General features: G+C 66.9%; 49 protein-coding genes, 3 tRNA genes and 2 riboswitches (1 of these 54 running past the window's edge). Of the genes, 31 read left to right on the forward strand and 21 right to left on the reverse strand.

From position 1 onward, the window contains the following. Window positions 1–128 precede the first annotated feature (128 nt). Together ABD088_RS09455 and ABD088_RS09460 are read left to right on the forward strand one after the other, a co-directional pair. Window positions 129–656: an SRPBCC family protein gene (locus ABD088_RS09455; RefSeq protein WP_343901683.1), complete on the forward strand. Its 528-nt coding sequence runs from the start codon at window positions 129–131 to the stop codon at window positions 654–656. Between the two features lie 183 nt (window positions 657–839). Continuing rightward, a tRNA-Pro gene (locus ABD088_RS09460) sits at window positions 840–916 on the forward strand. Window positions 917–1,016: 100 nt separating this feature from the next. On the opposite strand, the gene ABD088_RS09465 is transcribed toward ABD088_RS09460, so the two are convergent. Together ABD088_RS09465 and ABD088_RS09470 are read right to left on the reverse strand one after the other, a co-directional pair. Beyond that, the gene (locus tag ABD088_RS09465; protein WP_343901684.1) at window positions 1,017–2,033 is read right to left on the reverse strand and encodes a LacI family DNA-binding transcriptional regulator; all 1,017 of its coding nucleotides are present in this window, start codon (window positions 2,031–2,033) and stop codon (window positions 1,017–1,019) included. Between the two features lie 59 nt (window positions 2,034–2,092). After that, window positions 2,093–3,877, reverse strand: coding sequence for a glycoside hydrolase family 13 protein (locus ABD088_RS09470; RefSeq protein WP_343901685.1), 1,785 nt, complete (start codon window positions 3,875–3,877; stop codon window positions 2,093–2,095). 206 nt (window positions 3,878–4,083) lie between these two features. On the opposite strand from ABD088_RS09470, the gene ABD088_RS09475 reads away from it, so the two are divergent. The 9 genes from ABD088_RS09475 (at window position 4,084) to ABD088_RS09515 (ending at window position 18,013) form a co-directional block, all read left to right on the forward strand. Then, window positions 4,084–5,382, forward strand: a complete 1,299-nt coding sequence (locus ABD088_RS09475) for a sugar ABC transporter substrate-binding protein (protein ID WP_343901686.1) — start codon at window positions 4,084–4,086, stop codon at window positions 5,380–5,382. A 174-nt stretch (window positions 5,383–5,556) separates the two neighbouring features. Next, the gene (locus ABD088_RS09480) at window positions 5,557–7,185 is read left to right on the forward strand and encodes an ABC transporter permease subunit (RefSeq protein WP_343901687.1); all 1,629 of its coding nucleotides are present in this window, start codon (window positions 5,557–5,559) and stop codon (window positions 7,183–7,185) included. After that, window positions 7,182–8,117, forward strand: coding sequence for a sugar ABC transporter permease (locus tag ABD088_RS09485; protein WP_343901688.1), 936 nt, complete (start codon window positions 7,182–7,184; stop codon window positions 8,115–8,117). Before ABD088_RS09480 ends, ABD088_RS09485 begins: the two co-directional genes overlap by 4 nt. Window positions 8,118–8,179: 62 nt before the next feature. After that, window positions 8,180–10,132 (forward strand): glycoside hydrolase family 13 protein, encoded by a 1,953-nt coding sequence (locus ABD088_RS09490; RefSeq protein WP_343901689.1) that lies wholly within the window; start codon window positions 8,180–8,182, stop codon window positions 10,130–10,132. 216 nt (window positions 10,133–10,348) lie between these two features. Further along, window positions 10,349–12,004 carry a xanthine dehydrogenase small subunit gene (locus ABD088_RS09495; RefSeq protein ID WP_372711190.1) on the forward strand — a complete coding sequence of 552 codons (1,656 nt, stop codon included), beginning with the start codon at window positions 10,349–10,351 and terminating at the stop codon, window positions 12,002–12,004. Then, complete coding sequence (xdhB, locus tag ABD088_RS09500) at window positions 12,001–14,370, forward strand: xanthine dehydrogenase molybdopterin binding subunit (protein WP_343901691.1); 2,370 nt, start codon at window positions 12,001–12,003, stop codon at window positions 14,368–14,370. Before ABD088_RS09495 ends, xdhB begins: the two co-directional genes overlap by 4 nt. A 15-nt stretch (window positions 14,371–14,385) precedes the next feature. Next, window positions 14,386–15,189 (forward strand): xanthine dehydrogenase accessory protein XdhC, encoded by an 804-nt coding sequence (gene xdhC, locus ABD088_RS09505; protein ID WP_343901692.1) that lies wholly within the window; start codon window positions 14,386–14,388, stop codon window positions 15,187–15,189. Next, on the forward strand, window positions 15,186–16,592 hold the full coding sequence (locus ABD088_RS09510) for a guanine deaminase (RefSeq protein ID WP_343901693.1): 1,407 nt from the start codon (window positions 15,186–15,188) through the stop codon (window positions 16,590–16,592). Before xdhC ends, ABD088_RS09510 begins: the two co-directional genes overlap by 4 nt. Continuing rightward, window positions 16,589–18,013: an NCS2 family permease gene (locus ABD088_RS09515; protein WP_343901694.1), complete on the forward strand. Its 1,425-nt coding sequence runs from the start codon at window positions 16,589–16,591 to the stop codon at window positions 18,011–18,013. Before ABD088_RS09510 ends, ABD088_RS09515 begins: the two co-directional genes overlap by 4 nt. A 31-nt stretch (window positions 18,014–18,044) precedes the next feature. Here the strand turns inward: ABD088_RS09515 and ABD088_RS09520 are convergent, their stop codons facing one another. The 4 genes from ABD088_RS09520 to ABD088_RS09535 form a co-directional block, all read right to left on the reverse strand. Then, window positions 18,045–19,409 carry a DUF4032 domain-containing protein gene (locus ABD088_RS09520; RefSeq protein WP_343901695.1) on the reverse strand — a complete coding sequence of 455 codons (1,365 nt, stop codon included), beginning with the start codon at window positions 19,407–19,409 and terminating at the stop codon, window positions 18,045–18,047. A 100-nt stretch (window positions 19,410–19,509) separates the two neighbouring features. Beyond that, window positions 19,510–20,658, reverse strand: a complete 1,149-nt coding sequence (locus ABD088_RS09525) for an ABC transporter ATP-binding protein (protein ID WP_343901696.1) — start codon at window positions 20,656–20,658, stop codon at window positions 19,510–19,512. A gap of 62 nt (window positions 20,659–20,720) precedes the next feature. Then, window positions 20,721–21,497 carry a trehalose-phosphatase gene (otsB, locus tag ABD088_RS09530; protein ID WP_343901697.1) on the reverse strand — a complete coding sequence of 259 codons (777 nt, stop codon included), beginning with the start codon at window positions 21,495–21,497 and terminating at the stop codon, window positions 20,721–20,723. A gap of 2 nt (window positions 21,498–21,499) precedes the next feature. After that, window positions 21,500–22,990, reverse strand: a complete 1,491-nt coding sequence (locus ABD088_RS09535; RefSeq protein WP_372711209.1) for an alpha,alpha-trehalose-phosphate synthase (UDP-forming) — start codon at window positions 22,988–22,990, stop codon at window positions 21,500–21,502. Between the two features lie 199 nt (window positions 22,991–23,189). Between ABD088_RS09535 and ABD088_RS09540 the strand changes: the two genes are divergently transcribed. Next, window positions 23,190–24,068 carry a DsbA family protein gene (locus tag ABD088_RS09540; RefSeq protein WP_343901698.1) on the forward strand — a complete coding sequence of 293 codons (879 nt, stop codon included), beginning with the start codon at window positions 23,190–23,192 and terminating at the stop codon, window positions 24,066–24,068. A gap of 114 nt (window positions 24,069–24,182) precedes the next feature. Then, a tRNA-Thr gene (locus ABD088_RS09545) sits at window positions 24,183–24,259 on the forward strand. 123 nt (window positions 24,260–24,382) lie between these two features. Here ABD088_RS09545 and ABD088_RS09550 read toward each other — a convergent pair. From ABD088_RS09550 to ABD088_RS09575, 6 genes are all read right to left on the reverse strand, one after another. Further along, a complete protein-coding gene (locus ABD088_RS09550) occupies window positions 24,383–25,066 on the reverse strand; it encodes a TMEM175 family protein (RefSeq protein ID WP_343901699.1) in 684 nt (227 codons plus the stop codon). A gap of 48 nt (window positions 25,067–25,114) precedes the next feature. Then, window positions 25,115–26,782: an NAD(P)/FAD-dependent oxidoreductase gene (locus ABD088_RS09555; protein ID WP_343901700.1), complete on the reverse strand. Its 1,668-nt coding sequence runs from the start codon at window positions 26,780–26,782 to the stop codon at window positions 25,115–25,117. Continuing rightward, window positions 26,779–28,614: a PAS domain S-box protein gene (locus ABD088_RS09560; RefSeq protein ID WP_343901701.1), complete on the reverse strand. Its 1,836-nt coding sequence runs from the start codon at window positions 28,612–28,614 to the stop codon at window positions 26,779–26,781. Before ABD088_RS09560 ends, ABD088_RS09555 begins: the two co-directional genes overlap by 4 nt. Before the next feature lie 110 nt (window positions 28,615–28,724). Next, window positions 28,725–28,955, reverse strand: a complete 231-nt coding sequence (locus ABD088_RS09565) for a hypothetical protein (RefSeq protein ID WP_343901702.1) — start codon at window positions 28,953–28,955, stop codon at window positions 28,725–28,727. A gap of 136 nt (window positions 28,956–29,091) precedes the next feature. Beyond that, on the reverse strand, window positions 29,092–29,847 hold the full coding sequence (locus tag ABD088_RS09570; RefSeq protein WP_343901703.1) for an MgtC/SapB family protein: 756 nt from the start codon (window positions 29,845–29,847) through the stop codon (window positions 29,092–29,094). Beyond that, window positions 29,844–30,044 (reverse strand): helix-hairpin-helix domain-containing protein, encoded by a 201-nt coding sequence (locus tag ABD088_RS09575; protein WP_343901704.1) that lies wholly within the window; start codon window positions 30,042–30,044, stop codon window positions 29,844–29,846. Before ABD088_RS09575 ends, ABD088_RS09570 begins: the two co-directional genes overlap by 4 nt. 236 nt (window positions 30,045–30,280) lie before the next feature. Here ABD088_RS09575 and ABD088_RS09580 point away from each other — a divergent pair, with 236 nt between their 5' ends. From ABD088_RS09580 to ABD088_RS09590, 3 genes are all read left to right on the forward strand, one after another. Continuing rightward, window positions 30,281–32,479 (forward strand): SH3 domain-containing protein, encoded by a 2,199-nt coding sequence (locus ABD088_RS09580; RefSeq protein WP_343901705.1) that lies wholly within the window; start codon window positions 30,281–30,283, stop codon window positions 32,477–32,479. A 213-nt stretch (window positions 32,480–32,692) separates the two neighbouring features. After that, on the forward strand, window positions 32,693–34,489 hold the full coding sequence (locus ABD088_RS09585) for an SH3 domain-containing protein (protein WP_343901706.1): 1,797 nt from the start codon (window positions 32,693–32,695) through the stop codon (window positions 34,487–34,489). A 186-nt stretch (window positions 34,490–34,675) separates the two neighbouring features. Then, a tRNA-Val gene (locus ABD088_RS09590) sits at window positions 34,676–34,752 on the forward strand. Between the two features lie 52 nt (window positions 34,753–34,804). Here the strand turns inward: ABD088_RS09590 and ABD088_RS09595 are convergent. Then, a complete protein-coding gene (locus ABD088_RS09595; RefSeq protein WP_343901707.1) occupies window positions 34,805–35,836 on the reverse strand; it encodes an LLM class flavin-dependent oxidoreductase in 1,032 nt (343 codons plus the stop codon). A gap of 330 nt (window positions 35,837–36,166) precedes the next feature. Here ABD088_RS09595 and ABD088_RS09600 point away from each other — a divergent pair, with 330 nt between their 5' ends. Then, entirely contained in the window at window positions 36,167–38,497 is a 2,331-nt protein-coding gene (locus tag ABD088_RS09600; RefSeq protein ID WP_343901708.1) for a threonine/serine exporter family protein, read from the forward strand. A 21-nt stretch (window positions 38,498–38,518) separates the two neighbouring features. Here the strand turns inward: ABD088_RS09600 and ABD088_RS09605 are convergent, their stop codons facing one another. Continuing rightward, window positions 38,519–39,241: a uracil-DNA glycosylase gene (locus ABD088_RS09605; protein ID WP_343901709.1), complete on the reverse strand. Its 723-nt coding sequence runs from the start codon at window positions 39,239–39,241 to the stop codon at window positions 38,519–38,521. Between the two features lie 146 nt (window positions 39,242–39,387). Between ABD088_RS09605 and ABD088_RS09610 the strand changes: the two genes are divergently transcribed. The 4 genes from ABD088_RS09610 to ABD088_RS09625 all read left to right on the forward strand — a co-directional run bounded on the left by ABD088_RS09610 (window position 39,388) and on the right by ABD088_RS09625 (window position 43,828). Beyond that, window positions 39,388–39,684, forward strand: a complete 297-nt coding sequence (locus ABD088_RS09610; protein ID WP_343901710.1) for a DUF3263 domain-containing protein — start codon at window positions 39,388–39,390, stop codon at window positions 39,682–39,684. A 54-nt stretch (window positions 39,685–39,738) separates the two neighbouring features. Next, window positions 39,739–40,446, forward strand: a complete 708-nt coding sequence (locus ABD088_RS09615; RefSeq protein ID WP_343901711.1) for a LytR C-terminal domain-containing protein — start codon at window positions 39,739–39,741, stop codon at window positions 40,444–40,446. Window positions 40,447–40,789: 343 nt separating this feature from the next. Further along, window positions 40,790–42,418 carry a chaperonin GroEL gene (groL, locus tag ABD088_RS09620; protein WP_343901712.1) on the forward strand — a complete coding sequence of 543 codons (1,629 nt, stop codon included), beginning with the start codon at window positions 40,790–40,792 and terminating at the stop codon, window positions 42,416–42,418. Between the two features lie 375 nt (window positions 42,419–42,793). Then, window positions 42,794–43,828, forward strand: coding sequence for a hypothetical protein (locus ABD088_RS09625; RefSeq protein ID WP_343901713.1), 1,035 nt, complete (start codon window positions 42,794–42,796; stop codon window positions 43,826–43,828). 233 nt (window positions 43,829–44,061) lie between these two features. Here the strand turns inward: ABD088_RS09625 and ABD088_RS09630 are convergent, their stop codons facing one another. From ABD088_RS09630 to ABD088_RS09655, 6 genes are all read right to left on the reverse strand, one after another. Further along, on the reverse strand, window positions 44,062–44,964 hold the full coding sequence (locus ABD088_RS09630; protein WP_343901714.1) for a DUF4031 domain-containing protein: 903 nt from the start codon (window positions 44,962–44,964) through the stop codon (window positions 44,062–44,064). A 31-nt stretch (window positions 44,965–44,995) separates the two neighbouring features. Then, window positions 44,996–45,340: a hypothetical protein gene (locus tag ABD088_RS09635; protein WP_343901715.1), complete on the reverse strand. Its 345-nt coding sequence runs from the start codon at window positions 45,338–45,340 to the stop codon at window positions 44,996–44,998. 40 nt (window positions 45,341–45,380) lie between these two features. Next, entirely contained in the window at window positions 45,381–45,671 is a 291-nt protein-coding gene (locus ABD088_RS09640; RefSeq protein ID WP_343901716.1) for a WXG100 family type VII secretion target, read from the reverse strand. Window positions 45,672–45,790: 119 nt separating this feature from the next. After that, complete coding sequence (locus ABD088_RS09645; protein WP_343901717.1) at window positions 45,791–47,278, reverse strand: sensor histidine kinase; 1,488 nt, start codon at window positions 47,276–47,278, stop codon at window positions 45,791–45,793. Between the two features lie 9 nt (window positions 47,279–47,287). After that, window positions 47,288–47,998 carry a response regulator transcription factor gene (locus ABD088_RS09650; RefSeq protein ID WP_343901718.1) on the reverse strand — a complete coding sequence of 237 codons (711 nt, stop codon included), beginning with the start codon at window positions 47,996–47,998 and terminating at the stop codon, window positions 47,288–47,290. An 86-nt stretch (window positions 47,999–48,084) separates the two neighbouring features. Next, window positions 48,085–48,312, reverse strand: coding sequence for a hypothetical protein (locus ABD088_RS09655; protein WP_343901719.1), 228 nt, complete (start codon window positions 48,310–48,312; stop codon window positions 48,085–48,087). 196 nt (window positions 48,313–48,508) lie between these two features. Between ABD088_RS09655 and ABD088_RS09660 the strand changes: the two genes are divergently transcribed. Then, window positions 48,509–48,892, forward strand: coding sequence for a cold-shock protein (locus tag ABD088_RS09660; RefSeq protein ID WP_343901720.1), 384 nt, complete (start codon window positions 48,509–48,511; stop codon window positions 48,890–48,892). 2 nt (window positions 48,893–48,894) lie between these two features. Next, window positions 48,895–49,509, forward strand: a complete 615-nt coding sequence (locus ABD088_RS09665; protein ID WP_343901721.1) for a DUF3027 domain-containing protein — start codon at window positions 48,895–48,897, stop codon at window positions 49,507–49,509. 71 nt (window positions 49,510–49,580) lie between these two features. Here ABD088_RS09665 and serC read toward each other — a convergent pair whose 3' ends face one another. After that, the gene (serC, locus tag ABD088_RS09670) at window positions 49,581–50,702 is read right to left on the reverse strand and encodes a phosphoserine transaminase (protein WP_343901722.1); all 1,122 of its coding nucleotides are present in this window, start codon (window positions 50,700–50,702) and stop codon (window positions 49,581–49,583) included. A gap of 178 nt (window positions 50,703–50,880) precedes the next feature. Between serC and ABD088_RS09675 the strand changes: the two genes are divergently transcribed. From ABD088_RS09675 to fdhD, 8 genes are all read left to right on the forward strand, one after another. Beyond that, window positions 50,881–51,576, forward strand: a complete 696-nt coding sequence (locus tag ABD088_RS09675) for an iron-dependent transcriptional repressor DtxR (protein ID WP_343901723.1) — start codon at window positions 50,881–50,883, stop codon at window positions 51,574–51,576. A gap of 99 nt (window positions 51,577–51,675) precedes the next feature. Further along, a riboswitch (cyclic di-AMP (ydaO/yuaA leader) is annotated at window positions 51,676–51,853 on the forward strand. Window position 51,854: 1 nt separating this feature from the next. Further along, window positions 51,855–52,886, forward strand: coding sequence for a M23 family metallopeptidase (locus tag ABD088_RS09680; RefSeq protein ID WP_343901724.1), 1,032 nt, complete (start codon window positions 51,855–51,857; stop codon window positions 52,884–52,886). A gap of 133 nt (window positions 52,887–53,019) precedes the next feature. Further along, a riboswitch (cyclic di-AMP (ydaO/yuaA leader) is annotated at window positions 53,020–53,196 on the forward strand. A 6-nt stretch (window positions 53,197–53,202) separates the two neighbouring features. Further along, on the forward strand, window positions 53,203–54,189 hold the full coding sequence (locus tag ABD088_RS09685) for a C40 family peptidase (RefSeq protein ID WP_343901725.1): 987 nt from the start codon (window positions 53,203–53,205) through the stop codon (window positions 54,187–54,189). Window positions 54,190–54,472: 283 nt separating this feature from the next. Continuing rightward, window positions 54,473–54,970, forward strand: a complete 498-nt coding sequence (locus ABD088_RS09690) for an HNH endonuclease (RefSeq protein WP_343901726.1) — start codon at window positions 54,473–54,475, stop codon at window positions 54,968–54,970. Then, window positions 54,967–55,722, forward strand: coding sequence for a molybdenum cofactor guanylyltransferase (mobA, locus tag ABD088_RS09695; protein WP_343901727.1), 756 nt, complete (start codon window positions 54,967–54,969; stop codon window positions 55,720–55,722). Before ABD088_RS09690 ends, mobA begins: the two co-directional genes overlap by 4 nt. Before the next feature lie 22 nt (window positions 55,723–55,744). Next, entirely contained in the window at window positions 55,745–56,017 is a 273-nt protein-coding gene (locus ABD088_RS09700; RefSeq protein WP_343901728.1) for a DUF6457 domain-containing protein, read from the forward strand. Then, window positions 56,017–57,234 carry a molybdopterin molybdotransferase MoeA gene (locus ABD088_RS09705; protein WP_343901729.1) on the forward strand — a complete coding sequence of 406 codons (1,218 nt, stop codon included), beginning with the start codon at window positions 56,017–56,019 and terminating at the stop codon, window positions 57,232–57,234. The genes ABD088_RS09700 and ABD088_RS09705 overlap by 1 nt, the downstream gene beginning before the upstream one ends. A gap of 61 nt (window positions 57,235–57,295) precedes the next feature. After that, on the forward strand, window positions 57,296–57,671 hold the start of the coding sequence (gene fdhD / locus ABD088_RS09710) for a formate dehydrogenase accessory sulfurtransferase FdhD (RefSeq protein WP_343901730.1). It continues 530 nt past the right edge of the window; only the first 376 of its 906 coding nucleotides appear in the window; it begins with the start codon at window positions 57,296–57,298; its stop codon lies beyond the right edge, outside the window.

Below are 57,671 nucleotides of genomic sequence, written 5' to 3' on the forward strand. Positions count from 1 at the left end.
ACGCCGCCGGACCATTATTAGGCTCAGGGCCCTGGACATCAGTCCAGGGCCCTGAGTCATTTAACGCGCTGTTCAGGCCATCGGAACTACCCCAACAATGCATGAGCTGGCGGAGGTAGGGTGGAAATATGGATGGCATTTTTTCCCACGCGGAACCAGGGTTCGACGCCGGCCCGGCAGGCTCGGCGCCCGGGCACTCAGAGCCAGTCGTGGCGGCCGTGACGGTGCCGATGGAGTGCGACCAGGCCTTTGAGGGGTTCGTCGACTATCTGCACTTGTGGTGGCCCTTGGGGACGCTCTCAGGGATCGGCCCCGGTTCCCATCTCGGGTTCGAAGGACAGGACCTGGTGGAGGAATCGGAAGCGGGGGAGCGGCGACGGTGGGCGACGATTGGCCGCTCGGAGGCGCCCCTGCGCATCGAGCCGCAGGGATTGGCGCGAGGCGTACTTGAACTGGATTTCACCCTGGGATATGAGCAGGAAGCCCCCACTCGCGTGGCTATCGAATTCCTGGAAACCGGAACAGGTGCAACCGATGTCACGCTCACGCACGACGGCTGGTCCAATGGCGAGGCAGGAGAGGGGCAGCGCGAGCTGGCCAAGGCCTGGCCCGAAGTGCTGGGGTATTACCAGCGCTTCATGGGTGGCGCCGCCTAGGCCGCAGGAAGTGCTCCACTGTCCCGGTAGGGGAACCTTGTGGTAGCTGTCCATCGATGACGGCCCGGTTGGGGCGTCAAGGCGTTGGGCGTTTGCGGCGGTCAGGTCCTGGCGTGCGCACCGGGGCCTCCGATTAGTGAATTCGGCCTCGACCCGGTAAACTTTTTGAGGTTGATAACCCCACGGGGTGTGGCGCAGCTTGGTAGCGCGCGTCGTTCGGGACGACGAGGTCGCAGGTTCAAATCCTGTCACCCCGACCACTTACCCGAACAACGGATTGAGGTTCGTTGTCCGGGCTTGGTTATCAGCAGCGAGTGGGGCCGAGGAATCGGCCCCACTTTTGCGTCCGGGTGTCCGGGGTCAGTGGGAGGGCGGCGCAGTCGAGGACCGGGCCATGAACTCGGTGGGGTAGAAACCCTCGGTTGGATCTGTTCCCTGTTCGCCTTCGCCGAGTAACGACAGCAGCTTGCCGACGGCGGCCGCTCCCTGTCCGCCGGGGTTCTGCGCGATCGTGCTCAAACCGAAGAGCTCCCCGAGCTCATGGCCGTCGATGCCGACGACAGAGACGTCAGCTGGGACCTGCAGTCCCAGATCGCGGGCGGCAAGGATCGCGCCGAAGGCCATCTCATCGGAGGCGCAGACGAATGCTGTCGGTCGCCGTCGTGGATTGGATAGGACGTTGCGGACCTTCTGGTAGGCGCCGGCGGTGGTGAAATCAGCGGTCAGCAGCCATTCGGGTCGCACGGGTAGTTCGGCTTGGTCCATTGCGAACTCGAAGCCATCCTCTCGTGCGGATCCCAGCTTGAAGTCCACCTCGAACTCTTCCGAACCACCGAGGAAGGACACCTCGCGGTGACCCAGGCTGATCAGGTGCTCCGTGGCTAGTGCTGCGATGTTGAAATCATCCACGCGAATGGTCGCGATCTGGGGGATAAGTCCACCAATTGCGACGACTGGTTTGCGCACCGATGCGAGTTGGCCGATCTCCGCGGGCTCCAGCTTCAGGGTCACCGTGATGACCCCGTCCAGTCGTTTGCGCAGCAGGAGTTCCGAGAAGACCGAGTCACGGTGGCGTTGTTCTCCGCCGGTGTTGTAGAGGGTGAGGTCGTAGCCGGCGTCGATCAGGGCACTCGTTGCACCCTGAAGCACTGTGGAGAAGTACCATCTTCCGACTGTCGGAACCACGAGGCCGATGTTCCGGCTGCGCCCTGATGCCAGTGAGGAGGCGTTGAAGGACACCACGTAGTCGAGGGCATCAGCTGCCTCGCGCACGCGTTCACGGCTGGCTGGGGATACCTTGCCATTTCCGCTCAAGGCTCGTGAGACCGTGGCGACGGAGACGCCGGCCCGCTCGGCGACGTCCTTGATGCTGGCCATCTGTTTCCTTCCGCTTCGGGTCCTAGACCCTTTTGGGCCTGGACTGGTGCGTGGCGCCCCTACCGCGGTTCTGGCTGGAGCCAGACTGCTGCATTCGCGGCCAGCCGGGGTACCCCGGTGTCGTGCTGCACTGCTTCCGGGGAGCTGGCCACCAGGACGCTGCCGGAGGGCAGGTCCACGGGGGCCTGCGACATGTTGAGCACGACGTCAATGCCGGAGTTCTCGAACGCAATGACTTCTGCCCCATGGCCGGTATCCAGCCAACGTAGGCCGCCCGAACCGAGCTTCAGCCTACGCCGTGCTTCCAGCGTTTGGCGGTACAGCGACAAGGTCGACCCCTGGTCTGCCGCTTGGACGGAGCGGGCCAGGCCCTCCCAGCCGTCGGGCTGTGGGAGCCAGGACGTCGCCGACGGGCTGAAGCCCAGTGTTGGACCCTGCGGCGTCCACGGCAATGGCACACGGCAACCGTCGCGGCCGACCCGTTCGCCAGCGGTGCGGAAGAAGTTCGGGTCCTGCCGGAAACGGTCCTCCAATCTGGTGTGGTCAGGCAAGCCCAGCTCCTCACCTTGGTAGAGGTATGCACCTCCGGGCAGGGCGAGCATGAACAAGCTGGCGGCGCGGGCCCGTGCCCTTCCAAGGTCGTGGTCAGGTTGGGGGTCTCGTGGACCGAGGCCATCGCCCAGCCGGACCGGCGTGGTGGAACCGAAGCGCGTCACCGGCCGGGAGACGTCGTGGTTTGAGAGTACCCAGGTACTCGGGGCTCCGACAGCGTCAAAGGCCTCCAGGGAGCGCTGCACCACGGCGCGCAGGGCCGTGGCATCCCAGCCGGTGTTCAGATAGGGGAAGTTGAAGGCCTGATGCATTTCGTCGGGTCGGACCCAGTCCGCGACCGCGTCGACGGGGTGGGCATTGGCCTCGGCGCACAAGATGCGTTGGCCGTCGTATTCGGACAGAATGGACCGCCAGCGCCGGTAGATGGCGTGGACTCCCGGACGCCCGAACATCGGGGCTGCGGAAAACGGGTAGCCGGGGGTGGGGGAGCCGTCGGCGGTTCCACCCCAGTCGGGCAGGCCGGCTTCCTTGACCAGGGCGTGGGCCACGTCGACCCGGAACCCTGCGACGCCGCGGTCCAACCAGAAGCGCAGTACGCGATCGAATTCCGCGTGCACTGCCGGGCAGTCCCAATTGAAGTCCGGCTGCGAGGAGTCGAAGAGGTGCAGGTACCACTGGCCCGGCGTGCCGTCGCCGGTCGTGACCCGGGTCCAGGCCGGGCCGCCGAAATGGGATTGCCAGTTGTTGGGTGGCTCGTTGCCGTCGGGCCCGCGGCCATCACGGAAGATGAACAGGTCACGCTCTGCCGATCCCGGGCCGGCGGCCACGGCAGCCCGGAAGGCAGCATGCTGGTCCGAACAGTGATTGGGCACCAGATCGACAATGACCCGTAGGCCCACGGCATCGGCCCGCGAAATGAGGGCGTCGAAGTCCTCGAGGTTGCCGAAGAGCGGGTCCACGTCGGTGTAGTCGGCGACGTCGTACCCGGCGTCGCGCTGCGGGGAGGGGTAGAAGGGGGAGAGCCAGACGGCGTCCACCCCGAGCTCGGCGATCTGGTGGAGTTCTGCGGTGATGCCGGCTAAATTGCCGGTGCCCGTCCCCTGCGCATCACGGAAGGAACGCGGGTAGATCTGGTAGATCACCGCGCTGCGCCACCACGAGTCGTCGGCAGTGGGCGCATGGACGAGCGCGCCTGGCTCGGCCTCGGGCCGGGGCGGCGAAATCACGGGGGCGGCGGAGGTGTCTGCGCCAGGCAGGACGGACCCCGGGGACGGGGCTGCGGGTGGGAACATGCGCTCCAGCTTAGCCGCGGATCACTCGCTGTGGAAGCGGTTGCAATGATCTGCCCCAGTCAGACGGGTGGTGTGGACGAGATGAGTGAAAGCGCTTACAGTTATGCCATACATCACAATGTCCTCCAGGGGCAGGGGCCTGTCAGGCGGCGACGCTGACTGGTCCGGGGCCCGGGGGTACTGCACTGAGCTTCGGAGAGGCACACATGAAGAACACCACCGACGGCCGGGGACTGGTTTCCCGTCGTTCCTTCGCCCTGGGCGCTTTCGGCACCTCGGCTGCCCTGATGCTGGCTGCCTGTGGCGGCGGCACCGGCAACAGCACACCGGCGTCGAACTCCGCGTCCAGTGGGGCAGCGAAGTCCACAACGGCGACCCTGACCCTGTGGGTCGATGCCGAGCGTTCCCCGGCGCTGAAGGAGATCGCCGCGAAATTCAAGGCCGACAAGGGCATCGCCGTCAAGCTGGTCGTGAAGGATTTTGCCGCAGTGCGCGACGACTTCATCACCCAGGCCCCGACCGGCAAGGGCCCCGACGTCCTCGTCGGCCCCCATGACTGGCTGGGCAAGTTGGTGCAGAATGGTGTCGTCGCCCCGCTGCAGCTCGGGGACAAGGCCTCGCAATTCGCGGAATCCTCCATCCAGGCCATGACGTACGAGGGCCAGGTCTACGGCCTGCCATACTCCATTGAAAACGTGGCGCTGGTCCGCAACACCGCGCTCTCGCCCGAGCCGTTGAAGACCTTTGACGAGGTGGTGGCCGCAGGCAAGAAGGCGGTCTCCGGTGGCAAGGCCAAGTACCCGTTCCTCGTCGGGCTGGACCCGAAGCAGGCCGATCCGTACCACACGTACCCGCTGCAGACCTCCTTCGGTGCCCCGGTCTTCGCGCAGAAATCCGACGGTTCCTACGACGGATCCAAGGTCATCATGGACAATGCCGGCGGCGTGAAGTTCGCCGAGTTCCTGGCCAAGAACGGCGACAAGGGCACCAAGGTCTTCAACTCCAACATCACCGGGGACATCGCCAAGGAGAAGTTCCTGGCCGGGCAGTCCGCCTACTTCCTCACCGGACCGTGGAACATCCCGGACATCCAGAAGAAGGGCATCAAGTTCGCCGTCGACCCGCTGCCCACCGCCGGTGACCAGCCAGCCCAGCCGTTCATCGGGGTCAACGGGTTCTTCATCTCCTCCAAGAGCAAGAACACGCTGGCGGCCACGGAATTCGTCGTGAACTACCTCAGCCAGGAAACCGCGCAGGACGCCCTGTTCAAGACCGGCGGCCGACCGCCGGCGCTGACGGCTTCCTTCGAGAAGGCGTCAGCTGACCCGGTGGTGAAGGCCTTCGGCGAGATCGGGGCCAACGGCGTCCCGATGCCCGCAGTGCCGGCCATGGACGCCGTCTGGGCCGACTGGGGAGGCACCGAGCTGAACCTCATTAAGGGCAAGGAATCGAACCCGGGCGCTGCCTGGAAGAAGATGGTCGCCACGATCAACAAGAAGATCTAGCACCCTTCCCTCCCGCTGCCCGCGTGCAGCACCGGGGTGCGGGGTGGCGACTCCAGGTCGCCACTCCGCGCCTTTCATCACCTATCGCATCACCCGTCGCGCGCGAACGCGGACGGCCCAGTAACCATGCGCTCAACTGCCCCGCGGTCGCGCACAACGAAGGCACGGACACCGATGGCAGGCACCACGCTCACCACCTCCAGCACACCCCCGACACCCTCCGGATCGACCCGGCCGCCCGGCCCCCGGCGTCCGAAGCGCACGTCGGATTCCCTGCTGGGCATCCTGGCGAAGATCGTGTTCCTGGGGTTCGTCGACGCCATTGCCGTGTTCGTCATGTTCCAGCTGGCGGCCAGCTCCGAGTGGCTCATCCTGGTGATCTCCGCGATCGTGACGGCGGTGGTCAACTGGATCTACCTGCGTCGCGACGGCCTGCCCGCCAAATACCTGGCCCCGGGCGTGTTCTTCCTCCTGCTCTTCCAGGTCTTCGTCATGGTTTTCTCGACCTACATCGCCTTCACCAATTACGGCGACGGACACAACTCGTCCAAGGCCGATGCCATCGAGTCCATCCAACTCTCCGCGCAGGAACGCGTCCCCGATTCCCCGCAGTACGCAGCATCCGTGCTGGAAAAGGGCAGCGACCTCTATCTGCTCGTCACCGCACCGGACGGGGCAGTGAAGCTCGGCGGCAACGGCCGGCCCCTGCAGGACGCCACCGCCTCGACCACCGGTCCGACCGGTGCGGCCACCGGGGTGGAGGGCTACACCACGCTGGACTTCGCCACCCTCCTCCAACGCCAGCAACAGATCGCCGACCTGAAGGTCCCCATCAGCGACAATGTCGAGGACGGTTCACTGCGTACGGCCGATGGCTCGACCGCCTATGTCTACAAGCCCAAACTCTCCTACGACGCGGCAGCCGACACGTTCACCGACACCACCAACGGCACGGTCTACCGCGACTCGGGCCAGGGCACCTTTGCCGCGCAGGACGGCACCGAACTGGCGACCGGCTGGAAGATCAACGTCGGGCTCGACAACTTCACCCGGGCCTTCACGGACCCGAACCTGCAGGGCCCGCTGCTACAGGTCGTGCTCTGGACCTTTGCCTTCGCCCTGCTTTCGGTGGCCAGCACGTTTGCCCTGGGACTCTTCCTGGCCATGGTCTTCAATCGGGCCGACCTGCGCGGCAAGAAGATCTACCGGGTGCTGATGATCCTGCCCTATGCCTTCCCCGCGTTCCTCTCCGGGCTGGTCTGGTCCGGGCTGCTGAACCCGGAATTCGGATTCATCAACAACGCCCTGCTCGGAGGAGCCCAGATCCCCTGGCTCACTGACCCCGTGCTGGCCAAGGTCTCGGTCCTGGTGGTGAACCTGTGGCTGGGCTACCCCTACATGTTCCTGGTCTGCACTGGGGCCCTGCAGTCACTGCCCGACGACGTCGAGGAGGCCGCCCGCATGGACGGGGCCGGTGCCTGGAGGATCTTCCGGGCCATCAAGCTTCCCCTGCTGCTGGTCTCGCTGGCCCCGCTGCTCATCGCGAGCTTCGCGTTCAACTTCAACAACTTCAACGTGATCTACATGCTCACCGGTGGCGGGCCGCGGTTCGACGGCACCACCTTCGACATCGGCGGCACCGACATCCTGATCACGATGGTCTACAAGATCGCGTTCGGCGCCGGCACCGGCCGCGACTACGGGCTCGCCAGTGCCTTGGCCATCATCATCTTCATCATCGTCGCCGTCGTCTCCGCGATCAGCTTCCGGCAGACCAAGTCCCTCGAGGAGATCAACCGATGAGCACCACCACCATCACGTCCCCGGTCCCGGGGACCGGGCACGACGACGGCACCACGGTTCCACTGCACCGTCGCCAGCCCTTCGGGCGCTGGTTCGCCGACAAGGGGTGGCGGCACATCGTGGGCATCCTGGCGGCCGTCTTCTCCGTTTTCCCGCTGCTCTACGTCCTCTCCGCTGCGCTGAATCCGGCAGGCACCATGGCCGGGGCCTCCAGCCTGTTCACCGAGTTCGGCTGGGGCAACTTCGAGGCGCTGTTCGCCAACCAGGAACGGCCCTTCGGCCGCTGGTTCGCCAACACCCTGCTCATCGGACTGGTCACCAGCGCGTTGACCGTGTTCCTGGGAGCGATGGCTGCCTATGCGTTCTCCCGCATGCGTTTCGCCGGCCGCCGGGTGGGACTGCTGACCTTGTTGCTGTTGCAGATGTTCCCCCAGCTGCTGACCGTGGTGGCGATCTTCCTGTTGCTGAACTTCCTCGGTGACATCATTCCGGCCATCGGCCTGGGCAGCTCACTGGGATTGATCATGGTCTACCTCGGCGGCGCCTTGGGCGTGAACACGTATTTGATGTACGGGTTCTTCAACACCGTCCCGCAGTCACTGGACGAGGCAGCCCGCATCGACGGTGCCTCCCACGTGCAGGTGTTCTTCAAGATCATCCTGCCCCTGGTCACCCCGATCCTTGCCGTCGTCGGACTGCTGGCCTTCATCGCGATCTCCAGCGAGTTCGTCATCGCCTCGGTGGTGCTCACCGACCCCGAATCGCAGACGCTCGCCGTCGGGTTGTACTCCTACGTCGCCCAGCAACGCTCCGAGAACTGGGGCGTCTTCGCCGCTGGAGCCGTGCTGGCCGCGATCCCCGTGATGGCCTTGTTCCTGTTCCTGCAGCGCTACATCACCACCGGGCTGACCTCCGGCGGGGTCAAGGGCTGAAACTACCGTCCGGGAATCCGGCAGGGCCCGGCGATGAGAGACTGTCCAGCAGGAGGACACCCATGATTTGCACGCCGCACCACGACGGCTCGGCCCTGTACGTCGACCGCCAGGACCCCGCCCTGGGCGACACCGTCACCATCCGGCTGCGCGTTCCGCACGACCAGCCCACCCCCGGCGGGGTGTGGGTGCGCAGTATCCGCGATGCCGAGCCCCACTATGACGCAGCCACGCGCCTGGGTGAGGTCGACGGCTGGGTCTGGTGGCAAGCGCGGCTGCTCATCGTCAATCCGGTCCAGAAGTACCGGTGGCTGCTGCGCACCGGGGCCACTCCCGGCAACCTCTGGGTCAATGCCCGGGGGACCGGGGCCCTGGACGTTCCCGACGTGCAGGATTTCAGGATCTGCGCCGGCCCTGCGGCACCGGCATGGATCCACAGCTCGGTGATGTACCAGGTCTTTCCCGACCGCTTTGCCCGCTCCGCTGCAGCGGACGGCCGGACGCTGCCCGACTGGGCCGTCGCCGCGGAGTGGAACACCAGTGCAGTCATCGGACGCGGCCCGGACACCCCGTACCAGTACTTCGGCGGTGACCTCGACGGGGTCAACGAACACCTGGACCACCTCGAGGCGATCGGCGCCACCGTCCTCTACCTGACCCCGATGTTCCCCGCCCGGTCCAACCACCGCTACGACGCGGCGGCCTTCACCGGCATCGACCCGCTGCTCGGTGGCGATGAGGCCCTCATCCGCCTCGTGGGGGCCGCCCACGCCCGCGGGCTGCGCGTCGTTGGCGACCTGACCACCAACCATTCAGGCGACGCCCACGAGTGGTTCCGGGCCGCCTACCGCAACCCCGCCGCGCCCGAATCCGACTTCTACTATTTCAGCTCCGGGAACACCGAATACCTGGCGTGGCTGGGCGTCGAGTCACTGCCCAAATTCAACTGGAGCTCCTCGGGGCTGCGCGACCGCTTCATCCTTGCCGACGACTCGATGGTGGCCCGCTGGCTCCAACCGCCCTTCAACCTGGACGGCTGGAGGATCGACGTCGGGAACATGACCGGCCGTGCCGGCGCCGATGACTTCAACCACGAGATCGCCGGACTCATCCGCGACCGGATCGGCACGATCAACCCCGAAGCCCTGCTCGTGGCCGAATCGACGTCCGACGCCGCCCCCGACTTCCAGGGCGATACGTGGCACGGGGCGATGACCTACACCAACTTCACCCGCCCGCTCTGGCAGTGGCTGGCCCGGCCGCCTGCCGGGTACGACGGCGAGGCCCCCGGGGCGGGCCACACCGCCGGAGCCCAACCCGGGCTGGTCCAGGACCCCGCGGGAAATGTCCTGGACCAGGGCTGGCCGGACTACTTCGGCCTGCCCCAGCGTGGGCCCGAGCGGATCGACGCCGAGGACTTCCTGGCCACCCACCTGGACTTCGCCGCTGCCTTCCCGTGGCGGGTGCGGCTGGCCAACCTGAACGCCATCGACACCCATGACACCGCCCGGGCGGCCAGTGCCATCCTGCCCGGGGCCCAACCCCTGGCGGCCGCCCTGCAATTCACCCTGCCCGGGGTGCCGATGGTCTTCATGGGAGACGAATTCGGGTTCGAGGGGTTCAACGGGGAGAAGTCACGCACGCCCATGCCCTGGAATGCCCCCGAGCGGATCCCTGCTGACCTGCGCGGACTCTATGCCGCGCTGTCCGCGTTGCGCCGTGAACATCCGGCGTTGACCTCCGGCGGCCTGCGTTGGGTCCACGCCACGGGCGGCATCCTGGCCTTTGTCCGCGAGGCGGCCGAGGCGTCGGTGCTGGTGGTCCTCTTCCGTGATGCTGCCACCGGGGTGGACCTGGGGGATCTTGCGCCCGGGCTGGCCGCCGGATTCGCGCCCCCTCGGCTCTGGGGCCACGGAACCGCCAGCGCAGTGCGTGAGGCGGGAGCCGGCGTCGTGGTCTCCGGGCAGGCCCTGTCAGCCGCGGCGTTCGCCTTACCCGGAACCCGCCTGCCGTAGGTCTGCCCGAGGGAAGCCGGCCTCCCGGGGGCCATTTTGGAAAAGTACTTCCAGAATGGCAGGTCGATGTGTAAGCTGCATCACAGGAGCCATCGCCTGTTCGCATGGATAACCTGGTGTGGCTCTCCCGACCTCGTCGGCCCTAACCATGCCCCCAACGATGCTTCAACGCATCGTGACGGCATCGTTGGTGGTCAGGCTGATGGAGGGATGACCATGACCGAATCCGTGCAGGAAACCACCACGGACGCTGCGGCCACCGCCGTGTCCGTCAACGGCAGGCAGATGTCCATTGCGGGCGTCGCCCCGCACACGACCACGTTGCAGTGGCTGCGTGGCAGCGGCATCACCGGTCCCAAGGAAGGCTGCGCCGAAGGGGAGTGCGGCGCCTGCGCCGTGATGATCGCCCGCCCGGACGGTGACGGCGGAACCCGGTGGACCTCGATCAACTCCTGCCTGGTGCCCGCCGCCGCCATTGCGGGCCAGGAGATCTACACGGCCGAAGGGCTGGCATCCTCCGAAACGCTGCATCCGGTGCAGCAGGAGATGGCGATGCGGGGAGGCTCCCAATGCGGTTTCTGCACCCCCGGCTTCGTCTGCTCCATGGCCGCCGAGTACTACCGGAAGGACCGGGCCGGCTGCGCCTGTGGTGAGGGAGGCTGCGGTGTCACGCCCTCCACCTCCGACATCGTCTCCACCGCACGCGCCGTGCCCTCCGGCAACGAGCTGCCGTGGTCGCTGGTCGTCGACGATGATGCCCGGCGTCTGGACTCCGTGCTGCCGCCACGCACAGGGGACAACCCGCCGGCGAGGACCGAACCGGCTGTCCGGTATGCCTCGACGCGGGAACACGAACCGGAGGTGGGGCCCAACGGCTTCGACCTCCACGCCCTATCCGGAAACCTCTGCCGCTGCACCGGCTACCGGCCCATCCGGGACGCCGCCTTCGCCCTGGGCGACGTCGATCCGCAGGATGCGCTCGCACAACGTCGCGACCGGCCCGCGCCGGCCAGCAGCCCGCTGCGCCTGGGAAGCGCCGGCAGCGCCTTCGTCCGCCCGGCCGACCTTGACGAGGCCCTGGGCCTGCTCACCGAAACCCCGGACGCCGTCCTGCTGGCAGGATCGACGGACTGGGGCGTGGAACTGACCATCAAGCACCGTCGCGCCGCGTTGACGATCGCCATCGACCAGCTCCCCGAACTGCGACGTTTCAGCATCACCGAGGACCAGGTGGAGATCGGTGCCGGCATCGCGCTCTCCGAGGTCGAACGTCTCCTCGACGGCTCGGTGCCACTGCTCGCGGAGGTCTTCCCGCTGTTCGCCTCGAAGCTGATTCGCAATGCAGCGACCATCGGCGGGAACCTCGGCACCGGATCGCCGATCGGGGACATGGCCCCGGCCTTGCTGGCCCTGGACGCGGAGTTGGTGCTCGCTTCACCGCGGGGGGAGCGGACGGTCGCGCTGGCCGACTACTTCACCGGCTACCGGCAGAGTGTGCGCACCGCAGATGAAATCATCCTCGCCGTGCGCATCCCGACGCCGGTCCTGCCGCTGGGCAGGTTCTACAAAGTCGCCAAACGCAAGTTCGACGACATCTCCTCGGTGGCCGTGGCCATTGCCGCCCGTGTCACCGACGGCACGGTCGAACAAATCCGCATCGGCGTGGGCGGTGCCGCCGCGACGACGCTGCGGGCCCGGGATACCGAAGCCGCCCTGCTCGGCAAACCGTGGACTGCCGAGAGCTTCCACGCCGCCGCAGAGGTCATGCAGGCCGAGGGCACCCCGATGTCCGACCACCGGGCCAGCGCCCGGTACCGCAGCGCCACCCTGGCCCAATCCATTCGTCGCTTCCACGAGGAGGCAACATCATGAACCCGTTCTCGTCCCGGCCGCTCGCCGGCCTCCCCGACGGCGGATCCACCGGCGTCGTCATGCCCCACGACGCGGCGTGGGAACACGTCACCGGTCGGGCCCTGTACACCGATGACCTGCCGCACCGTTCGGCCCACGTCCTGCACGCGTGGCCGCTGCAGGTCTTCGCCGCCCACGCACGGATCGACAGCCTCGATGCCTCCACGGCCCGGACCATGCCCGGCGTCGCCCGGGTGCTCACCGCGGAGGACGTCCCCGGCCTGAACGACCACGGCGAACTCGGCGACGAGCCCCTGTTCCCGGAGGTCGTGCAATTCCACGGGCAGGCCGTGGCCTGGGTCCTCGCCGACACCCTCGAGCAGGCCCGGCTGGCCTGTGAGGCCATCGAGATCTCCTACACGGAGCTGGACTCCATCATCACCACCCAGGAGGCCATCGCCGCCGGGCAGTTCCAGGGGCCACAGGCCACCTTGAGCCGCGGCGACGCCGACGCCGCATTGGAGAAGGCCCCGCATCGCCTCAGCGGAGGAATCGACATCCAGGGCCAGGAGCACTTCTACCTGGAGACCCAGGCCTCGTTCGCGACAGTGGACGAAAGCGGTCAGGTCTTCATCCAGTGCTCGACCCAGGCACCCAGCCACACCCAGGAGGTCGCGGCCCGGGTGCTGGGCCTGTCGGCCAGCCAGGTTACCGTCCAGTGCCTGCGCATGGGCGGCGGTTTCGGCGGCAAGGAAACCAACGCCAATGCCTTCGCTTCCGTCGCCGCATTGGGCGCCGTGCTGACCGGCCGGCCCGTGAACGTGCGCTTGAACCGCACCCAGGACCTGACCCTGACGGGCAAACGCGGCGGCTTCCACGCCACCTGGGAAGCAGGACTGGACGATGAAGGGCACATCCTGGCCCTGAACGCCGTCATGACAGCGGACGGCGGCTACAGCGTGGACCTCTCACCCGCAGTGGTCAGCCGGGCACTGTGCCACATCGACAATGCCTACTACCTGCCCGACGTGCACGTCACCGGGCGGATCGCCCGCACCAACAAGACCTCGCACACGGCGTTCCGCGGCTTCGGAGCACCCTCCGGGATGATCGTGACCGAAGACCTGCTGGGCCAGGCCGCCACCAAGCTGGGCATCAGCCAAGCGGAGATCCGCCGCCGGAACTTCTACGCCCCCGGCCAGACCACTCCCTACGGGCAGGTGGTCAGCCAGGCCACGCGCATGGATGACATGTGGGATCAGCTCAAGGACACCAGCGGCTACGACACACGGCTGCGCGAGGTCGCCGACTTCAACGCCGGGCACCAGCACGTCAAACGCGGTCTGGCCATCACCCCGGTGAAGTTCGGCGTCTCGTTCAACAAGCCGGTCCTGAACCAGGCCGGCGCGCTCGTGCTCATCTACCGCGACGGATCGGTGCTCATCAACCACGGCGGCACCGAAATGGGGCAGGGCCTGCACCAGAAGATGCTGCAGGTCGCCGCCTCCGCACTGGGCGTGCCGTTGCGACGCGTCCGGCTGGCACCCACCCGCACCGACAAGGTGCCCAACAGCTCGGCCACCTCGGCCTCCACCGGCTCGGACCTCAACGGGGCAGCGGTCAAGAACGCCTGCGAGATGATCCTGGACCGGCTGGCACCCGTCGCCGCCAGCCGGCTCGGCGTCCACCCGAACGACGTGCGCATCACCGGCGACGTCGTCAGCGGACTGGGCACCGACCGGACCCTCGACTGGGCCGACCTCGTCGAAACTGCCTACCAGCAGCGGGTCTCGCTGTCGGCGGCCGGCTACTACCGGACCGAGGGCCTGCACTTCGATCCGAGCACCTACCAGGGGAACGCCTTCAAGTACTACTCGCGGGGAGTCGCCGTCGCCGAGGTGGAAGTCGATGGCTACACCGGCGCGTATACGACCCGCCGGGTGGACCTGCTGCACGACGTCGGCAGCTCGCTCTCGCCGCTGATCGACCTCGGCCAGATCGAAGGTGCGTTCGCCCAGGGAGCCGGCTGGCTCACCCAGGAGGACCTGCGCTGGGACACCACCGACGGGCCGAACCGTGGCAAGCTGCTGACCCAGGCAGCGAGCACCTACAAGCTGCCGTCCTTCTCGGAACTGCCGCAGGTGTTCAACGTCGACCTGTACGTCCACCCGACCGACGACGGCAGCATCTACGGCTCGAAGGCAGTGGGGGAACCCCCGCTCATGCTCTCGATCGCCGTGCGGGAGGCACTGCGGGCCGCGGCCGCAGCCTTCGGGGAACCGGGGCAGCAGGTCGAACTACCCTCCCCGGCCACCCCCGAGGCCGTGTACTGGGCCCTGGACCAGGCGCGCCACCCGGCAGCCTCCCCGGCCTTCGCGTCCGACTGAGCCGGACGGCTGACCATGGACTGGCTCAACGGTCTTGCGCACGCCCGCGACACCGGCACCGCCGGCATCCTCGCCACCATCGTCGAGGTCCGCGGACATTCACCCCGCGACGTCGGAGCGAAGATGTTCGTCTCATCCACCACCACATCCGGCAGCATCGGAGGCGGAAACATGGAAGCCACCGTGATCCACCGTGCCCGCACGATGCTCGACGAGGGGGCGACGACGATGGTCGACACCGAATTCGGGCTCAACGAACACGCACGGGTCGAATACGGCACGCAATGCTGCGGCGGCACCGTACGGGTGCTGCTGGAACCGATCGGGCGGCGCCCCACGGTGGCCATCTTCGGCGCCGGGCATGTCGGCCAGGAACTGGCCCGCATCCTCAGCCGCAACGAGCTGGTCCTGCACCTGGCCGATTCCCGGCGGGGCATCGTCGGCGACGCCCTGGCCACCACCCTGGGGGACGGGCCCGCCACCGTCCACCTGCACACCCTGCCGGCACCGGAGACGCTGATCGCGACACTTCCGGATGACGCGCATGTCCTGATCCTCACCCATGACCACGCCGAGGACCTGATGCTCTGCGATGCGGCCCTGCGCCGCGGAGGTTTCGCCAGCGTGGGCGTCATCGGTTCCTCGGCCAAATGGGCCAGGTTCCGCAAGAAGCTCGCGGCCGAAGGCCACCCGGAACCGTCCATCGACAGGATCCACTGCCCCATCGGTGCACCCGATCTCCGGGGCAAGCACCCAGCAGCCATCGCCATCAGCGTCGCAGCCGACCTCATGCGCGTCTTCCAGAAAGTTGCATCATGACCCACGACCGCCACCCACCCGCCTCGATCTTCCACGGTCTGGTCCTCGACACCCCCGAAGACCCCTTCTCCGGCGGGGAACTCCGTGCCGGGGAATGCGCGCTCGCCGTTCACGACGGCGTCATCACCTTTCGCGGTTCCCTGGCCGAAGCCCAACGACTCCACCCCGGGGCGGAGGTCACCCAGATCGACGGTGTGCTGCTTCCCGGATTCGTGGACACCCACGTGCACTATCCGCAGCTGCGGATCATCGGCGGGCTGGGCATGCCGCTGCTGCAGTGGCTGGACCGCTGCGCGTTGCCGGAAGAGGCACGCATGGCCGATCAGGAGTATGCACAGGACGTGGCGTCGGAGTTCGTGGACGGGCTGGTCGCGGCCGGCACCACCACCGCCCTGGTGTTCGGTGCCCACTTCGCCTCCGCCACCGATGCCCTGTTTGCCACCGCATACAGCAAGGGGTTGCGCATGACCGCCGGCCTCGTCGTGGCCGACCAGGAGCTGCGCGGGGACCTGCTGACCACCCCCGAGCGGGCCGCCAGCGAGGCAGCCGCGCTGATCGCCGCCTGGCACGGCAAGGGCAAGCTGCGGTACGCCGTCACCCCGCGCTTCGCCCTCTCCGCGAGCGAGGCATTGCTGGACTCCTGCCGCCGGACGATGGAGAGCGCCCCCGATCTGTTCTTCACCTCCCATGTGAACGAGAACCCCGCGGAAATCGCCGTCGTCGCCGGGTTGTTCCCGAACGCCTCGAGTTACAGCGACGTCTATGACCGGCACGGCCTCCTGGGGCAGCGCAGCCTGTTGGCCCACAACGTCCATCCCACGGATGCGGAATTGGCCCGGCTGGCAGAAGCCGGCACGGCGGTGGCCCACTGTCCGTCGTCGAACTCCGCGCTGGGCAGCGGCCTGTTCCCGCTGCGCCGACACCTGGACGCCGGGGTGCGGGTCTCGCTGGGATCAGATGTGGGAGCCGGCACCGGGTTCAGCCACTTCAAGGAGGGTCTCCAGGCCTACTTCCACCAGCAACTGCAGCCGGACGGCCTGGAGCTCGGGCCCGTACACCTGCTGTATCTGGCCACCCGCGCTGGGGCGCTGGCCCTGGGCCACGACGACGTGGGCCACCTCGGCGTCGGTGCCGTCTTCGACGCCGTCGAGGTGGCCCCTGCCCCCGGAACCACACTGCACGCCATCCTCCGCCAGGCCGGGAGCGCGGACCGCGCACTGGCCGGCATCTTCGCCAACGGGACCAGCGCGGACATCCACCGCGTCTGGATGGGCGGCGTGGCCAGCCCCGCCCGCCCCGGGCGCGACTCCTCCGGACACCCCACCCCGGAGGATCCTTCCTCGTCATTCCCGCCCCGTGAGCCACGCCGTCGTGGTCCACTGCTCCTTCAAGGAGAACCATGAGCATCAACACGCCCAAACGCACCAGCCGAAAACCCCGGACCTCCACACCCCGTGGGGGAGCGGTTGACCGGTACTTCGGCATCACCCGCCTCGGCTCGAGCTACGGCACCGAGATCCGTGCCGGCATCACCACGTTCCTGGCGATGAGCTATGTCATCTTCGTCAACCCGAGCGTCCTGAACGACGCCATGGCCGGGCAGATGCCCGACGTGGGCAACCTGTTCACGCAGCTGGTCATGGTGACCTGCATGGCGGCGATCCTCGGCTCGCTGTACATGGGCCTGATTGCACGGTATCCGTTTGCGCAGGCACCCGGCATGGGGCTGAACGCGTTCTTCTCCTACACGGTCGTGCTCGGCATGGGATACCGGTGGGAGACGGCGCTGGGGGCCGTGTTCATCTCAGGTGTCCTGTTCATCATCCTGAGCGTCCTCGGCGTCCGCCAGGCGATCGCCCGGGCCCTGTCCGGCAGCATGAAATATGCGATCACCGCGGGCATCGGCGCGTTCCTGGCCTTCCTGGGGATGAAGAACATGGGGTTCGTCATCAAGAACGACGCGACCCTGGTGGGCATCGGGGACGTCACCCAGCCGCACGTGTGGCTGGGGCTCTTCGGCCTGCTGGTCATCGCCGTGCTCATGAAGCTGAAGGTCAAGGCGGCGATCCTGCTGGGCATCATCGCCACGACGCTCGTCGCCATCATCGGCCGTCTGCCGGTCTATCCCGGCTCCGAGGAAGGCAGCTACTCCGCGTTTGGCGGATTCGGGGGCTCGATCGTCCAGATGCCGATCTGGCCCAGCGACCTCGCCTTCCACCTCGACATCCCCGGGGCCCTGTCGGCCGGGCTGCTGTCGGTGGTCTTCACGTTCTTCTTCGTTGACTTCTTCGACGCCACCGGAACGCTCACCGGTCTGAGTCAGCGATCGGGCATGATCGGCAAGGACGGCGAGATGCCCCGGGCGAAGACCCTGTTCTCCATGGACGGGCTCGCGGCGCTCAGCGGTGCAGTGCTGGGCACCTCGACCACGACCGCCTACGTCGAGTCGGCGGCAGGGGTGGAGGAGGGCGGGCGTACCGGGCTGACCGCCGTGACGGTCGCCGGGTTCTTCGGCCTGGCCATGTTCTTCTCCCCGGTCATCGCCGCCGTGCCGTCATCGGCCACGGCGCCGGCGCTGATCCTGGTCGGGGCCCTGATGATGGAGGGGGCCCGCCATGTCGAATGGGCCGACATCTCCGAATCGCTCCCGGCGTTCCTGACGATCATCGTCATGCCCCTGACCTTCTCGATCGCCGAGGGAGTGGCCATCGGCCTGGTCGCCTACGCGCTCATCAAGGTCTGTTCCGGCCGGGTCAAGGAGGCCCACTGGATCCTCTACGTGATTGCCGCGCTGCTGATAGTCCGGTGGGTCTGGCTCGGTTGACGGTTCCGCCCGGGGGGATCACCGGGAGTGCTCAGTCGTCGTCGTGCCCGGTGAGGTCGATGACCTCCAGCACCTCGGAGGGCGGGTTGAGCATGATCGCCGCCTCGTCCCGGCGATGGCGCAGGATCGTGTCGATGTAGGACTCGATGGTCTCGGTCATCGGGACGTTGCTGCCGCGGCGTTCTGAAATGAACCAGCGGTGTTCGAGGACCTCGTGGACCAGTTGCGCCGGTTCGAGCTTGCCGTGCAGTTCGCGCGGGATCGCCTCGGTGATCTTCTGGAAGACATCGCGCACCCAGAGCGCGGCGTTGATCTCCTCGTCCATCTCCGGGTGCTTGCGGACCCGGTAGGCATCGATGTCGTTGAGCAGCCGGCGGGCCTGGAACTCCTGGACGTCCAGCCCCGTCAGGCGCAGCAGCCGGCGCTGGTGGTGGCCGGCGTCGACGACCTTCGGCTGGATCTGCAGTTGCGCGCCGTCGGGAGTGGTGCGCAGGGCGATCTCGTCGACGTCGAAGCCGAGCTTGTTCAGCCGCCGGATGCGCTCGTCCACGCGCCAACGTTCCTGCAGGTCGAAGCGGTCCTGCCCGGTCAGCTCCTGCCATAGCCCGTGGTAGCTGTCCATGATCTGTTCGCTGGTGGATAGCGGGTCGACAGTCTCCTCGATGAGCCCGGCCTCCATCAGGTCCATCAGCTCCCCGGCGATGTTCACGCGGGCGATCTCCAGATCGTATTCGCGTTGTCCTGCGGAGAGCTCGGGGTAGAGCTCGCCGGTCTCGGCGTCGACCAGATAGGCCGCGAAGGATTCGGCGTCGCGGCGGAACAGCGTGTTGGACAGCGAGACGTCACCCCAGTAGAAACCGACCAGATGCAGCCGGACCAGCAGCAGGGCCTGGGCGTCGATGAGCCGGTGCAGGGTCTTGCGGCGCAACCGCTGGGAGAAGAGGGCCCGGTAGGGCAGCGAGTACTTCAGGTGCCGGGTGACCAGGACGGGATCCAGCTCCTCGCCGGCCTCATCCAGGCGCCCGGCGATGACGGCGACCGGCTCCACGCAGGGAACGCCGAGCCGGTTGAGCTTGCGCAGCATGTGGTATTCGTGCCGGGCGATGTGCTCGCCGGTCTCCTTGACGGCAATGACCGTGTCCCGCAGCAGGGCGAAGCGGACCACGTGGCGGGAAATGCCCCGGGGCAGTGCCGCGAGGTTGCGGGCCGGCCAGTCCTCCAGCCGGATGTGCCAGGGCAGGTCCAACAGCGCAGAGTCCATCGTCGCCGAGGTGATGTTCAGTGATCCGCCCAGCGGCGGGCGGGCCGGCTCGTCGGCCACGGTTTCGCGGGGGAGCTTGCCCCGCTGGGTGTAGTCGGTGGGCTCGTTGTGCCAGCTGGCGTAGTGGCGGGTCATCGCATCCTCGGTTCGGCGCTGGCCCGGGCTGTCCCGGGCGGGAACGACGGCGGCCCCGCCTTCGCGGAGGAAGGCGGGGCCGCCGTCGGCTGCGGGGTTGCTACTCGGACTCGGTGGCCAGGGCGTCCACGTCGGCCAACGACGCCTGCGGGGCATCGGCGGCCGCCGGATCGCCCAGACGCAGGCCCGTCCGGGTGTCGAACATGTGCACGTGCCCGGTCTTGGGCCGCACATGCATGGTGTCGCCCTTGAAGGGGGGCTTGCGGCCGTCCACGCGCAGGACCATCGGGATGTCGCGCCCGTCCAGGGTGGCGTGGCCGTAGACGTAGGCGTCGGCGCCCAGTTCCTCCACGAGGTCCACCTCGACGGCCAGGCCCTGGCCGGCGGCTACCGGCTCCAGGTCTTCCGGGCGGACACCGGAGGTGATCGTCTGGCCGTTGGCCGACTGCAGCACGTCCGCATCCACGGGGTAGGTGTGGTCGCCGAACTGGATGCCCTCGGCGACGGCCGGAAGCTCCAGCAGGTTCATGGCGGGGGAGCCGATGAACCCGGCGACGAAGACGTTCATGGGACGGTCGTAGAGGTTGCGCGGGGAATCGACCTGCTGCAGGATCCCGTCCTTGAGCACCGCGACGCGGTCACCCATGGTCATGGCCTCGACCTGGTCGTGGGTGACATACACGGTGGTGACACCCAGGCGGCGGGTCAGCGAGGCGATCTGGGTGCGGGTCTGCACGCGCAGCTTGGCGTCGAGGTTCGAGAGGGGCTCGTCCATGAGGAAGACCTGGGGCGAGCGGACGATGGCGCGGCCCATGGCCACACGCTGGCGTTGGCCGCCGGAGAGCGCCTTCGGCTTGCGGTCCAGGTAGTCCTCCAGGTCCAGCAGCTTCGCTGCCTCGCGGACCCGTTCGGCACGCTCGGCCTTGTCGACACCCGCGATCTTCAGGGCGAAGCCCATGTTGTCGGCGACCGACATGTGCGGGTAGAGCGCGTAGTTCTGGAAGACCATGGCGATGTCGCGGTCCTTCGGCGGGACATCGGTGACGTCGCGGTCGCCGATGAGGATGCGTCCTGAGTTGACGTCCTCCAGCCCGGCGAGCATGCGTAGCGAGGTCGACTTTCCGCAACCGGAGGGGCCGACGAGGACGAGGAACTCGCCGTCCGCAATGTCGAGGTTGAGCTTGTCGACTGCGGGCTTCTGGGTGCCCGGGTACAGCCTGGTTGCGTTGTCAAAGGTGACAGTGGCCATGATTGATCAATCCCTTCACGGGCAGGTACGTGCCCGACGGTCCGTTGTGAATGGTGTCACAATCATCGCACGCCGAGGACCAATTGCAACAGGTCGGGGACGTCGCCGATTCCGTCGACCCGGAAACCGGCACGGGTTCGGCCCGGACCGATCTTCACGCCGAGGTCACCGGGGCGCAGTACCGCGAAGGCATCCTCGTCGGTGACGTCGTCCCCTGCGAAGATCACTGCGTCGGCGTCGACGACCTCGCGCAGCCACTCCAACCCCGCACCCTTGTTGGCCCGGATGACCGAACACTCGAGCACGTTCTTGCCGTCACCCAGGGTCAGCCCCTTGAGGTCCTCCAGCCGTCGACGGGCCGCGCGCAGGGCGGACGTGCCCACGGTGGGTTCTGCTTGCCTGACGTGGAGCACGACGCCGGCGGGCTTGTGTTCCACCGTGGTCCCCGGGTGGGTGGCGACGATCTCGTCAAGCACGGCACCCACCTTCGTGAGCAGGACCGTTTGCGCGTCGTCGAGTTCGATGGACTGGTCCCATGTGCCGGCCAGCGCCTCGGGCGCCCAGCGTTCCCCGCCGTGGCTACCGACAAGCAGGACCTGCGGTCCCGGCTGCGCGGCGGCACGCAAACTCGCCAGATCCCTGCCGGAGAGTAGTGCGGTGACGGTGTTCTCCGCGGCCCCCAATTCGGCGAAGGCCTCCGCGGAGGCGGGGAGTGCGCGGGCGTCGGCGGGGCGGTCGACGAAGGGGGCCATGGTCCCGTCGAAGTCCATCGCCACCAGCAACAGGCGGACATCGCGCAGACCATCGACGGCTCGGCGCAGGCCGATCTCCAGAGCCATGGCTAGTCCTCCTCGGTGCCGGCCGAAGCCAGTGAATCGAGGAAATTCTGCGACCAGCGGGCGACATCGTTGGTGGTGATCTGACGGCGCATGATGCGCATCCGTCGGGCCGATTCCTGTTCCGGCATGCGGATGGCCTCCATGATCGATTCCTTGAGCCCGTCGATGTCATGCGGGTTCACCAGGACGGCGTGGCGCAGCTGGTCGGCGGCGCCGGCAAATTCGCTGAGCACCAGGGTGCCGCGATTGTCGGCGTGGGCGGCCACGTACTCCTTGGCTACCAGGTTCATGCCGTCCCGCAATGCGGTGACCAGCATGACGTCTGCGGCCAGGTACAGGGCGACCATCTCCTCGACCGGGTAGCTGTGGTGCAGGTAGCGCACTGCGGTGTGGCTCATGGTGTCGTACTCGCCGTTGATCCGCCCGACGCTGCCCTCCACGTCCTCGCGCAGGGTGATGTAGTGGTCAACATGTTCGCGGCTCGGGCTCGCCACCTGGACCAGTGTGGCTTGTCCGACCTTGAGCTCCTTGTCGGCCAACAGCTCGCCGAAGGCCTTGATGCGGTGTCTGATGCCCTTCGTGTAGTCCAGTCGGTCCACGCCGAGCAGGATCACCTCGGGGTCCCCGAGGTCGGCCCGGATCTCCCGGGAGCGCGCCAACACCTGGGGGTCCTGCGCCAACCGGTCGATCAGGGCGGAATCGATGGAGATGGGGTGGGCCTCGGCGCGGGCGATCCTGCGCGGTGTGCCGTCCTCGTCCTGGACGTGAACGCGCTGGGATTTCACCGTGAAGCCGAGGTAGCGGCGTACGCAGCGCAGGAAGTTGTTGGCATCGGACTGGCGCTGGAAGCCGATCAGGTCCGCACCGAGGATTCCCTCCAACACCCGGTGGCGCCAGGGAAGCTGGGCGAAGATCTCCAGTGGAGGGAACGGGATGTGGTTGAAGAATCCGATCTTCAGGTCAGGGCGCATGGCCCGTAGAAGGCGCGGGACGAGTTGGAGCTGATAGTCCTGAACCCACACAGTGGCGTTCTTCGAAGCGGCGGCAGCCGCGGCCTCGGCGAAGCGCACGTTGATTTCGCGGTAGCGGTCCCACCACGTGCGGTGGAACTCCGGGGGCATGATGACGTCGTGGTAGAGCGGCCACAAGGTCGAGTTGGAGAACCCCTCGTAGTACAGCTCGACATCTTCCTGGCTCAGCGGCACCGGGACCAGGTGCATGCCGTCCTCGTTGAATTCGTCGAGCTTTTCGTCGGTGGCTCCGTGCCAACCGACCCACGCACCCTCGGTGGAGGCCATGACGGGCGCCAACGCAGTGACCAGACCGCCGGGGGAGCGGCGCCACTCGGCAGTGCCGTCCACCGTGGTGACGCGGTCCACGGGGAGCCGGTTGGCGACCACGATGAAATCGAAGTCACCGGTCACGGCCTTCTTCGGAGCGGTAACGGGCGCGCGGCGTTCGCGGGACGCCGCCGTACTACGGGGATCCTGGATGCTGCTCACGGTGTCGGACACGGCTTGCCTCCTTGGCCTGCTGGGCGGTCTCTGTTGCCCTGAGCTTATGCGGCATAGGCCGACCGTGCATTGTCATGCGTCGAAGAGCGGATGCCGTTCACGGGAGACACACAGCTAAGGTGCCCTAAACTAGATGGGGATTCCCCGACCGACTCCTCCACAGAAGGAATGTTCTTTCATGGCTTCAAACGCCCCGCGGCCCAACAAGGCCGAGAGGACTGCTACCGCCCGGGAGCAGGCTCGCAAGGTCTACGAACAGCAGCAGGCCGCATCCAAGCGCAAGTCCTTGTTCCTGAAGCTCGGCGTCGTCGTGGCCGTCATCGTGATCATTGCCGTCATCGTGACGATCGTTGTGCAGAACAACAACAACAATGGCGACGTTGCTGCTTCCGGGCCGGCGCCCGCTCACGGTAACCAGTACGGCGGCTACTCACTGACCGCCGACGGGCTGGCCGAGACACCCGCTGCCACAGTGGACATGAACAAGATCCCCGAGGCAGGAAAGGGCGCCGACGGCAAGAAGGCCCCGGCAGGCCTGAAGGCCGCCAAGAAGGGGGAGCCGGCCCACGTCGTCATCTACGCCGACATGAGCTGCCCCGTCTGCAAGCAGTTCGAGGGGCAATATGGTGCCGAGCTGTCCAAGATGTCCAAGGCGGGCGACATCGACCTGGAGTACCGGATCGCGACGTTCCTAGACCGGACGTCGCCGACGAACTACTCCTCGCGAGCCGCCAACGCCGTGGCCTGCGTTGCCGACTCCAAGCCCGAGGCCTTCAACGCCTACCTGACGGCCCTGTTCGAACAGCAGCCCGAGGAAGGCAGCGAGGGGTTGCCCAACGCCAAGCTTGCCGACATCGCCCAGCAGTCCGGGGCCGGCGACATCTCCTCTTGCGCTGACGGAACCAAGTTCCGCCCCTGGGCCCAGTACGTGAACACCACGTTCAACAAATACGAGGTCGGCGGTACCCCCGCCGTCTACATCAACGGCAAGGCTTGGGACATGCAGTCCGAGGACCTGCAGAAACTGCTGGACAAGGCAGTGGCCGACAGCAAGTAAACCGGTTGCCCCAGCGCTACGACGGATGGTCCCGCTTCGGCGGGGCCATCCGTTTTCCGGTCAAGAGTGCACCTGGGCTAATCTTGTTCATGCTGCCGGTCGCCCGGCAGATCCGCCTCCTTAGCTCAGTTGGCCAGAGCACCTGTCTTGTAAACAGGGGGTCGCCGGTTCGAATCCGGCAGGGGGCTCCACTTGGAAACCGCGTGGCGACGCTCGAAAGCATGTTGGCGACGAACCACAGCCACGAATCCCCACGGTGTGCAGTACCCCAGGGAACCTAGTACCGCTCTCGAGTCGAAGTCCTACCTATTCGTTTAGGACTCTGCGGTCTCCGCATCGGATGTCGGTTGAGGAACGTCGGGACTGGTCGGCCGTCCAGGGATGAAGTAGAAGATCCCCAGCGCGATGCAGACCGCCAGCGTCAGGTACGGACTCATCAACCCCAAGAGCGCCGCCACAAGATACGTGGGGCCGGCGATGGCCGCGCGCAAGAGCAACGAGCGTTGCTGACCGCGGGTCAGTGGACCGCGCAGGAGATGCGGACGGCGCACCAGAACGAGGAATTGCAGCACCAGGAACACGGCGGATGTCACGAGGAACGAACCGGCGTAGATCGCGGCAGCTAGATGTCCACCGGAGTCGGCATCGAGGTACGTGGCGAAGAGTGACGTGCTGAAAGGCAACGCCACGATGCACATCAGCAACAACAGATTGACCACGAGCACCGCATGGTCCACCGATTTCAGCCTCCGGAGCGCTGCATGGTGGTTGATCCACATGATGCCGATGGCCAGGAATGAGATGCCATATGCCAAGTAGTTGGGCCACAAGTTGAGGAGTCTGGCAGCGAGGTCTTCGCTACCGTCGGGCTCCGGAACCCGTAGGTCCAACACGAGCAACGTGATGGCGACGGCGATGACGCCGTCGGAGAATGCTTCGACCCGGCCGATCCCATACATTTCCCGTGGCGGGCCGACGGGTGGATGCTTGCTTCTCATACGTCATTAAGGCACGACCGCAACCGCGCCACAAGGCATGATCTGCGCTCAACTGCGCAGCACCTGGTGCACGAACTGGACCGCGACCGATCCCTCGCCGACCGCCGATGCGACCCTTTTGATCGAGCTGGCCCGCACGTCGCCCACGGCAAACACTCCGGGTGCGCTCGTCTCATAGAGGAACGGATCGCGCTCGCCGTCGGCAGTGCGATGGCGTTGGTCGCCGAGCGCGGGGCCCGTGAGGATGAATCCGCGGGAGTCGCGCAGGATTTGGGGAGGCAGCCAGTCGGTGCGCGGGGATGCCCCGATGAACACGAACAGTGCCGAGACGGAGAGATTTTCGGTGGATCCCGTGCCGGCCTCGAGGACCGTGACGGTCCTGAGCCGCTCGCCTCCATCCACTGAGTGGACCGAGGCGCCGCAGCGGACCGAGATGTTCGGGTGCCCGGCGATCTGTTCGACCAGGTACGCGGACATTTTTGCGTCGAGTTCCGGGGCGCGGCACAGGATTGTCACGGATCTCGCGTACCCGGCGAAGAAGACGGCCGCTTGGCCTGCCGAGTTCGCGCCACCCACCACGACGATGTCCTCGTCCCGGACAGAATCGCGTTCGCTCAGTGCTGCACCGTAGAAGACACCGCGTCCCTCCAACCCGGCGCTGCCGGGCACCTTGAGGCTGTGATAGGCGACCCCGCACGCGAGGATGACGGCGCCGCAGCTGACCGCAGCACCGTCTTCCAGCTCCAGCCGGGGGTAGGGGCCGGTGAGGTCCAGTCCCACGATGGCGGTGGGGGAGAGCACGTCCACGTGGAATCGTTTCGCCTGGGTCACCGCCCTGCGGGCCAGGTCGGATCCCGAGATGCCGTTGGGGAAGCCGAGATAATTTTCGATGCGCGATGACTGACCGGCTTGTCCGCCGGGGGCGAGTTGTTCGATGCAGATGGTGCGCAGTCCCTCGCTGGCTCCGTAGACGGCGGCCGCGAGTCCTGCAGGGCCCGCCCCGACGATCGCCAGATCGAAGGATTCGGCGTCGGCATGGGTTTTGTGGCCCAGCGCGGCGGCCAGAGTGGCGAGCGTGGGGGAGTGGAGGGTGTCTCCGGTGGGTGTGATCACCAGAGGGAGACCGTCTGCCCCGGCCGCCTCGGAGAGGAGCCGGCCCTCCTGGCTCACATCGACGTCGAACCATTTCATGGGGATCTGGTTGCGCTGCAGGTAGTCGCGGATCTCGTGGGTACTGGCCGACCAGCGGCTCCCGACCACCCGGGTTACCGTCTGGGGTGGCTGGTGGTGGGCGTGCCAGTCACCGAGCAGATCGTCGACAACGGGGAACAGTCGCTCTTCGGGCGGATCCCAGGGCTTGAGGATGTAATAGTCCAGATGCAGCTCGTTGATGGCACCGATGGCCACGTCGGTGTCGGCGTAGGCGGTGAGCAGGACAGTGCGTACTCCAGGGAATAGTTCCAGGGCGCTGGTGAGCACTTCCGACCCGTTGACGTCGGGCATGCGCTGGTCCGAAATCACGATGGCCAGGGGATCACCGCGCACCGTCAGCTGGTGGAGCGTCTGGACCGCTTCGGCGCCCCCCGAAGCTGTCAGGATCCGGTAATGGCGACCATACCGGCTGCGCAGGTCGCCGCGGACGGCGCCGAGCACCGCCGGTTCGTCGTCGGCGACGAGGATGACCGGGCGGAGCGGGGTGGGCTGGTTCTCGGTCATGGGAGGCCCCTGGCCGAGGGGGCCTCGGGCGTTTGATCGGAGACCGGACGTCGGGGAGGTAGCCAGACCCGGAACACGGTGCATCCGGGAACAGAATGGACGTCGATGGTTCCTCCCGTGCCGCGGATCATGTTGAAAACGATGTTCAGGCCCAGACCCGTCCCCTGCCCCGGAGGCTTGGTTGTGAAGAACGGATCGAACACCTTGCCGACCGTCGCGGGGTCGATGCCTGGACCGTCGTCCTCGATCTCGACGGCAACCCCCTCACGTTCCGCCCGGGTGCGGATGGTCAGGCTCCCCGATCCGCCGAGGGCATCGGCGGCGTTGTCGATGATGTTGGTCCACACCTGGTTGAGCTCACTGCCCAGGGTCTCGATCCGTGGCACGTCGGGATCATAATCGCGGACGACCTCGATGCCCTGCTTGAGCTTGGACTGGAGCATGACGAGGGTGCCGTCCAAACCCTCATGCACGTCGACATCCTGCACCGACGCGCGATCCATGTAGCTGTAGTCCTTCAGTGCGCCCACTATTTCGGAGATCCGCGCCGAGCCGTGCCCGATCTGCGCGATGAGCCCGTAAGCGGTTCGTGCCTCTGCCAGGGCGGTGATGGTGCTTCCCAGATGGGCTGGTTCGAAGGAACCCGCCAGGGCGTCCAGTGACTCGGGGTCCAGCCCCAGGTCCACGAGCGGCCCTGCAGCATCCCAGGATTCGTCGAGGCCGTGCTCGGCCAGCCAGGTCTCCACGTCGTCTTCGAGATCGCCTCGGCTGACGGGATCGAGCCGGTCCGCACCCGCCGTCTGGCTCGCCGCACGCTCGATGAGTTCGGCCAGCTGCCCCGCTTCGGTGGGATCCTGTGCCGCCTGGGCCAGTGTGAGCAGTGCAGCACAGGTCTTCGTGAAAGCGCCTTCCAGCAGGGCGGCGCCGCGCCGAGCCGCAGCGGCCGGATTGTTCAATTCGTGGGCCAGCCCCGCGCTGAGCCGTCCGAGCGTGGCCAGCTTTTCGCTCTGGATAAGCGCCGCCGAGCGTTCAGCCACCTCTTCCTCCAACTGTCGTTGGTAGGCAGCTTGCAACGCCTCGGTTTGCTTGCGATCGCTGACGTCCCGGAAAAAGGTGTGCGTCGCCACGAAGACCCCGTCCCGGAACCGGCCCGTCGCATTACCCTCCACCGGAAACGTATGTCCGTCCTTGGCCACGAAGGTGACCTCCACGCGATCGAACGACTTCCCGCTCATGATCTGGCCGATGAGCAGGGTGCAATGGTTGTGGTCCACTTCGGCGACGATGTCGAACAGGGTCAACCCGGCCAGTTCCTCCGGGCCATAGCCGAGGAGATCGTGCCAGGCGCGGTTGACGAATCCGAAGTGGCCATCGGGCAGGATGCTCTGCACGATGTCGTGTGCGGATTCGATGAGGTCCAGATACCGCTGTTCGCTCTCCCGCACGTGCATTTCGGCGTCGTGCTGGGGAGTCAGATCGCGGATGACCGCGCGGAGGCATTGTTCCCCGGGGATCCCTACGACGGTCCATGACAGCCAACGGGTGGATTGATCGGCAGCCAGAAAGCGGTTCTGGAAGCGGGCCACAGTGCTTTCACGGGCGGACTCGAGCTTCTCGACGGTGCGCGTGGCGTCGTCCGGGTGGACGAAGTCGGTCAGGGGCCGCGTGAGCAATTGCCCGGGGCTCCAGCCGAGGACTTCCCGCCACTCTCCGGTGGCTTCCTGGATGTGCCCGTCGAACCCGACAACGCACGCCAAGTCAGCGCTTTGGTCCAACAGACGTGCCGCGACCGCACGCGGCCATGCATCGATGCCGAGCCCATCGTGCGGCACGGGACGCCCTCTTCAGGGACCTTCCGCCCGGCGGACCGCGGACGGTCCTTGGAATATACACCCGTTTGACAACAAATGGAGGGGGTGGGGGATGGGGGCCGAGAAGGCGGCTACCGCGCGTTGGCCACGAGGAAATCGAGGGCCCGGCAAGCCCGCCAGGTGGCCCAGAGGAGAAATATGGTCGAGCCGATGGCCGCAGCTCCGGCGAGGGCCGTTGGCACGGACAATCGATCCGCGGTCACGTCGAAGCCGAAGAATGCCACCACGCCGAGCGCGACGGAGATGACCCACAAGATCAGGGCGACGGCGAAGAGGCCTGCTACCGGGTGTGGACGTTTCATGGATTCCCCCTGCGAACGCCGGCCGGGAGTCTCAGCTGGATGCCCGGACACGTGGACTTTTGGCCATGCTATCGCAGGGGCGAAAGTCCTGGACTTGAGGGCGGGTGTTGGCGCTGGTCTGCCTCCCGGCGGGCATCTATTCGCTCTGGTCCTCGACGCTGACGCCGGTCACGTTGTCCAATTCCGAGAGGTGGTGGACCAGCACGTTGAGGTCCCCGGAGCCCTCGATTTCCAGTTCCACGCTGACTTCATCGGGCCGCACCTGTCGTTCGGCCCCGTTGAGGAGCCGGCTTATGGTGCCACCGCTGCCGGCGTCGCGTTGGGTGGTGAACCCCTGGATCTGGAAGCCCAGTTTGGTGCAGGTCTGCAGGATCGAACGCAGTGCGCCGGTTCCATCGACATAGCTCGCCTGCAGCGCATGGTCGGTTCGGTTGCCCAATGATGTGCGGCGGACGATCCAGGGGTAGGCGTAGGCCACCAGATAGTGCGCGAGGACTACAAATACTGCCGGGATGACGAGCCCTGCTCCCGAAGCGGTGCCCACGGCGGCAGTGAGCCAGATCGACGCCGCGGTGGTCAACCCCCGGACACGGTTGCGCCGCACGAAGACCAGGCCCGCACCGATGAAGCCGATGCCCGAAACGATTTGAGCCGCCACCCGGGATGGATCGAGGTTGATGTGGTCCTGCACATCAGCCGCAATGACGTCCGCAAAACCGTACTTGCTGACGATCGTGAATAGGGCTGCGCCCAAGCCGACGAGCGTATGCGTGCGCATGCCAGCAGATTTGGCCTTGAGCTGGCGCTCGAACCCGATGGCCGTGGAAAGGACCAGGGCAACGGCGAGGCAGATAAGCATCTGCCACCAAGTGGTGCCCACTCCCAGGATCAAGGGTTTTCCTCGAGCCCGTGCTCGGCTAGTGCGGCCTTCCAGATCCGCAGTGCCTTGGGGCCGACGCCGTGCAGCCGGGAGATGCCTGACCAGGATCGCGCAGACAGATCTTCCAGCGAGTTGATGCCGGCATGGTCCAGCGCCCGCGCGGCGGGAGCGCTGGTCCACGGCAGGTCATTTTCCGGTGTGGCCTCCATGGGGCGGACTTTACCCCATGCCTGCTCCGCGCGTTGAGGATTGGTGCGCCAGCTGGGTGGGGACGGAACTGGTTGCCCGCCACACCTAACGGTTGCCCGACGGCGGTCGACAGTAGCAGCCGGACGCTCGTGGGCCAAAATGGTATCCGGACTGGTCCACGGTGCCGCGGAGACACGCCGCAAGCGCCGAGCTCGTAGCCCCGCCCGGCGGTGGCCCCCGATTGGAGACACTGTTGATGAAACTCGACCACCCGGCCCGGCGGATCGTCGCGGCTGTCGCCTTGGCCGTAGCGCTCGCAGCAGGCTCCGTGGGAGGGCCAGCAGCAGACATGGCGGTTGCCTCCACGGCGAAACAGACGTCCGCGAACCTCAACCTGCGCACCAGTGCATCCACGTCTTCGCGCTTGGTGACGACGCTGAAGAAAGGGACCAAGGTCAGCGTCTCCTCCACGCGGGGCAGCTGGTCAAGGGTGTCGGCCGGGAAGAAGACTGGCTGGGTGGCTTCGAGGTACTTGGTCAAGCCCGCCTCCGTCACGAAGAAGCCGACGCCCACGAAGAAAGCAGCGTCCAAGGCGCCGACGAAAAGGCCGATCGACAAGGTCACGACGGCGAATCTTAACCTGCGCAGCGGCGCCTCCTCGAAACACAAAGTCGTCAAGGTCCTGAAGAAGGGGACCACGGTATCCATCACGTCGACCCAGGGGACCTGGTCCAAGGGCTCGGCCAGCGGTAAAATCGGGTGGTTGTCCTCCAAGTACCTCAAGAACCCACCGAAGCCGGTGGCCAAGAAGCCGGCCCCCGTAAAGAAGCCAGTGGCCAAGGTTGCTACCACGAACGTTAACCTTCGTTCCGGAGCCTCGACGAAGTACAAGGTCATCACGCAAGTGAAGAAGGGTGCCAACGTCTCCGTCACGTCGACCCAGGGAACCTGGTCCCAGGGCAAGACGGGCGGCAAGACCGGGTGGCTGCCCTCGAAATACCTTGCGACCCCCCCGAAGTCGGCTCCGGCGCCGAAACCGACACCGTCCAAACCGACACCGTCGCCTGCCCAGCCAGCTGCGCCCGTCACCTTCACCACCACTTCCAACCTCAACCTGCGCGCGTCGGCCCCCGCTGGTTCGGTCTTGGCGACAATTCCCACCGGCGATACGGTCACGAAGACCGGTTCGACGGCACAGAGCGGAACCTGGGTCCAGGTGAAGTACGGATCGATGACCGGATGGGTTTCCGCGTCTTACCTCAAGGCAGCGGCCAAACCTGGTTCCACCCGGGTCCCCGCCAGCTTTGCCGTGTCCGGCGCGGGGTGGGGACACGGCGTGGGCATGAGCCAGTACGGCGCTCAGGGCCAAGCCCTGGAAGGGCGGAGCTCCAGCGCGATCCTGAACCACTACTACGCCCCCGCGACGATGTCATATACGACGTCCCGGGCGGCGTCTGACATCCGCGTGCAGATCCTCTCTACCTCGTCGTCGTCCATCACCGCAGCGAATGGTTCGCTGCGGTTATTGGATGGATCAAAGATCCTGGCCACGACGACCGGGACAGTTGGCCTAACGGTGAAGTCGGGCAAGGTGAACGCGAAGGTCGAGTCCAAATCCTTCACTCCGGCCGGCAAGCTGACGGTGCAATGGCAGAACACCCGATTCTGGGGTTCCGGTTCGAACGCCACCACCGTCGCCGTTCCCCGGGCCAACGACGGCTACGGGACGGTGAACTACCGTCATGGCAAGCTCGAAGTGGGGATCCTCTCGGGCAAATTGAACCTGGTGAACGTCGTGCGCCTGAATGACGAGTACCTCTATGGGCTGGCCGAGATGCCCTCCTCGTGGCAGCCGGCGGCCCTTCAAGCCCAGGCAGTCGCCGGTCGGACCTACGCAATGCGGAACATGTCCTCGCTGAAGAAGAACTGCGACTGCAACGTCTATGACGAGGTCGCTTCCCAGAAATTCACCGCCTGGAATAAGGAGAACGAGGGTGCCGACGCCTACTACGGCAAACGGTGGAAGGCAGCGGTCGACGCGACCACCCGCCGCACTGCAGCGGGAACGCCGGTCTCCGGCGCCGTGCTGTTGTATTCCGGCTCGCTGATCGACGCCGTCTACTCCTCGTCCACCGGCGGCATGACCCGCAGTTCGGCCACTGTCTGGGGGAGCAACCATGCGTACCTGCAATCGCGTGATGACCATTGGTCGCTGCTGGCCTCCAGTGGCAATCCGAACCGGTCGTGGGCCAACACCGCGTCCCAAGTGCAGGTCGCCAAGGCCTTCGGCGCCAGTAACGTAACGGCGGTTAAGATCGCCAAGAACAGCGACCTGACCATCAAGTCCGCCACTGCCTCCACCTTGTCCGGGGCGGTGCATACGATCAGTGGCTCAAAGTTCCGTTCGGGCATCGCCACCAAGAGCTCTTGGGTGACCAGCGTGATCGGCCGATAGGGGAAGGGGGTGGGCCTGGCCGTCCCGACCCTGGAAAACGAATCGGCCACAGCAAACCTGACCTATGATCAAAGTGCGCTGGGACTGGGTGGTCCGGCGCCGCTTGGGGCACTCTGCCCGCAAGCAGGGGGGAAGCGGCCATTCCGCTGCCCACTTCATCCACATCAAGGGCAGTACCCCGTTATTCCCGACCTGTGAATGTTGAGCGCAAAAATGAACAAGACGAAAAAACTGTTGTGGTCCACCATGTCCGCAGCCGCACTGATTGCCGGCACCTTCGGCGCCGGCCCCGCGTACGCGGCACCGGCCAAGGACACCGTGGTGTCCCCGCTGAAACCCAACACCTATCGGTTCTCCTCCACCCAGGGCCCCCGCTGCATTCCGGTGCGCAACGGCACCACGATGCACCTGGGCCAGGACCTTCCCGCAGCCAACGGAAGCGCCATCTATGTGGTGGCCGATGGCACCGTGACCGCAACCCACAACGGGGCATACGGCGGCTCCGCCGGGTACATCGTCGTCCGCCACGTGCTGGGCGGCCAGACCTATTACACGGCCTACATCCACATGTACAACGCCGGGAAGTACGTCCGGGCGGGCCAAAAGGTCAAGGCCGGCCAGCGGATCGCCGATGTCGGCAGCTCCGGTGCGTCCACGGCCCCGCACCTGCACTTCGAGGTCTGGGGGTCCGCCGGGTGGATGAAGGGTCCGACCATCGAGCCGATGGCCTGGCTCAAGCGCTACGGCATCGACATGAAGCGCCACGCCACCACGGTCTACAACTTCACCCTGCCCACCAGCTGCAGCTACTGGGCCGCGAGCGACCTGAACTTGCGGGCCACCGCGTCGTCGTCCTCCAAGATGGTCAAACTGGTCCGCAAGGGCACACCGATGACCTCCGTGCCCGGCGCCTATTCCAACGGCTACGTGCGGGTGACGGCGAATGGCGTGAGCGGCTGGGCCCTGCACGGCACGGTCTCCCCGAGCCGGGTCGCAGCCAACCCGCAGACGATCGACGTCACGCCGGTCGCCGCCAGCCTCTACTACTACGCCACCGCGAACGTGAACTTCCGCCAGGGCCCGTCGACCGGATATGCGGTGCTGGGCACCGTGCCGCAGGGGACGCGCGTCAAGGTCACCGGCACCTCCAACGGATGGCTGCGGGTGGTGCACGGCTCGAAGACCGGATTCGCTTCCGCCGGCTATTTCAACCGGACCGCGCCCGCTCCCGTGAAGGCCCCGGCCAAGACGCCGACCCCTGCGAAGCCGGCACCGAAGCCGTCGGCTCCCGCCAAGGCGACAACGCTGCAGGTCAAGTCCGCCGTATACCTGCGCAAGGGGGCCAGCACGAAGGACGCAGTGGTGATGGTCCTGCCGGCCGGCGCCAAGGTCAGCCAGGTGTCCGCCGCGGCGGGCTGGTCGAAGGTCACGTACCAGGGCAAGACGGGCTACACGTCCTCGGCCTACCTCGTGACCCCGCCCAAGTCCCCCGCCAAACCGGCGCCGAAGCCTGCCGCCAAGCCCAAACCCGTCGTCAAGGCGCCCGTGAAGAAGGCCCCGGCCAAGACGACGACGAAGCAGACCAGTGCCAACCTCAGCCTGCGCAAGGGGGCCTCGACCTCCACCTCGCGCCTGTTGGTCATCCCGAAGAACGCCAAGGTCACCGTGGCCTCGACGTCCAAGGGCTGGTCCAAGGTCACCTATCAGGGCAAGACCGGCTACGTCTCGGCCAGCTACCTGAAGAACGTCGCAGCGGCGAAGCCGGCGGTGAAGAAGCCAGCGGCCAAGAAGCCAGCGGCCAAGGCCCCGGTCAAGAAGGCGCCCGCGAAGACGTCGACCCGGAAGGCAACCGGGAACCTCTCCCTGCGCAAGGGGGCCTCGACCTCCACGGCACGCCTGCTGGTCATCCCCAAGAACGCCAAGGTCACCGTGGTCTCGACGTCCAAGGGCTGGTCCAAGGTCACCTATCAGGGCAAGACCGGCTACGCCTCGGCGCAGTACCTGAAATAGGTCAAGCCAGGAGTGCACGACGGCGGTGTCCCCGCCCGGGTGCCCACCCCCACCAGGGTGCGGTGTCCGCGGTGGAGGCACCGCCGTCGTCCCCTGTCGGGGGTGGGCGAATCCGCCGGCGCGAATTTGGTGCCGGGCGGTGCCTCCGGTACCCTTTCTAGGTACGCCTCCGCGGCGCGCGACCCCGGATCTTTAGCTCAGTTGGTTAGAGCGTTCGCCTCACACGCGAAAGGTCGCTGGTTCGAGTCCAGTAAGATCCACCACACGAGAAGCCCCCGGCAGCTGCCGGGGGCTTTTCGCATGTCGGGGGACGGGTCAGCCGGCGAGCATGTCCAGCACCAGCGGCTTGACCTTCTCGCCGAGCAGCTCGATGCTGCGCTGCATGGGGCCGTGGGGGAGCGTGCCCGCGCTGTACTTGATGTCGATGCGCGAGAGCCCGAGGGTGCCGGCGATCGTGGCCATCTTGCGGGCGACCGTCTCCGGGGATCCGAGCAGCAGGTTGCCGTTCTCCCCGGCGGAGGCGTTGAAGCGGATCCGGCTGGCCGGCGGCCAACCCCGTTCGGCGCCGAGCCGGTCCATGGTGCGCTTGTAATGCGGCCAGAGGATCTCGGCGGCTTCCTCGTCGGTGTCGGCGACCAGGCCGTGCAGGTGGGCGCCGATCTTCTGCGGCTGCTGGCCGAACTCCTCCAGCGAGCGATGGTAGAGCCGCGTCAGCGGTTCGAACGCCAACGGGTCCCCGCCGATGATCGCCAGGAACAACGGCAGGCCGTGCCGTGCGGCGCGGACCACCGATTCGGGGCTGCCGCCCACGCCCACCCATGCGGTGAGTCCCTCGGCAGTGAGCGGGAAGACGCGGGCGCCGCTCAGCGGGGCACGGGTGCGTCCGCTCCAGGTCACGGGCTGCTCCTTGAGCAGCTTGGCGAACAGGGCCAGCTTCTCCTCGAACAGGACCTCGTAGTCGGCCAGATCGTACCCGAAGAGCGGGAACGACTCGACGAAGGAACCACGGCCCAGGATCGTTTCGGCGCGTCCGTTGGACAAGGCATCCAGTGTCGCGAAGCGCTCGAAGACGCGGACGGGGTCATCGGAGCTGAGTACCGTGACGGCCGATCCCAGCCGGATCCTCTCGGTCCGTGCGGCGATCGCGGCCAGCACCACCTCGGGGGCGGTGACTGCATAGTCGTCGCGGTGGTGCTCGCCGACGCCGAAGAAGTCCAGGCCCGACTGTTCGGCGGTCACCGCCTCCTCGACGACGTTCCGGATGACCTGTGCGTGGGGGAGTAGGGTGCCGGCGTCGTCTTCGGTGACGTCGCCGAACGTCTCGACGCCGATCTCAAGTTGTGTCATGGGTCCTCCAGAAGTGGTTTATATGCATTCGCATACAATAACCTCGGTGGTGCGTCGGGTATTCCCGCTGCCTGCCACCGCCTGCGATTGGCTGGTCCGGGCGCGGCCACCACGGCCTGTCGCCGACGCAGTGGGGTGCCTTCCTGGGGTGTCCAACGGGCGTCGCCATTGACGCTGCGGAGTCGCAGGCGGCACGGGATCAACCGAACGCCTGGTCGGCGTCCGCAGCCGCTGTTTGACGTTGGACACACCCGCGCCGAAGGCCCTCTCGCGGGGGCCGCCGCGGTTGTAGAGTTGGCTGCGGAACACCCCGTCAGAACAGGAGACTTCGTGCCCGACCGCGAGACGCCGGAGCCCTCTGTCGAGACTGGGCGCCCGGAGGACCCGAACCCGCAAGCCGGGTCGATGCCGCGGATCCAGACGTCCGAGATCAAGCAACCCGTCGGCTTCCTCAGCCGCCTCGGGTTGAGCGGTTCCCGCGCGTCCGAGGACGACGAGGCCGACGTCGCCGCGGATGCAGACGCGGGCCAGGGGTTCCACGAGGACTGGGTCAAGACCGAGCCCACCGGTGCCCTGGCCTACATCCCCGAACCGGCCCCGGCCGACGAGCAGGCGCGCCCGCGCACCGACCACGTGCTGCCCAGCGGCAGCGTGGATCTGCCGGGCTCACCCGATGACCGTTCCAAGACCGAGCCCGACTGGGATGGGGTGACGCCGCGGACCGCCGAAGTGCCCGTCGTGGAGCCGCCACGGGAAGCCCCCCCGGCCGCTGGTGCCCCGTCATCCGCCACGCCTTCGGGGTCGGAGGCTTCAGCCCCGGCCCGCACGGAAACGCCGGAGCCCCGTCGTGCCGTCGACACCGGATCCACCGGGACACCGACCACTTCGGCGCCCGGTACCCCCACCGGCAAAGGACGTAAGACCCGCCCCGGTTGGCCAGGCCGCCCGGTCAAGCCGTCGAACCGCTCCACCGCGCCCGGAACCGGCAGTACCGCGGCCGCGCCCCCCGGCGGTACCCGCAAGCCCACTGCCTGGAAGATCCCGGCAGCCCGGCGCCCCCAGCCTGCCCCCTCCACGCCTCCGACGACCAGTACGGTGCCCATCGACCCCGCGGTCGCCCGTGTCGGCAGCCTCGTGCCGCCGGAGGCCCGCACCGGGCCGCAGACCGCCGCCCAGCAGATCGTCCCGCCCCGCGCCGCCAAGGCACCGGCGCGCCCGGTGAACCCGCTGCCCGGCGTGGCGCGGGCAGCGAGCAAGGCCAACCCCGCGGCCCGTCGCATGTTCTCCAAGATCATGCACACCGAATCGCCACCGACGCAGGCGTTCTCGATCGTGGACCGCCTGGTGGGCAGCCCGTATGCCAACCCGACGATCCAGCAGGCTCCGGAATTCGATGCGAACGCCCGCCAGACCCTGGAGTTCGCCTTGGACATGGCTGAGGCGATGTTCCGCTTCGGGGCCGGTGCCCTGCAGGCCGAGACCAGTGTCATTGCCGTGACCGCCTCGCTGGGGCTGCGCAACGTCGACGTGGAGATCACCAACCAGTCCATCCACCTCAACTACGCGCCACAAGACCAGAACCCGGTCGCGCTGCTGCGCGTCGTGCGTTCCTGGACCGGGAACTACCGTGGCCTGGCCAACCTGCACCGGCTCGTGGCGGACATCGTCGCCGGCGAGCTCACGCGCACGCAGGCCGCCGATCGGTTGCACCAGATCCTGCGTCAGCCCAAGCCGTTTCCGCGCTGGATGGCCACTGCAGGCGGCGGTGGGTTCACCGCGGCCTTCGTGGTCTTCATCGGCGGCAGCTGGCTCGGGGCCCTGCTGGGCTTCGTCTCGTTCTGCCTGATCACCCAGATCATGGATACCGTCGGCCGTTGGAGGGTCCCCGAGTTCTTCACCATCGGACTCGGCTCGGCCGTGACGACGGCGATTGCCATGCTCTTGTGGGCGGTCGATGCCCCGATTTCCCCGGCGGTGGTCGTGGCCGGCGGCATCATGCTGCTGCTGCCCTCATCGCGGTTCGTCTCGGCGGTCCAGGATGCGATCAACGGCTTCCCGGTCACCGCCGCGGGGAGGTTCTTCTCCTCGATGCTGATCTACGGGGCGATCATCGCGGGCATCACCGCGGCGCTGGTCGCCGGGACCATGCTGGGCATGAAACGCCTGGATGTGGCGAACGTGGCCCAGATCGACTACCCGAAGCCCTTCCTGGTGTTCCTGGTCTTCGTCGCCGTCGCCTGTGTTGCGGTGTTCGAACAGACGGCGCATTCGCTGGTTCTGCCCACCGCTGGCGTCGCCATGACCGGCTACCTGGCCTATCTGCTGGCCGCGCAGTTCGGCGTGGGGGAGCGGCTCACCCCGGCGGTGGCCGCCGTGGTGGTCGGTGGACTGGGGCGCTGGGTTGCGCTGCGCATGGGCGCCCCGCAGCTGGTGGTCGCCGTCCCCGCGGTGACGTTCCTGTTGCCGGGTCTGATGATCTTCCGCGCCATGTACGGGATCACCATCGATGCCGGTGACATGTCGGTGGGCCTGATCCAGATGTTCAACGCGTTCACCATCATCCTGGCGGTGGCCGGAGGTGTCGTGCTCGGTGATACCGTCGCCCGGCCCTTCACCAAGGGCTGGAACACCCACGAGCGTCGGCGCATCCGCCGCCGTTGACCGTGCGGCGTGGACGGGGCGCTACAGCCCGGGCAACGTCTGCTCGGCCTCCGGTTGGGTGCCCGGGAGCCGCCAGTCCACTGGGGCCGCCCCCTGCTCCGCCAGCAGGTCGTTGGCGCGGGTGAAGGGGCGCGAGCCGAAGAAGCCCCGCCGTGCCGACAGGGGAGAGGGGTGCGCGCTGGTGATCACCGGCGTCGTTCCCAGCAGGGGTTCGAACCGCTGGGCGTGCCGTCCCCAGAGGATCGACACCAGCGGTGCGTCCCGTGCGGCCAGTGCCGTCAGCGCGGCCGTCGTGATCTCCTGCCAGCCCAGTTTCTGGTGTGAATTGGTGTCCCCGGCGGCGACCGTGAGGATCGGGTTGAGCAGCAGCACGCCCTGGTCCGCCCAGGGGGTGAGATCGCCGGTGGCGGGGAACGGGTGGCCGGTGTCGGCGACATATTCGGTGAAGATGTTGGCCAGGCTGCGCGGCAGCGGGCGCACGGCGGCGTCCACGGCGAAGGCCAACCCGATCGAGTGCCCCGGTGTCGGATACGGGTCCTGGCCCAGGATGAGGACTTTGACCTCGGACATCGGCCGGTGGAAGGCGCGCAGCACCTGCCCGGGGGTGGGCAGGACCAGTTCGCCGGCCGCACGGCGCCGTGACACCTCGGCCTCGACCTCGTGCAGCCGGGGCAGCACCGGTTCCAGGGCCCGGGCCCAATCCGGTGCCATCGGCCAGGGGGTCTGCGGCGCATCGGTGTCCATGGCCCCATTCTGCCCGGCGGGACGCGCCGCACACCAAATGACATCGATGTCATTCACCCCTATCATGGAGGGTGGGGAAGACCCCGCGCACCGGTGGTTACCGGACGGCGGGACGCAGGAGCAGAGACGGCCCAAGGAGGCACATCATGGCGGTTCAGGCCGGCGAACTGGAGTTCGACGTCGACGAGACCAGTGCCCTGGATGAACGCGACCAGCGGATCCTGGCCCTCGAGCGCCAATGGTGGAAATATGCCGGGGCCAAGGAACAAGCCATCCGGGAGCTCTTCGACCTGTCGGCGGCGAACTACTACCAGCTGCTCAACGCGCTGATCGACACGGACGCCGCACTGGCATATGACCCGATGTTGGTCAAAAGATTGCGTAGACTTCGATCGACGAGACACCGCGCCCGCAGCGCCCGCCGGCTGGCCGGGGACGCCTAGGGCGCAAGGCCCCGCCACCACCTGCCTGACGCACCGAAGGAACCAAGGACAGCGATGACGAAGCACCCGAACGACGAGTTCGACAGGGTCCCGGAATTCACCAACCGCAAGGGTGTCCACCGCCAGGCCATGGCCGCCGGCGTGACCGCGCGCCGCTCCCCGTTGGGCTGGATCATCGCCTTCGGTGCCCTCGCCCTGGTCGTGGGTCTTTTCAGCTTCTTCGTGCTGCCACAGTTGACTGGCCATCCGGTCGCCACCACCGCAGCCGCATCCTCCAGCGCCACCACCTCCCCGGCTGCCACGGACGACGCCGGCGCCTCCTCCGCGACGCAGAGTGCCTCGGTCAGCGCCTCCGAGGATGCCGGCGCCTCCGAATCCGCAGCTGCCTCCTCCTCCTCGAAGGCCGCAGCCGCAGCCGCGGCGAAGGAATCCAAGGCCGCCGCGTCGTCCAGTGCCGCAGCTGCCGCCTCGTCCAGCAAGGCCAACGCCGCACCTGACCTGTCCACGAAGGTGGGCGTCTTCAACGGCTCGCGGCGCTCCGGGCTGGCGGCCTCGGCCAGGAACACGCTCTCCGGTGCCGGGTTCACCAACACCAGCTCGGCAAACTGGACCAAGAAGGTCAACACGTCGATCGTCTACTACGCGTCCGATGCGGACAAGGCGACCGCGCAGAAGGCCGCCAGTGCCCTGGGCATCAACGCGCTCTACCAGACGTCGCAGATCCCCGGGAAGATCGCCGTCGTCCTCGGCTCCAACTTCTAGGAACCACCCGCCCCTCCCGCAGGGCCACCCGGAAACCGGGTGGACGGCTCAGCTCTGCCAAGTATCTGCCATGCATTTAGCGAAATCGGCGCCTACGGCTTGCACTCTCGGGTGGGGAGTGCCAATAATTGACTTAGCACTCGGGTGTGGGGACTGCTAAACACGGTGCGGATCGAATCCGCTCCCGTGCAGCGCAGCCACATATGCCGGGTGAACCCCGGATCAGTTGCAGCGAGGGTAGTGGGCACGGCGTTCAGACAACGCAGGGCCCCGCCCGTCCGTCGCGGGCGTTTCAGCTGGTTCATGAACTCGCATGACCGTCCCGAAAGGACCACTAGCCACCATGGCCAAGATGATTGCATTTGACGAGGAAGCACGCCGCGGCCTCGAACGGGGTCTGAACACCCTGGCCGACGCCGTCAAGGTGACCCTCGGCCCGCGCGGGCGCAACGTTGTCCTCGAGAAGAAGTGGGGCGCGCCCACCATCACGAACGACGGCGTCTCCATCGCCAAGGAAATCGAGCTGGACGACCCGTACGAGAAGATCGGCGCCGAGCTGGTCAAGGAGGTCGCCAAGAAGACCGACGACATCGCGGGCGACGGCACCACCACCGCCACCGTGCTGGCACAGGCCCTGGTCAAGGAAGGCTTGCGCAACGTTGCCGCCGGCGCCGACCCGCTGTCGCTCAAGCGCGGCATCGAGAAGGCCGTCGAGGCCGTGACCGCCGAGCTCTTCGACTCCGCAGTGGAGATCGAGACCAAGGAGCAGATCGCCGCCACCGCGTCGATCTCCGCCGGTGACTCCCAGATCGGCGAGCTCATCGCCGAGGCCCTGGACAAGGTCGGCAAGGAAGGCGTCATCACCGTCGAGGAGTCCAACACCTTCGGGCTGGACCTCGAGCTGACCGAGGGCATGCGCTTCGACAAGGGCTACCTCTCGGCCTACTTCGTCTCCGACGCCGAGCGCCAGGAAACGGTCCTCGAGGACCCGTACATCCTGATCGTCAACTCCAAGATCTCCTCCGTCAAGGACATGGTCGCCATCCTCGAGAAGGTCATGCAGTCCGGCAAGCCGCTGCTGATCATCGCCGAGGACATCGAGGGCGAGGCCCTGGCCACCTTGGTCGTCAACAAGCTCAAGGGCACCTTCAAGTCAGTGGCCGTCAAGGCCCCGGGCTTCGGTGACCGCCGCAAGGCCATGCTGGCCGACATCGCCATCCTCACCGGTGGCCAGGTCATCTCCGAGGAGGTCGGACTCTCCCTCGAGACCGCCACCCTGGACCAGCTGGGCCAGGCCCGCAAGGTCGTCGTCACCAAGGACGAGACCACCATCGTCGAAGGTGCAGGCGACGCCGAGGAGATCTCCGGTCGCGTTAACCAGATCCGCGCCGAAATCGAGAACTCCGATTCGGACTACGACCGCGAGAAGCTGCAGGAACGCCTGGCCAAGCTGGCCGGCGGCGTTGCAGTCATCAAGGCCGGTGCTGCTACCGAGGTCGAGCTCAAGGAACGCAAGCACCGCATCGAAGACGCAGTGCGCAACGCCAAGGCAGCAGTGGAAGAGGGCATCGTCGCCGGCGGCGGCGTGGCCCTGATCCAGGCCGGTGCGAAGGCCTTCGAGAAGCTGACCCTGGAAGGCGATGAGGCCACTGGCGCCAACATCGTCAAGGTCGCCATCGAGGCCCCGCTGAAGCAGATCGCCTTCAACGCCGGCCAGGAGCCGGGCGTCGTCGCCGACAAGGTGAAGGGCCTGCCCTCGGGCCACGGCTTCAACGCCGCCACCGGCGTCTATGAGGACCTGCTCAAGGCCGGCGTGAACGACCCGGTGAAGGTCACCCGCTCTGCCCTGCAGAACGCTGCCTCCATCGCGGGCCTGTTCCTCACCACCGAGGCCGTTGTCGCCGACAAGCCGGAAAAGGCCGCTCCGGCCATGCCCGGTGGCGATGACATGGGCGGCATGGGCGGCTTCTAGCCACCCGGGCGCTCCAGTCTATCCAGTAGTACGACGTCGGCGCGGTCACCTCATGGAGGTGGCCGCGCCGACGGCGTTAACCTGACGTCGGCGGAAACTTCTATTTTTCTAACGAAAGTGATTGACGCGTGTTCGTCATGGGATCACTGATTGACCGATGCGGCAAGCGCGAGTTGAACACGAGCGGTAATGGAGCGGCACGCTCTCTGGCAGACGGCGTGGTGGTCCCCTTCAGCCATCCAGAGCGGTGACGCTCGAGAGGACCATGGGCAATTGGGATAGCCCGCTGTGAGTTCTACCGGCGAGGTGAAATGCGTCGGAACCGCATGGGATCGCTGGGACAGAAGTTCCTCGCTCCTCATATAGTCTGTCGAAATGAAGCAGTCATTGGAACCGCTCACAACTGATGTGCGGGCGAAGAATCTTGTGTATGTATCGACGGCAAAGCTAGAACAACTGGCACTTGATCCGGCTAAGCGTGGCTTCAACGTTGCGGCACCGCTGGGCGGGGGTGGATTCGGCCTTCCTTCCAGACAGCTCGGTGTCCGTGACCTCCTGGAATCCGCAGGAAAATTGTTAGAACAAAACGGGATTATGACCTACGAAATCCCGCCGACGATCGGCCAGTGGCTTCTCGTTCGAGTGAGTGCAAAGTGTGGCAGCGCCTGGCCCTGGGCCGGTGAGCACGGTGATCTCGTTGAGACGGCATGGTGGTTGGGTCAATCGGAGAAGCTCCGGATTCTTGCCTATGGCCATAGAGCCCATCTAGTCGGTACAGGCAAAATTCCTCCTTCCATTGATTCCGAAAGTGTAGCCACCTGGTGGCCCTCTATCGATGGCGGCTACCGAAAGCTGCTCAAGGCTGTTGCGAAAGTCGTGGTCAGTGACAGCCTTGAGGTCGAGTTGGAGCCGCCGCAAGACGCCAAAGCAACCTTCCGTGGCTTGGAAAACTACTACTTCAACGACGGCGTTCAACGACGCGACCACCTTGTGCGACAAGGCATATTCGAGATGCTCTTACGCGTGGACGGCGTTGAAGAGGGCAACGACGATGAAGCCCATATTGTTTTCGGTAGTCCGTTGTGGGTTGCTCGGGAAACAAGAGCAGTTCCGGGAACTTATCTTGTCCAGGATTACCCGGAGGAATCCGGCGTGGTGGCTGTGGCGTCGTGGGACGGGTTGGCATGGTCGGACTTAAGAGTGAAGGACGGGCGCAACACGATTCTCGGCTATCGAGAATCCAACGTTGCCTTGCCGCCGATACCGACTGAGCCACCTGACGTGGGCGACATCATCAGTCTGGATATTCGGCCTATTCCTCCTTCAGCCGTGACGAAAGCCGAGGCCGTCGCTGTACCGCCGCAAAACGGGCTTCTTACGTGGTTCCAACGTAAGTGGAAGGGGGAATAACACCTTTGAGTGAGGTGGAAAGGGTGTGGGAACGCAGTTCTCACGAAGAGGTTTCGAGCAATCGGCTTCCCTACCTCGACGACCGGACTTCGTCCTTTGGTTAGTAGCAACGGTCGGGGCCGCCGCCCACTACTTACAGGATCCGGAGGCATTCAAAGAGCCTTACATCCAGATTTTGGTTCCTCTGACCGCTGCTGGAGACGACGAGAAGTAGTGCAAGACTATCCGAGCGGTCAGGGGGCTGGATACCCCAGATCGGCCAGTTCCGCAGTGAGGTTCTCCCGAGCGGCGACTTCCCACAAGTCCCTGCCGGTGGCCGTGGCATACAACGGTTCGGTGGCCAGCAGGGTGCGGAGCACCTGGGCCCGGCCGACCGCGAAGTCCGCCGCGGGGACGTGCGAGTACTCGCGCCGCACCGCGGTGGCATAGCGGGCGTAGGCGGGCCGGGAACGGGCGAGGACTTCCAGGTCCGCATCGCACAACAGGCGTCCGGCGGCGTCGTCCGCCTCCGGCCAATGACTGGCGGTCAACCGCACCAGCCGGGCGACTTCGGCCACCTCGTCCGCCGGTACCCCCGCGCGCGGGAGCAGGCGCTCGGCCAGCTGGGCGGATTCCTCCTCGTCCTGACCGGCGGCTCCTGCATAGACGGCGTCGTGGAACCAGGCCGCGAGCCAGGGCGCCCGCGGATGGGGTCCGACCGGCTCGCCGCGGCTACGGAGCAGGTCCAGGGCGCGCAGCACCGCCAACAGATGAGCGCGGTCGTGGTACTGCCGGTGTTCCTCGGACCACCGGGTGATCAGCTGCGCGGCGATGCCGGAATGACCGGGAAGGAGCCGGTCCCACGCGTCGGTGAGGACGCCATCAAGGCGTTCGGGACGCTGTCGGGCCGGAATGCGCACGCCGGAGCGGATGAGGCGTCGTGCGAGTTCGGTGGCAGATACCGGTAGTGCGCCGCGAGCGACCAGGTCGTCGAACCGCTGGCGCGGGACGTCATAGTGGTCGCGGTCAAAGGCCCGGTGGGTGAGTTCGGCGGCCGCGGCGAAGGCATGGAGCTCCTCGACGGAGACGTCGGAGACCAGATGCGAGAACGCTGTGCCGTGGGCGGGCCAGAGCGGGGGATCGATGAGGATGGCCATGGGCCCAGATTACTCGCGGCGGTGGGGCGGGTCAGGCAGTGTCGCCCAAGGGGTAGCGCGGCGCCAGTCCCGGCCCTCGAGGATCGCCGGTGCACAGGCGCCGGTTTCCGGCTTTTCGCGCCCGTGCGAGCAGGTTCGCGGTGGTCTCGTAGTCGGAGGTGTCCACGCTGGCCAGGATCGGGGTGTCTGGGTGACCGGTGGACCGACGAGGTGGAAGTGTTCGGGGGAGAACCACGCCGTGTGGTCCGGTGTCGAGTACGAAGAAGCGGATGTCCACGTTGATGGCCACGTCCGGAGGGTAGAGGCCGATGACGTCTCGGACCGGTTCGAGCGTGAAGTCGGTCAGGTCGGCGATGCCGGGTAACGGTGCGGCCAAGCCCGCCCAGGACACGGACGCCTGAGGACACGAAAACCGCTTAGTAGGTGAACATACGCGCGTTGGCGGCCTCGGCCTCGTCGTACTGCTGGGAGGCGTGGCTGAGGGCGGTATTGATGGCCGTCAGGGACTCCTCGACTTTCATCTGGGTGGCCCGCCAATCGGCGACCACCGCCTGGAAGTTGCTGGCGGCAGCACCGTGCCATGAGGACTCCAGGTCGCGCAGTCCTGACTGCATGGTGTTGACCTCGGCGCGTAGGCGCTCGATCGTCCCCTGGACGGCTTGTGCGCGACCGCGCATGTCCTCAGTGTTTGCCGAAAAGCTGCTCATGGCCACTCCTGCCTCGCATGACGGGCCGCGTCGCGACCGGGACGCTGGGCGGCGTCCTGACTGCCACGATGCCGCCCCGGCGGCCCCTGTGGGACGGCCGGGGGCAGAGTGTGGATAACTCAGTCGTCGCCGTCGTCCGTGGAGGGATCGTCGGCGGGGACCAGCGGCAGGCGGATGGCCATGGTGGCACCGCCACCAGGGGTATCGCTGAGGCGGACGGACCCGTCATGTTGGGCGGCAATCGCGGCAACAATCGCCAAGCCGAGACCGGTCCCACCCGTTTCGCGCTGCCGTGAGCTGTCGGCGCGGTAGAAGCGCTCGAACACCCTCGCTGCATCCTCTTCGGAGATTCCCGGACCATGATCGCGGATCTCCAGCACGGCATCGGATCGGCCGTCGATGACCGGCAGGACGCCGACCGCCACCTCCAGGGGGGAACCCGTCGGGGTGTAACGCAGGGCGTTGGTCATCAGGTTGGCCACGACCTGGCGCAACCGTTGTTCGTCGCCACTGGTGGGCGCACTGCTGGGTTGCGGGCCCTCGAGTCCGACGAGCGTCACTTTCCGTTCCGGGGCGTTGACATGCGCATCCTCCACTGCGTCGGAGGCCAGCATGAACAGGTCCACGGGCTGACGTTCGAGGGGACGCTGTTCATCCAGCCGGGCCAATGTCAGCAGATCCTCGACCAGTTGGGCCATGCGCTTGGCCTCGCCCTCAATCCTCCCCATGGCAGTTCCCAGCTGCTCCTGGTCCGTCAGACCGCCGTGGCGGTACAACTCGGAGTACCCCTGGATGGTGACCAATGGTGTGCGCAGCTCGTGGGAGGCATCTTGGATGAAGCGCCGCATCTTTCCTTCGGACGCGGCCCGGCCGCGGAAGGCATATTCGATATGGGCCAGCATGGCGTTCAACGAGCGCGATAGCCGGCCGACCTCCGTCTCTGGCGGGTAGTCCTCGACACGACGCGAGAGGTCGCCGGCGGCAATCGCCGCGGCCGTTCGTTCGACCCGGACCAGCGGTCGCAGCGCCCGGCCGGTGATGCCGTAGGCGATCATCGACATGACCAGCGTGACGAGCGTCCCGCTGGTGACCACCAGCTTGGTCGCCATGGACACAGTGTCCGTGGCGGCCTTCCGGGGGAGCGAGACGACCACGTAGCCGCTGTTATTGCTCAACGGGTAGACACCGGAGCGCCATCCCTGGGAGCCGGCTTCCGAACCCTTGACATTCGTGTAGGGCGAGGATCGTTGGCGGACCTGATTGATGGTCATGGTCGGCACAACCGGTCCGTCGCTGTGCTGGGGGTGGGGCAGCTCGTAGAGGACCTTGCCGTTGTTGTCGCGCAACGTGCCGCGGAACCTGTTGAACTCCAGGGCGGCGCCCTCGCTCGGCGCTTCCTGGTTCTTCCAGGAGGACCACATGATGTTGGCCAGAGCCACCCTGTTGTCCGTCAGGTCCTTGTTCATCTGGTCCTGCAACGTCAGACGCAGCGAGGCCGACGCGGTCAGGGCGGTGACGAGCACCCCGCACATCATCAGGATGGCCATCAGGGCCACGAGCTTGGAGCGCAGGGAGACCTGCCGCAGCAGGCGGGGGAGGGAACGCACCCGGGCAGCCTAGCGTCGGTCGGCGGAGCGCAGCAGGTAACCGACGCCGCGCTTGGTCTGGATCATCGCCGGCCAGTCCTCCCGGGCGTCGATCTTGCGGCGCAGGTAGGAGATGTAGGACTCCACGATGGAGGCGTCGCCGTTGAAGTCATATTCCCAGACGTGGTCCAGGATCTGCGCCTTGGAGAGCACCCGGTTGGGGTTCATCATCAGGTAGCGCAACAATTTGAATTCGGTGGGGGACAAGTCGACTATTTCGCCGGCGCGCCGGACCTCGTGGGCGTCATCGTCGAGCTCGAGGTCGTCGACGCGGATCACCGCGTCGTCCTCGTCCTGCGGCTGGGTCCGGCGGAGCACGGCACGGATCCGGGCCACGACCTCGTCGAGACTGAACGGCTTGGTGACATAGTCATCGCCACCGACGGTCAGGCCCATGACCTTGTCCTCGGTCCCGTCACGTGCGGTGAGGAACAGCACCGGGAAGTGGCGTCCTGCGGCGCGCAGCTTGCGGGTGACGGTGAAGCCGTCCATGTCGGGAAGCATGACATCCAGGACGGCGAGGTCCGGGAGTTCCTTTTCGACGGCGGCCAGTGCCTCACGCCCGTTGGCAGCGGCAACGACGGAAAACCCGGCGAAGCGAAGGGAAGTGGACAGCAGTTCGCGGATGTTGGGTTCGTCGTCGACGACCAGGAGTTTGGCTTCCGCAGGTTTCTCAGTCATATCAGACATTGTGCGTGCAAAGTCTGGGAGTTTTCTGGGTGTCCGATGTGTGCCCTGGCGGTTTCGCGGGCCATCGGTGCCCGTCGTCAGCTCCGGCGGCGTTCCCGGATCCGCAACAGCAGCAGGGCGATCAGCAGCAGGAAGGCCACCGGCAGTCCGTACAGTCCCACGGCCATGAGCGCGGTGAACGGAGTGGCGCCGACCATGTACTGCACCAGCACGAAAGCCAAGGACAGGATCGAGACGACGGCGACCGCGGAGGCGAGCACGGTGACGACCCGCTGCGCGGTGGCGGGGGATTCGACGGTATTCACCCCGTCAAATTATCAGCGTCACGACGGGCGTCAAAGTCCGTGGCGCCGTTCCCATGCCGTACCCTAGGGAAATAGACTTCCCCGGCTTGGTCGTACCCGCGCGCAGACGCTGCCGGTGCGAGTGCGGGCCGGGAATCCAGACGCGGCGCAGCCAACGAGCTAGGCGCCGCCGGTACGTGAGAACGAGGTAAGTGCAGTGCCTTTTGGCAAAGTGAAGTGGTTTGAGGCCTCGAAGGGCTTCGGGTTCCTGGTCGGCGACGACGGCGAGGAGGTGTACCTGCATGCCTCCGCGCTGCCCGAGGGCACCACTGACGTCCGGGCCGGTACGCGGATGGAATACGGCGTGGCCCAGGGCCGCAAGGGTGCACAGGCGCTCTCGGCCCGCATCGTGGACGCCGCCCCGTCGGTCGTGCGCGCTAAGCGCAAGCCGGCCGAGGACACGGCGATCCTGATCGAAGACCTCATCAAGGTCCTCGACAGCGTCTCCAACGGACTGCGCAAGGGCCGCTACCCGGAGAAAAGCCACGCGACCAAGGTGGCTGCAGTCCTGCGCCGCGTCGCCGACGACATGGACGCCTGAGTATGGCACGGGCACCGAAAATCGATGCGGTGCTGGGCGCCGGGGTCGACCTGGCCCGCAGCACGCTGCTGGACACCGTGGAGCCTGCCCAGGTGGGCGAACACCTCGGGTGCACCGCCGATGACGACCGCGTGCTCACCCACCGGTTCGAGGCCAAGCTGCCCGGTTACGCCGGCTGGAACTGGTACGTGACCCTGGGCCGCGTCCCGCGCGGGAAGGTGCCGACCGTCTGCGAGACCGGGTTGCTGCCCGGCGACGGCGCGCTATTGGCCCCCGAATGGGTGCCCTGGGCCGATCGGGTGCGCCCGGAGGAGCTGGAGGCCCAGAAGGCGGCCGAGGCCGAAGCCTCCGGTCAGGCCCCCGGCGATCAGCCCACCGGGGATCTGTCCCCTGCCACGCACGACGACGATGCCTCCTCGGGCGCCCCGGACGACGCAGGCGACACCGAGAGTGGCAACGGGCCCACCGAGGGCGGCACCGACGTCGAGACCGTCGACACCGCTGCGACCCCCGATGAGCCGGATGAAGTCGTCGAGGACGACGAGGAACTGGTCGACGCCGAACACGCAGCCGAGGAGGCGCCCCGGCGTAGTCGTTCCCGCCGTCGTCGTCGGTAGTACCTGCACCTACGCAACGGGCCGCGGCTCCCCACCATCCGGGGAACCGCGGCCCGTTGCCTTGACCGGTGCTACATGTTTTCCAGCACGTAGTCGATGCAGGCGGTCAGTGCGCTGACGTCGTCCGGCTCGATGGCCACGAACGTGGCGATGCGCAGCTGGTTCCGGCCCAGCTTGCGGTACGGCTCCGTGTCCACGATGCCGTTGGCGCGCAGGATCTTGGCCACCCGGGTGGCGTCGACCGATTCGTCGAAGTCGATCGTCGCAATGACGTTGGACCGCTCGTCGGCGTTGACCACGTACGGGGTCGCGACCGCGGAGGCCTCGGCCCAGGAGTAGACGCGCTGCGCCGAGTCCGCGGTGCGGGCCGCGGCCCAGTCCAGCCCGCCCTGGCCGTTGAGCCATTCGACCTGCGCGTTCAGGGTCACCAGCGTGGATAGTGCGGGGGTGTTGTAGGTCTGGTTCTTCAGCGAGTTGTCGATGGCGGTCCGCAGATCCAGGAAGTCGGGGATCCAGCGGTCGGAGGAACCGATGCGTTCGGCCCGCTCCAGCGCGGCGGGGGAGAAGAGGCCCAGCCACAAACCGCCGTCGGAGGCGAAGTTCTTCTGGGGCGCGAAGTAGTAGACGTCGGTCTCGGAGACATCGACGGCCAGCCCGCCGGCAGCCGACGTGGCGTCCACCAGCACCAGTGAGCCGTCGTCGGCCCCGCTGACCCGGCGCACGGGGGCTGCCACTCCGGTGGAGGTCTCGTTCTGCGGCCAAGCGTAGACGTCCACCCCGGATTCGGCGACGGGCTCGGGGCGGGTCCCGGGTGCGGAGCTGATGATCGAGGAGGCCTGCAGGAAGGGGGCATTGTCGGTGGCCTTGGCGAACTTCGAGCCGAATTCACCGAAGGAGAGGTGCTGGGCCTTCTGCTCGACCAGTCCGAAGGAGGCGACGTCCCAGAAAGCGGTGGAACCGCCGACGCCGAGGATGACCTCGTAGCCGTCGGGGGCGTTGAAGAAGGTGGAGAGTCCTTCGCGGATGCTGCCGACCAGGTTCTTCACGGGGGCCTGGCGGTGTGAGGTCCCCAGGATCGTGGGGTTGGCCGCGGCCAGCGCCTCCAGCTGTTCGGGGCGGACCTTCGAGGGCCCGGCACCGAAGCGACCGTCCGCGGGAAGAAGGGCTGCGGGGATGCTCAGCGAATCGGTCAAGTTCTGCTCCTGCCATCGGGGTGTTCTGTGGTGCGGGTCTGGTCTTTCGGCCGCGACCCGGCTTCAATGGTCCCGCACGGGCGGGGGGAATGCCGAAACCCGTCGGCATTGTTAACGCAGGTAGAGTTGGATCCACGGGTCCACCGTCCATCGCCCCGCCCTACAGGAGTGCCACGCAGTGACAGATCTGATCGACACCACCGAGATGTACTTGAGGACCATTCTGGAACTCGAGGAAGAGGAAATCACGGCATTGCGCGCTCGCATTGCCGAGCGGCTGGATCATTCCGGCCCCACGGTCTCCCAGACGGTGGCCCGGATGGAACGCGACGGGCTGGTCGTGGTGACCCCCGACCGCCATCTGGAGCTGACGGCCGCCGGACGCGAACGCGCCACCTCGGTCATGCGCAAGCACCGCCTGGCGGAGCGCTTGTTGGCCGACGTCATCGGGCTCGAATGGGAGTACGTCCACGACGAGGCCTGCCGCTGGGAACACGTGATGAGCGAGCGCGTGGAGAAGCGCCTCTACAACCTGCTCGGCCAGCCCACGGATTCGCCCTATGGCAACCCGATCCCCGGCTTGGAGATCCTCGGCGGACCCGCAGCCCATGAATTCGCCCTCGGCGTACAGAACCTCGAGGCCGCACTGCTGGCCGGGAACACCGGGCCCGTCGCCGTCGAACGCCTGGCCGAGGCCATCCAGGTCGACCCGGAACTGCTGGCACAACTGAACGACGGCGGAATCCGCCCGGGTGCACAGGTCACCCTGGAGCGAGCCGGCGAGTACGTCGTCGTGCGGGTACAGGGCATCGAAGGAGCCCTGGAGCTGCCGGTGGAGGTCAGCGCCCACGTCTTCGTGGCCCGGGACGCTTGATAACGGAACTGTTACTTCGTATTCGATTAAGATACCGTTGGTAACAGATGGGGATTCGTCCCGATCACCCCTTCCGACCGCCTGATCCTGCCTGCGGAACGGGTCCGTTCGCTTGACAGGCAGGGGTGGAGAACCCAATTTTTTGCGGTCCGTTGTGCCGGGATGTCCCGGCGCCGGCCCTCTCGGGGTGAAGCCGCATCGCAGCCCGGCTGTGTGCGGCCGGGCCTGACCGGCCCGAATCCGACAGCTAACTCCGCAGGCGCCCATGAGAGGTCCCTTTGACAGATCACAAGCGTTCAGGTCGTCGTGCTGCCGTCGCCCCCGAGGCAACTGAGCCCGCCGCCGCACCCGACGCCGGCTGTTACCTGCCGCGCCGCTTCGACGGCGCCATGCGATACGCCCCCACGGCACATCCCGCTCGCCGTGAGTCCGTTGTACCCCTAGCCGATCTCGACCCCGCCGCTCCCGTGGCGGACATCATCCCCCTGTTGGCCGACGCCACGCCTGCGCAGGCGCCTGCCGCCTCGGTCAGGAACCGGGGAAGTTTCGATGCGACGGTCATCGGTCTGCCCGAGGGTACACGGGCGGTAGCCGCTGAGGCCCGTCCCGCCGTACCCTCCCGGAAGCCGCGCGGTGGGGAAGCCGCGAAGCGTCCGGTCCTGGCCTGGAGCCATCGGTTCGCCGCCGTTGCGGCGGTATCCGGGCTGGCGCTGGCCGCCGCCTACCCGACCTTGGTCGGCAGCGACGAGGCGCCCGCCGAGCGCGTCGCCCACGAGACGGCGGCACAGGTCGCCGACGTGAACGTCCCGGGAACCGACGACTACTCAATCGTCCGCGCTTCGGTGTCCAGCAGCTTCAGCAAGGACGACCAGCTCAGCTACCTGATGTCTGCCTCCGGCGGGAACATCAACACCATCGACACGCACGGCGTGCTGGCCCAACCGGTCAACCACGTGCGGATCACCTCCCCCTTCGGTGCGCGGGCCAACCCGACCGGTGAGGGTGCACAGGTCCATATTGGCCAGGACTACGGCGTTCCCTGTGGAACTCCTGTCAAGGCATCGGCCTCGGGGACAGTTGTCCAGGCCGAGATGGCCGGGCATTCGGGGAACCGGGTGCGCATTGACCACGGCAATGGCCTGGAAACCACCTACAACCACAACACCAGTTTGAAGGTGGCGGTGGGGCAGAAGGTCAAGCGCGGGGACGTGGTGTCCATCAGTGGCACGACCGGCAACTCGACCGGTTGCCATCTGCACCTTGAGGTGCTGGTCGACGGTCACGCCGTGGACCCTGCAGGGTGGCTCTGAGCCCTGCAAATCACGGGCCGTGATCGGGAAATAACCGTTTCGTGACCGGAACGTGACTTTTACAGCCGTTTCATATAAAGTTGTCGACGTGCCAGGCCGCATAGGGGCCAGGCGCACTCGAGCAGATTGCCGAATACTGCCACTGCCCGAGGTCCGTTCGCAAATCATCGCTTGGCAGTAGCGGGGGAACCACATTTCGGGTCCACAAGGATCCTTGGGGTTAAGTGTCACGGTCCGTTCTCTGGACCTGACACCGAGTGACTCCCACTCGAATCCGACAGCTCACCTCGTAGGCATTGGGAGAGGTAATCAATACATGACTAAGCGTCAAGCCCTGGGCCGCCACCGCGCCATGCCCGTCCGCACCAACCCGTTGGGGTCCATCTCCAAGGCAGTGTCCTCCAACGCCGGCTCCGTCGGCCGCCAGGCTGCAGTCATTGCCGCCGCGTCCGGCCTCGTGCTGACCCTCGGCGTTCCGGCCCAGGCCACCACGGCAGCCCGCGCCGCCGACAAGGCCCCCGTCACCGACATCCAGCGTGCGTCCGTGGCCACCCCGGCTTCCGTGACCGTGCCGGCCACCAAGAAGGCGGCCGACTCGATCAGGATCGCTGTCGCCCCGATCAAGTCGACCGACGGCTCTGCCCACCGCGCAGCAGTGGCCGAGGCCAAGGCCAAGGACAAGGCCGAGCGTGAAGCCGCTGCAGAGCGTCGCCAGGCTGCCCAGGACGCTGCCGCCGAGCGCGAAGCCGCTCAGGAAGCCGCCTCCAACCGCCAGGAAGCCGCTGCCCCGCAGGCCTCCACCTCGCGTAGCACCTCGAACTCCGCTTCGACCTCCAGCACCCCGCAGCGCTCCTCGAGCTCCGCGTCCACCTCCAGCTCGAACGTCACCACCGCATCCGCCGGTACCGTGACCAAGACGGCCGAGGCAGCCCCCGCAGCAGTCAGCGGCGGCAACTCCAGCATCGCCAGCATGGCCAAGTCCTACCTGGGCACCCCGTACGTCTTCGGCGGCTCCACCCCGGGCGGCTGGGACTGCTCCGGCTTCGTGCAGTACGTCTACGGCAAGGCCGGCGTGAGCCTGCCGCACAACGCCCGCGCACAGCGTGCCTCCGGCAAGTTCGTCCGCACCTCCAACCCGCAGCCGGGCGACCTGGTCTTCCAGAGCAACGACTCGCACGTCGGCATCTACATCGGTGGCGGCAAGATGATCGGCGCGCAGAACCCGAGCGTCGGCACCGTCGTCCGCGACACCACGGGCCCCTACGCGGCCCCGCTGGTCGGCTACTACACGCTGGCCCGCTAAGCAACAACACATCTAGTGGAGTCCTCACCCAGTTGGGTGGGGACTCCCGTGGTTTAAAACGCATTCGTGTCGCCGGTGAACGGCTCCGAACCGGTCGCTGAACCGCCGGGGCACGCGACGTGAACACGAACCCGGGACGCCAAGGACATGGCAACGGGAGCCGCGCCGCACTCCCCAGGGTGGTCCCGCCGGGCTTAGGCTGGTGCCCGATGGCCCTTGCACGGCGCCCGGGTCAGACGGCTTGGCTAGGCGGTCCGGGTGCACTCCACGACGAGGAACGCTGATGCGAACCCTGGTACTGAATGCAGGATACGAACCACTGGCGGTGGTGACCTTCCGCCGCGCACTGCTGCTGGTGCTCACGGGGAAGGCCAGCGTCCTGGCCGAGGTGGGCGAGCCGGTGGCCACGCCACGAATGGTCTTGGGCCGTCCCTCGGTCATCCTGCTCAATCGCTACGTCAAGGTTCCCTACCGTGAAGCGGTCAACGTGACCCGGCGTGGGGTGCTGCGCCGCGATGGACGCCGGTGTGGGTACTGCGGCAAGGCGGCAACCACCGTGGACCACATCATGCCGAGGTCGCGGGGTGGAGCCAACAGCTGGGAGAACCTGGTGGCCTGCTGCCTGGGATGCAACAGCACCAAAGGGGACAAGACGTTGCGTCAACTGGGCTGGACCCTGAGGGTGAGGCCAACGAGCCCGCGGGGTCTACAGTGGTTCATCACCGAGCTGGAACGTCCCGCTCCCGAATGGACGGATTTCCTGGCAGGAAGGGCAGCATGAATTTTGACGCCATCGTCGTCGCCGGTGGACGGGGCAAGCGCCTCGGGGGAACCGACAAGCCGCTCCTGCACCACGGCGGGGCCACGCTTCTGGACCATGCACTCCGTGCCACCGCGGAGGCGCAACGCATTGCCGTGGTGGGCCCCACCGAGTTGAACCCGGTCATCGCCGACTATGCAGCGGAGGCGGATGCCGGCCAGATCATCACGCTGACCCGGGAGTACCCGGCCTTCGCCGGACCGGCGGCGGCCGTGGCTGCCGGCATGCGCGCGCTCGGTGACGGTGCCGCCGACGAAGTGCCCCCGGCGGGGGAACACGCGCCGCTGACGTTGATTCTTGCCGCCGACCTCATTGCCCCCGGACCTGTGGCCGCGGCGATCGTGCAGTACGCCGTCGAACACGCCGGCGACGTCACGGACACCACCCCGCAGACTGCGGTTGGTTCTCCCGGCGCGCCGGGGGAGACGACCATGCCGCTGGCCGAATTCGGCAGGGCCTGGGTACCCGTTGACGAACAGGGCAGACTCCAGCCCCTGAGCTGTGTCATCGAGACCGCTGCGTTGTTGCGCGCCATCGAAGCCGCCGAAAAACCCGGCGAGGGCCTCGCCAACTCCTCGATGATGCGACTGCTTGCTAAGGTGCAGATAGTCAGGGTGTCCCTCGACGGCGTGGACTACGCGGACGTCGACACGTGGGAAGACGCCGACAAGGCCGGCATCGCCCGGCCGTCTGCCCCCGAAGGGGCACCTTAGCCAGCCACAACAGGAGGTACGGATGTCCGAAATACCCGAGCTGGACGCGTGGGTGTCCGAACTCCTGGAGGGCCTGGAGATCGCGGACGCACCCATCGATGTGGACGCCATCCTGGCCATGGCCGGCGTCGCCGCCCACTCGGTCATCCGCCCCGCAGCACCGGTGACGACGTACATCGCCGGATATGCCGCAGGCCTGGCCGCAGGAGCAGAGATGGCCAGCGAAGCGGCTTCGATGGAGGGGGCCAGCCGCCGGGTCAACCAGCTGCTCGACCGCCGCGGCTCCGACCAGTAGTGCACGAAGCCGATTGGCAGGGGGCCCGCCGAATCGCCTATGAGGCGGGCCAGGCCCTCACCGCAGGAAAACGCGTCGGCGAGGACGTCCCGCTGGCCCGCGCCGCAGGACGCGTGCTCGCCCGCGACGTCTCCTCCCTGCACACCATGCCCCATTACGCCTCGTCCGCCATGGACGGCTGGGCCGTCGCCGGCCCGGGACCCTGGCAGCCCGGTGATCCCACCCCTCCGCACTCCACCTCCGGCAAAGTCCCGGCATCCTTGGCTTCGGGAACTGCCCGTGCCATCGTCACCGGGGAGACCGTGCCACCGGGCACGACGGCGATCCTGCGCCAGGAGGACTCGGTGCTGGACCCGGACACAGGGCTCCTGACGGCTTCGCGGACGCCCCTGCCCGGTGCCGACATCCGCCCGGCAGGACGCGAGGCCTCCGCGGGCGAGCAGCTGCTGGCCGCCGGGACCCGGTTGGTTCCCGGCCAGATCGCCGTCGCCGCCGTCGGCGGGCACGATACGCTGCCCGTCACCGCGGGACCCAGGATCCGGCTGGTGCTCACCGGCGATGAGGTCGTCACCTCCGGAATACCCCAGCCGGGCCAGGTCAGGGACACCTTCGGACCCGTCCTGCCCGCCTGCATCGCTGCCCTCGGCGGAGACCTGGTGGATACGGTGCGCATTGGCGATGACCGCCGGGCCACCCTCGATGCACTGGACTCCCCGGCGGCCCGGGCAGTGGACGTGCTGGTCAGCACCGGGGGGACCGGTCATTCGCCCGCCGACCACCTGCGGCCCGCCGCCGAAGAGCTGGGGGCCACGCCGCTGATCGGTTCGGTGGCCATGCGCCCCGGACACCCGGCGATGCTCGCCCGTCTGCCGGATGGACGGCTGCTGGTCGCGTTGCCCGGGAACCCGCTGGCAGCGATCATGTCCATGGTGACCCTGCTGGAACCGCTGTTGGAAGCGGCCAGCGGGCAGCCGCCGTCGTTCCCCTCCACCGCCAGCAGTGGCGAGGAGATCCGCGGGGCCGGACACTCCCACCGCCTGCTGCCGGCCCGCTGGGATGACCGGGCCAGGAAGCAGGTGCTGGTGCCGTCCGAGCACACCGGTTCGGCCATGATGCGCGGACTGGCCACAGCCGACGTGGTGCTGGTGGTCCCGCCCGCGGGAGTTGCCGTCGGTGGTCCGGTCGGCTACCTTCCACTGCCGTGGTACGGTCGGTGAAATGTCCGGGCCCGGCGCTGTTGCCGCGCCCGCGAGGCAGCGGAGTGAAGGAGGCCCACGGGTGGGCAGATTGACCCAACGGCGCCGCATCGTGCGGTACTCGGTGGACGGCGGCCCGCGTGTCCGCGAAGAAACGATGGCCGCCGAGGAACCCCTGGAAATCCGCATGGGTGGACGCGTCTTCAGCGTCACCATGCGCACCCCGGGAGACGACTTCGACCTCGTCGCCGGATTCCTGGTCAGTGAGGGCATCATCGCGGGTGCCGACGACTTGCCCAGCCTGCGTTTCTGCGCCGGCGAGGACGAAGACGGGCGCCAGACCTTCAACGTCGTCGAGGCCCAACTGGGTCCCGGTGCCATCATCCCGGATCCGTCGCTGGACCGGCACGTCTACACGTCCTCCTCCTGTGGGATCTGCGGGACCGCCTCCATCGATG

This window comes from Arthrobacter rhombi (assembly GCF_039526245.1).
GTDB lineage: Bacteria > Actinomycetota > Actinomycetes > Actinomycetales > Micrococcaceae > Arthrobacter_H > Arthrobacter_H rhombi.

Coding starts and splice junctions, on each gene's coding strand:
- ABD088_RS09455 (WP_343901683.1), top strand. CDS start 129: ATGGATGGCATTTTTTCCCACGCGGAACCAGGGTTCGACGCCGGCCCG.
- ABD088_RS09465 (WP_343901684.1), bottom strand. CDS start 2,033: ATGGCCAGCATCAAGGACGTCGCCGAGCGGGCCGGCGTCTCCGTCGCC.
- ABD088_RS09470 (WP_343901685.1), bottom strand. CDS start 3,877: ATGTTCCCACCCGCAGCCCCGTCCCCGGGGTCCGTCCTGCCTGGCGCA.
- ABD088_RS09475 (WP_343901686.1), top strand. CDS start 4,084: ATGAAGAACACCACCGACGGCCGGGGACTGGTTTCCCGTCGTTCCTTC.
- ABD088_RS09480 (WP_343901687.1), top strand. CDS start 5,557: ATGGCAGGCACCACGCTCACCACCTCCAGCACACCCCCGACACCCTCC.
- ABD088_RS09485 (WP_343901688.1), top strand. CDS start 7,182: ATGAGCACCACCACCATCACGTCCCCGGTCCCGGGGACCGGGCACGAC.
- ABD088_RS09490 (WP_343901689.1), top strand. CDS start 8,180: ATGATTTGCACGCCGCACCACGACGGCTCGGCCCTGTACGTCGACCGC.
- ABD088_RS09495 (WP_372711190.1), top strand. CDS start 10,349: ATGACCGAATCCGTGCAGGAAACCACCACGGACGCTGCGGCCACCGCC.
- xdhB (WP_343901691.1), top strand. CDS start 12,001: ATGAACCCGTTCTCGTCCCGGCCGCTCGCCGGCCTCCCCGACGGCGGA.
- xdhC (WP_343901692.1), top strand. CDS start 14,386: ATGGACTGGCTCAACGGTCTTGCGCACGCCCGCGACACCGGCACCGCC.
- ABD088_RS09510 (WP_343901693.1), top strand. CDS start 15,186: ATGACCCACGACCGCCACCCACCCGCCTCGATCTTCCACGGTCTGGTC.
- ABD088_RS09515 (WP_343901694.1), top strand. CDS start 16,589: ATGAGCATCAACACGCCCAAACGCACCAGCCGAAAACCCCGGACCTCC.
- ABD088_RS09520 (WP_343901695.1), bottom strand. CDS start 19,409: ATGACCCGCCACTACGCCAGCTGGCACAACGAGCCCACCGACTACACC.
- ABD088_RS09525 (WP_343901696.1), bottom strand. CDS start 20,658: ATGGCCACTGTCACCTTTGACAACGCAACCAGGCTGTACCCGGGCACC.
- otsB (WP_343901697.1), bottom strand. CDS start 21,497: ATGGCTCTGGAGATCGGCCTGCGCCGAGCCGTCGATGGTCTGCGCGAT.
- ABD088_RS09540 (WP_343901698.1), top strand. CDS start 23,190: ATGGCTTCAAACGCCCCGCGGCCCAACAAGGCCGAGAGGACTGCTACC.
- ABD088_RS09550 (WP_343901699.1), bottom strand. CDS start 25,066: ATGAGAAGCAAGCATCCACCCGTCGGCCCGCCACGGGAAATGTATGGG.
- ABD088_RS09555 (WP_343901700.1), bottom strand. CDS start 26,782: ATGACCGAGAACCAGCCCACCCCGCTCCGCCCGGTCATCCTCGTCGCC.
- ABD088_RS09565 (WP_343901702.1), bottom strand. CDS start 28,955: ATGAAACGTCCACACCCGGTAGCAGGCCTCTTCGCCGTCGCCCTGATC.
- ABD088_RS09575 (WP_343901704.1), bottom strand. CDS start 30,044: ATGGAGGCCACACCGGAAAATGACCTGCCGTGGACCAGCGCTCCCGCC.
- ABD088_RS09580 (WP_343901705.1), top strand. CDS start 30,281: ATGAAACTCGACCACCCGGCCCGGCGGATCGTCGCGGCTGTCGCCTTG.
- ABD088_RS09585 (WP_343901706.1), top strand. CDS start 32,693: ATGAACAAGACGAAAAAACTGTTGTGGTCCACCATGTCCGCAGCCGCA.
- ABD088_RS09595 (WP_343901707.1), bottom strand. CDS start 35,836: ATGACACAACTTGAGATCGGCGTCGAGACGTTCGGCGACGTCACCGAA.
- ABD088_RS09605 (WP_343901709.1), bottom strand. CDS start 39,241: ATGGACACCGATGCGCCGCAGACCCCCTGGCCGATGGCACCGGATTGG.
- ABD088_RS09610 (WP_343901710.1), top strand. CDS start 39,388: ATGGCGGTTCAGGCCGGCGAACTGGAGTTCGACGTCGACGAGACCAGT.
- ABD088_RS09615 (WP_343901711.1), top strand. CDS start 39,739: ATGACGAAGCACCCGAACGACGAGTTCGACAGGGTCCCGGAATTCACC.
- groL (WP_343901712.1), top strand. CDS start 40,790: ATGGCCAAGATGATTGCATTTGACGAGGAAGCACGCCGCGGCCTCGAA.
- ABD088_RS09625 (WP_343901713.1), top strand. CDS start 42,794: ATGAAGCAGTCATTGGAACCGCTCACAACTGATGTGCGGGCGAAGAAT.
- ABD088_RS09630 (WP_343901714.1), bottom strand. CDS start 44,964: ATGGCCATCCTCATCGATCCCCCGCTCTGGCCCGCCCACGGCACAGCG.
- ABD088_RS09640 (WP_343901716.1), bottom strand. CDS start 45,671: ATGAGCAGCTTTTCGGCAAACACTGAGGACATGCGCGGTCGCGCACAA.
- ABD088_RS09650 (WP_343901718.1), bottom strand. CDS start 47,998: ATGACTGAGAAACCTGCGGAAGCCAAACTCCTGGTCGTCGACGACGAA.
- ABD088_RS09665 (WP_343901721.1), top strand. CDS start 48,895: ATGGCACGGGCACCGAAAATCGATGCGGTGCTGGGCGCCGGGGTCGAC.
- ABD088_RS09685 (WP_343901725.1), top strand. CDS start 53,203: ATGACTAAGCGTCAAGCCCTGGGCCGCCACCGCGCCATGCCCGTCCGC.
- ABD088_RS09690 (WP_343901726.1), top strand. CDS start 54,473: ATGCGAACCCTGGTACTGAATGCAGGATACGAACCACTGGCGGTGGTG.
- mobA (WP_343901727.1), top strand. CDS start 54,967: ATGAATTTTGACGCCATCGTCGTCGCCGGTGGACGGGGCAAGCGCCTC.
- ABD088_RS09700 (WP_343901728.1), top strand. CDS start 55,745: ATGTCCGAAATACCCGAGCTGGACGCGTGGGTGTCCGAACTCCTGGAG.